We start from the raw sequence: 57,671 nt of genomic DNA, 5'->3' as shown, positions 1-57,671 counted from the left end.
AGTTTTCATCCAGGCGGTCTGTCACAATCTCGCCCATCTTCTCTGCAAAGAGACGACGGTTATCGAGTTTGACATAGCCACGATCCTGAATGGTGGAGATGATGGCAGCATAAGTCGATGGACGACCAATCCCCTTTTTCTCCAGTTCTTTCACCAGTGATGCTTCAGTAAAACGTGCAGGTGGCTTGGTAAAATGCTGTGATGGGTCGAGTTTTTCAAGTTTAAGAATTTCACCGACTTTCACCGCAGGTAACAGTACATCATCATCAGATTTGTTCTGACCACGGACTTTCGTAAAACCTTCAAAAACCAATGTACGACCTTTGGCTTTTAACTCAACGCCATTGGCATCAACCAGAATCGTGGATGATAAATATTCAGCAGGTGTCATCTGACATGCAACAAACTGACGCCAGATCAGGTCATACAGACGCTGTGCATCACGTTCCACACCCACCAGACTGTCACCTTTCAGCGATACTGTGGATGGACGGATCGCTTCGTGCGCTTCCTGTGCTCCTGCCTTATTGCCATAACGGTTCGGTTTGGCTGGCAGATATTTCTCACCAAATTCTGTTTCAATATGGTTGCGTACCATATTCACCGCATCATCACTTAAAAATGTGGAGTCGGTACGCATATAAGTGATAAAACCCGCTTCATACAGACGCTGTGCAAGCATCATGGTTTTTTTCACGGAAAAACCAAGACGTGTACTGGCTGCCTGTTGCAGGGTCGATGTAATGTATGGCGCACTCGGATTGACCTTGGTCGGCTTATCCTCACGGGTCGCAACTTTATAATCTGCACCTTTTAAAACACCCAGCAAAGCATCGGTCTGTGCCTTGTTGCTGAGTTTTAAAGTTTTACCGTTCTGCTTAACGGCTTCAAGACGGATCTCATCTTTGGCAGATTTTGTATCTGCAAAAACCTGCCAGTATTCTTCTGGGACAAACGCGCGGATTTCACGCTCACGTTCCACCACCAGTTTTACCGCAACTGACTGTACACGGCCAGCGGACAGACCACGGGCAATTTTTTCCCACAGTAAAGGGGAAATCATGAAACCTACAACACGGTCGAGAAAACGGCGTGCCTGCTGAGCATTGACTTTATCTATATCCAGACGCGTTGGATGATTAAATGCATCCTGAATGGCATTTTTCGTAATTTCGTTAAAGACCACACGCTGATAACGTGAATCATCACCACCAATGACTTCTTTTAAATGCCAGGCAATCGCTTCCCCTTCACGGTCAAGATCGGTTGCGAGATAGACCTCGTCAACCTGCGAAGCAAGCTTTTTCAGTTCGGCAACAACATGTTCCTTGCCTGGTAAAACTTCATATTTGGCTTTCCAGTCATGTTCTGGATCAACCCCCATACGGTTCACCAAAGCGGACTGGGCTTTTTCAGCCTTCTGAGTTTCAGTCAGTTTTACACGGGGTCCAGCTTTCTTTTCAGCAGATTTGGATGAACCACCTGTAGGCAAATCACGGACATGACCCACCGACGATTTCACAATATATTGCGAACCCAGATATTTGTTGATGGTTTTCGCTTTTGCAGGCGACTCCACAATCACTAAGGCACGTTTTTTCCCCGTATCAGGAGCGGTATCTGTGGTGCTTTTGGATGTGGACCGAGGAGCTTTCGCCATAATAAATCGTTTACCCTGTTATTTATGAAATTAAAATTCAGCCAGATGAATCAACAAAGCCTTCATGTCGTCAAGCTGCTCGGCTTTCAGGTCAGATTCTTCCTGCCAGTACAGCCCCACGCAGTTTGCCTGCATATCAATAGCATAAATCCCTTTTAATGCAATGGGAAAATCATTAAATTTCTCATCTCCCTGAACGGTTTTGAGTTTTTGATCCTCCACCCTTGCACGCATCAGAGGCAACCGGGCTTCAGGCAACAGAACACTGTAATACGCCACCATACTTGCACGTTTTTCAGTTGCCATCGGTACACGGGTCCATTCAGGTGCTGCAACCAGTCTGGGATGCAATCCCATTTTACGGGCTTTGTCGCGCATGATGCCCAGTGCTTTTTCACGGGGACTGACTTTTAGCCCAAGAACTGAACCCAGTACAAATACGATAACAATAACCGCAACCCAAATACCTGTGTTTTCCATAGTAAAACCTTTCTGACCTTTTATTAGAGTTGCACAAGCGCAATATAAAACGCAAGATCAAAATCAATCTATGATGGATAATCCACTGTTTATACACCCTCAGCTCATTTCTGCTGCTCAAAATACAGCATCCATCGGGACAGTGATTCAATTGAAGGCTCCAGTGTTCTCCCCAGTTCTGTAATCTGGTATTCCACTTTTGGAGGAATTTCAGCATATACCGTCCGGCTGATCAGCTGATGTTTTTCCAGCAGCTTCAAATGTCTTGAAAGCTCTTTCTGTGGAACAGGACTGAGTGCTTTATGCAGTTCATTAAAACGGACAGGTTTCTCTGCATGAATCAGGTGATAAATGATCGGCAGCACCCACTTCCCTGAAAAGAGCTGGATAAAACGCATAATTGAACAGTGTTGTTCATACTCAGAAGCAGACATTTTCCACCTTACATAAAATTACAATTACAGTTCCCGCATTTGCCATCATTTCCAACCAGATGCACAGCCAGTTACCGACAGGTAAGTACTTCAATCTCACCATAAATACAGACAGCATAGCGATAAATACAGATCCAGCAGGCATTATATGCGTTTAAAAAACAAAACCATCCTGATCTCAGGAGCGACCAGCGGTATTGGACTTGCATCCGCACAGCGTGCAATTCAGGAAGGTGCCTTTGTCTATTTTACAGCGAGAAATACAGAAGCTCTTGCACAGACTCAGGCACTGCTTGGGCAGCAAAGTCATGGCATTCAATGTGATCATGCATCAGTTCATCAACAGCAGTCTATGGTCAGTTATCTGCAGCATTCAGCTGTCCACCTGGATGCTGTATTTCTAAATGCAGGAAATGTTCATCATGAGGCTTTTGGGCAATGGGATGAACAAAAGTTTGACGAGGTTTTTAACACAAATATCAAAGGACCGTTTTTTCTCCTGCAAAGCCTTTTACCCCTGCTCAATCCAGGTTGTTCTGTTGTTCTTTGTGGTTCGACCAGTATTCATATTGCACTGCCCCAGAGCAGTGTTTACGCTGCTTCTAAAATCGCTTTACGTTCACTTGTAAAAACACTGTCCCGTGAACTGCTGTCACAACAGATCAGGTTTAATCTGCTTTCCCCAGGACCAACGCAGACACCTGCACTGGATAAAATTGCCTCTGATGCAAGCGCAAAAATGAAGCTTAGAGCTGAAATTGAACAGCTTGTTCCACTGAACAGAATGGCAGATTCAAGTGAAATTGCTGATGCATTTATCTATCTGGCTTCGGCTGAATCCAGGTTTGTTATAGGCACCGAATTACTGATTGATGGCGGTGTTGCCAACCTTTGAGTCAGGTTCTGAATAACAGGCAGACTGAAATTTCTACCTGTGCTCAGACCTGTTGTGATGTCTAATTCAGATACATTTCGTGACTGTACAGGATTTCGTGACCATTCCAGTAGATATAGCCCTTTTCTATCAGCTCTTTGAGCAACAGTCTGACGTCAGACTGTGGAAACATTGTCCCGAGCAAGTCGCGTAACTGATAAATATCCCGTGGTTTTTCATTTTTCAGCTGTGAAAGTTTCCGTACCACTTCCAGCTGCACAGGGTCAATCTGCCCAAAATTTTTATACAGCTCAGTCTGCACATCCTGCGAAGCTGCTTCAATAATATCTGTTTTCAGATTCGGTGAACTTTCTGCCGTGATCTGCAACTGTGTGACAGCTGTCGATAAATCTACAGAATTTTCAGGTGGTACAGGGCTTCCATTCAGATTCAGCTGAATCCATTGACGCAGGATTTTTTTACGGTAAGCAATCTGATCTTCATGGCGTTTAATGATTTTCAGATTAATCATTGCACCCACGACCTGCTGTGTTTTTTCAGGAACCATCTGCAAAATATTGGCAATTGAATTTTTCAGCTTTTCAACTGTATTGGGCTTCCCTGTCATCCGTCCCAGTGCATCACAGTATTTCTTGACCTGCTGTAACAGCGGTTTCTGCTTGAACGTTTCTGCATCGGGCAGCACATAAACTGCCCTGCCTGTATCTGAACTGATCTGAATCAGACTGCATGAAATATCTGCACCACTAAGTAAATCTATCAGAACTTCAATACCGGACTGTGCTGAAATCACTTCCACATGGCTGTCCGGCTCAAGTAAAGCCATCAACTGTCCGACCAGAACAGCATATTCAAATTCTTTCTGACTGGCTTCCGGTACATCCAGAATCACCACCTGACCACTGCTGACCCAACCCGAAAACTCTGTCATGTCTTCAAGAGTGTATTCAAAATTCCCTTTGCAGTTAAATAAATACAGCACAGGAAAATGCTCAATAATCTCCCGCAGCAACTTTGCAGTGGGCATATTATTTTCCAGGTCCAGCAGCACGGCTTTGGAATTCATTGTCAGAAGCTTCAAAAGACTGTTAACAGGTTGTGCATTACAACGGCAAGTGCGATAAAGTGCAAATAAAACCGACAGATAAATGTAACTTTCTTTTTAAATTAATACTCATACACGTCTCAGTTTCATAAATACTGTACAGCACACCTGAGTTCCAGTGCTGAAAATCAGTAATGCGGTGGACGATCAGTTACAGGATCAAACTCTGCAATACCTTCTGACAAATCCGATGCTTCAACACGGCGATACAGAATCTGCATTTGTTTTTTTAAATCAGCAATTTCTGTACCCTGTATCGCAAGCTGCTCATTTAATTGTTCGACTAAATCATCCAAAAATGCAATTCGGACTTGCAAATCTTCTATAGGTGCGGACAATGACGCCTGATCATCCAGATTTATATGTTTAGTCATTTTAAGTCCTCATTTGGGGATATTCAGGAAACCGTATGGCCTATATTACTTTAAGGGATATCCAGCTCGCATTTGGCGGACCGGCTCTGCTCGATAACGCAAACTTCAGTCTGGAGCGTGGCGAACGTGTCTGTCTGATTGGGCGTAACGGTGAAGGAAAATCCACCCTGCTCAAACTCATTGAAGGGAGTCTGCTTCCAGACAATGGTGAAGTGTCTCTCCAGAACGGCATTACCATTTCCATGCTGGCGCAGGATGTTCCCATGGATTCAGGCAAAGTGGCAGACATTGTTGCCGAAGGTGCCGGTGAAGCTGCTGCTGTCCTTAAAGCATACCATGAAGCCAGCGATGCATGTGTACTGGGTGATATGGAAGCATGCGACCGCATGGGTAATCTGCAACATCAGCTGGATCTGCTGGATGGCTGGTCACTGGAAACCAAAGTCAACTCCATTTTAAGTAAAATGGGACTTGATCCAGAAGCTGACCTTGCCGATTTATCAGGCGGTCGTAAACGTCGTGTCCTGCTTGCCCGTGCTTTGCTGACACAACCTGACGTACTTCTACTGGACGAACCGACTAACCACCTGGATGTTGAAAGCATCGAATGGCTTGAAAAGTTCCTGCTTGATCAGAACAATTTAACCCTGCTGTTTATTTCGCATGACCGTTCATTTGTGGACAGCATTGCGACCCGTATTGTTGAACTGGATCGTGGTGTCCTGCGCAGCTATGAAGGTAACTATTCACGTTACCTCGACTTAAAAGCTCAGCAGATGGAAGCGGAAGAAAAACAGAATGCTCTGTTTGATAAAAAACTGGCAGAAGAAGAAGTCTGGATCCGCCAGGGTATTAAAGCCCGCCGTACCCGTAACGAAGGTCGTGTACGTGCGCTGAAAGCCCTGCGTGAAGAATCCAGAGCGCGTCGCTCTCAACAGGGCAAAGTCAGCATGGCAACACAGGATGCCAGCCGCTCAGGTAAAGTCGTCTTTGAAATTGACAATCTTCAGGTCACTTTTGGCGATAATGCACCCATCATCAAAGACTTCTCTGCGCTAGTCATGCGTGGCGACCGTATTGGTCTGGTCGGTGACAACGGTGTAGGTAAAACCACACTGATTAAAGCGATTTTAGGTGAACAGGAACATAAAGGATCGGTCAAAACCGGTACACAGCTGGAAGTTGCTTATTTCGACCAGCTGCGCAATGCACTGGATCTGGAAAAATCAGTCAAAGATAACATTTCAGAAGGTTCTGACTTTGTGGATGTAAATGGTGGCCGTCGTCATATCTACAGCTACTTACAGGACTTTCTGTTCTCACCTGAACGTGCCCGTACACCGGTCAAAGCACTGTCTGGTGGTGAGCGTAACCGTATTCTGCTGGCAAAACTGTTACTCAAACCATCCAACTTAATTGTGATGGATGAGCCGACCAACGACCTTGATATGGTGACTTTAGAGCTGCTTGAAGAAATGCTTGGTGGCTATAAAGGTACATTACTGTTGATTTCACATGACCGTGCCTTTATGGACAATGTCGTGACATCCACCTGGGTCTTTGATGGCAAAGGCAATATTGATGAATACATTGGTGGTTACCAGGACTACCTGGAACAGCGTCCTGATCAGACTGCTGTCGATCAGAAAAGTGATGTAAAAAAAGCCCTGGCTAAAGCTGAAGCAACGGCTGCCGCTGCAGCTCAGGCTCCGCAGAAAAAAGTCAAACTGAGCTATAAAGATCAGCGTGCACTGGAACAGTTACCTGCTGAAATTGAAGCGCTTGAAAAAGAACAGGCTGAACTTTCAGAGAGACTGGCAGATGGTTCATGGTTTGTCAGTGATGCAGATGCAGCGACCAAAGCATCACAGCGCCTGTCAGAAATTGATGACCTGTTGCTGGAAAAAATGGAACGCTGGGATGAACTGGAAGAGATGACCAAAGCCTGATCTTTTCAGATTAAGAGCAGCTTTCTACAGATAAAAACACCGCCTCAATGGCGGTGTTTTTATCTCTGCACATTGTTTCTGCTGTTTCCTTGTCGAATTCAGTTCATGCTAAACTGCAACGCTGTCGACCAATATTCATTGTTAAAAGCGTTATATGAGCAAAAAACATCAATACAAACCCGGAAAGTTTTATTGGGCATTCATCTCCCCTCAATACTGGGGGATCTGGATTGCTATTGTTTTTTTAATGCTTTTAGCTATTTTACCCTGGGCTGTTCAGTACCGACTGGCGACTGTGCTGGGTAACTTTGCATTTAAAAGTCTCAAATCAAGACGAAAAACAGCTGTTCGCAATCTGGAAGTCTGCTTCCCTGAATGGACACCTGAACAGGTTCAGGACAATGCCCGTCAGGTCTTTGTCGATCAGATGCTCGGGGTTTTTGAAACTCTGAATGCCTGGTACTCACCTGCATGGTTTAAAAACAGAGTCAGTATCGAAGGACTGGAACATCTGCAGAAAGCACAGGCTGAGTCAAAAGGTGCATTGCTGCTGGGAACACACTCCACACTGCTCGATGCCGGTGGCTATATCTGCGCCCAGTATTTTGAACCTGATGTCGTCTATCGCCCACAGAACAACCCCTTGCTTGATATGCTGATCTATCGCTGTCGGGCAACCATCTATACCCATCAGATTGATCACGATGACATGCGTGGCTTGATTCGACACCTGAAAAACGGCAGAGCTATCTGGTACAGCCCTGATCAGGATTTCGGTCTGAAACAAGGCGTTATGGCGCCATTTTTTGGTGTTCCTGCCGCTACCGTTACAGCACATCGCCGTTTACTGAAAATGACCAAAGCTGCAGCGATTCCTTTATATTTTTATCGTTATGGTGAAGTCAGCAATCCCCGATACCGTGTGTTGATTGAACCTGCCCTGGACAATATGCCAGGAGAAGATGAAGTCGAAGATGCAGTTCGGGTCAATAAAGTAATTGAAAATCAGCTGCGTATCGCACCCACTCAGTACATGTGGTTTCACCGCAGATTTAAAACCCGTCCAGAAGGTTACGAACAGATTTACTGAGTTTTTGAACCAATATAGTGCAAATACTGTACAAAAATTAACTGATGCACCAGTGAAAGACTTTAGACTGAATGAAGCTGAATACCTCTGATATTCAGCTTTTTTTGTTTTATAATTTTAGAGAAAATAAACAATGAAGCAGATAAAATTTCTTTTAATTCCCTTAACGGCTGCAATTTTAATGACCGCTGGCTGTGATAAAAAACCTTCCGCTGAAGCTGCTGCTGAAACATCAGGCAACTGGCAGATTAAAGCAGACAGCCTTTCAAAAGCCAATCCAGATGATATTAAAGCTGATCTCACACTGTAAATGAAGTAACCAACACCACAAATGCCGATGCCCTTGCATTACGTGATGAAGTACTGAAAGCCGGTACAGACCAGGAAAAAATCAAAGACGTTCTAAGCAAGAGCAACGATCTACAGAAAAAAGTCAAAGAAAAAATCATGGCAATGAATCTGAAAAGTGCAGAGGTTCAGAATATCCGTACTCAGATGATTGACAATCTGATGACCTCAGAAAAACTGTATGACATCTCAACTGCATCCAACTTCAACATGCAGGCACCCACTGAAGAGTTTATTCAGCTGTCTCAACGCTCTGTAGCTATTCAGCAAAAACTGGGCAGTGAACTGAATGCACTAAACGCTCAGTACGCACAGTAATTTTCAGGTATCCAGCTGATCCCAGAGCTGGATACTGATTTTACCCACCCTAAGCCTTCCAGACTTTAAACCGGACACTCAGCCAGATGATCAGAGGCCAGAATAAAGTATTCACAATATCGTGCAGACTGGCACCAACCCGCCAGTAGCCATGATTGATCAGATCATCCCGGGCATCGAAAAGCTCACAGCCGACTGCAACCAGCACCACAGCCCATATGGCAAAATGTGATTTCAACTGACGTTTATGCAGCAGTGCCACAATCAGATAAACCGCGAGACCCGCATAAATATGCAATGCATCACGGGCAAGATCGGTAAAATTCACAATATAAATTTTGAAATTCTGAAAAGCAGACAGATACATTCAGGAAAACCTCTTTTTTACGCTTTTGTCATTTTTCTACTGTTCCATAAAAGCATAACCCGAGTTCTGCGTCCTGCAAAACTCGGGCTTATGAGGTTGTGCTTTCAATTTTTTGTTTTTTCTGGCTTTCCATACCACCATCATATCCATGATGATTATCCATCGGCTTCTGCTTCCTTAAACGGGACTCTTCCTTTCCCAACTCCATGTGCCGATGAGTTGAGAATAAGTGATACCACGCTGCTCCGCCATCCGCTATCCGCCTAAATCCATGTAAGCAATTTCTTACACTTTTCCTGCAATGTTAAATCCTGTTCCGCTCTATCTCATTTCATTTTTATAATCCTGAGCAATTTCATCTGTCACTGTTTTTTCTTCACGCTCAGCTTTTTCTATTCCATCCTGAATCGCATCCTGTGCTTCCTGCTCATCAGCGTCAGTCTGTTCCATTTCTTCCTGAATCTGCTCAAAAACACGTCCTGTCTGCAAAACAACATATACAGGAAAATGATCTGAACCAATATGTGGCAGCCGCCGCATCTGCACCAGTGCAAAGTCAGTACTGTGGAAAACATGATCAAGTGACCATCTTAAAAATTTATAGTCCGCATGAAAGGTGTTGACGTATTTACGTCCGACGCGCGGGTCGAGCAAACCACTGATCCGCTGGAACAGCCGTGTGGTTCTGGACCAGGCAACATCGTTCAGATCCCCCATCACAATACAGCTTTCATCCAGGTCTTTGATCTGATCTCCCACGATCAGCAGTTCCGCATCTCTTAATGTTGAATCTTTGGCTTCTGTCGGACTCGGCGGTTTGGGATGTAAACAGTACAGATTGACCGGCTGTCCTGAAGCTAAAATGACCGTACAGTGAATGGAAGGAATTTCATCACTTAAAATAAATTTAACTTCTGTATCCTGAAGTTCAAGTTTACTGTACAGATGCATGCCATACAGGTTATCCAGCGGCACGGGCACCCTGTACGGATAGTCTGATTCAATCACAGACAGTTCATTCTGCCAGGTCTGATCCGTTTCAAGGGTCAGCACCATATCTGGCTGATGTTTCTGAATCTGCTCAAGCAATAAATGATACTGGTCATTGGGTGTCAGCACATTGGATACAATCACAGAAATCTGCTGTGCAGGGTTCAGCTGTTCCTGTCTGACCTGTTTCACCTGCTTTTTCCATAGAAATGTATAAGGCAAGACCATTTTCAGCTGATAAGCCAGGGCTGCGATCAGTAACACCAGGATGACTTCCCTTTGCATATCCCACGGCTCATGCCAGAACAGCAACAGAATAAAAGCAACAACGCCTGCTGCCAGTATCTGTAAACGTGGAAAATCTGCTCCCCTGAACCACCATTCATCCCGTGGAATCAGTGACCAGAAACTCAGCCAGATCACCACGCCTGCCAGTATTTCGATCCAGATCATATTTTGTCACTCTTATATTCTATTTTTTTGAACTATTCATAAATTAATATCAATTTTGCATGTAACATAAACAAGTTATATTGCACAACATAATTGCTGTTTTGATTCTGTAGCGCTTGCAGTTAGGCGCACTTTTGATACACTCAAACCCCTTTTAAATTTTTAACGCACCGAGGCAAAGTGACATGAAAGTAGGTCTGGTCGGTTGGCGCGGGATGGTTGGTTCCGTCCTTATGCAACGTATGGTTGAAGAGAATGATTTTGCTCATTTTGAGCCATTCTACTTTTCTACCAGTAATGCAGGGGGTGAATCTCCTGCTTTTGGTGGTAAAACCGCCCCAGCACTTATGGATGCATCAGACATCAGCAGTCTGAAGCAGATGGATGTCATTATTACCTGTCAGGGTGGCGACTACACCTCTGACGTATTTCCAAAGCTGAAAGCAGAAGGCTGGAACGGCTACTGGATTGATGCTGCATCTACATTGCGTATGAATGATGAAGCGATCATTGTCCTGGATCCGGTGAACCTGAACGTCATTAAAGAAGGTCTGGTCAAAGGGACTAAAACTTTTGTCGGTGGAAACTGTACTGTTTCCCTGATGCTGATGGGCATGGGTTCATTATTCCAGCAGAACCTGGTGGAATGGATGACAGCAATGACTTATCAGGCTGCATCTGGTGCAGGCGCACAGAACATGCGTGAGCTGATCACAGGGATGGGGTATCTATACAACAATACCAAAGACCTGCTGGATGACCCACGTTCTGCAATCCTGGACATCGACTCTAAAATTGCTGATTTACAGCGTGGCGAAGGCTTCCCTTCAGCGAACTTCGGTGTGCCTTTAGCTGGTTCCCTGATTCCTTATATCGACAAACAGCTGGAAAGCGGTCAATCGAAAGAGGAATGGAAAGGTCAGGTTGAAACCAACAAAATCCTGGGCAATCAGCAGATTGTACCGATTGATGGTCACTGTATCCGTATCGGTGCAATGCGTTGCCACTCACAGGCTTTGACTGTGAAGCTGAAAAAAGACGTTCCGCTTGATGAAATCGAAGATATGATCCGTCAGTCGAACCAGTGGGCTAAAGTGGTTCCAAATACCCGTGAAGCGTCCATGACTGACCTGACTCCAGTAGCGGTAACAGGAACTTTAACTGTACCTGTAGGTCGTTTACGTAAGCTCAATATGGGTAAAGAATACCTTGGCGCATTCACAGTGGGTGACCAGTTACTCTGGGGTGCTGCTGAACCTTTACGTCGTATGTTACGTATTCTGATTGATTACAAAAATGCCTGATCTCATCTGAATGATGGGTCAGAATAAAAAGCCGATCATGAAATGATCGGCTTTTTTATGTAACTCATGTGTTAATATTTTACAAATCATCAACATCCAGTTATTGTATAACGATCTCGTTGCGATATATGACCTGAGCCACATATTAAGATGACTGCACATAACAAATTAAAAATCGCTATTCTTGCCATTATTGCATCACAGCAGATTCATGCAATTACTGTAGATCCGATTCAGATTCAATCGGCACCTGGGGAACTGCTTTATGCAGAAATAAATTTTCGTAATGCTGCACCTGATGCAGCAGTACAGGCGGGTCTGGCAACACCTGAAGATCTGATTTCAATGGGGATTGCACATCAGCCTCCAGGACATCTGAACTTTTTTACCCGACGCAATGGTCAGGGTGAAGGTGTGATCACCATTACCTCCTCCCGCCCGATGACGGAATCGGAGCTGAATGTTGTCATCCGGATCAGAGAAGGCAATGCCGTCCATATTCAGCACGTCAGAAAACAGATCAAACGGAATGCTCTGCTCAATCAGAATACCGCAGCAAACGAGCGGACGCTGACACCGGTCATTATTGCCAGTGAAAAAGACATTCCTCTGAATCTTCCGATGAGTACGGCATACAGTGTGCCTGCCATGCAGACGGCTGCAAAGATTAAAACGCCAGAAGTCACCCTGCCTGTGAAACTCAGCACACCACCTGTTATGAATGCATCCGCTGTCGCTCAGACAACAACTGAGGCTGTAACAGCTGCTGTTCCTGCGGCCCCTGCACCATCAGCATCTGCATCGGCAACACCATCAGTTGCTCCTGCTGTACAAAACAGTCAGGTTTCAGCAGACCCCCTGGTCAGAAAATACGCTGAATCACTTCAGGCAAACAATACTGCTGAGCCAGCCAGACCTGCTGTAACCAAGCCGACTCCAGAGACAGCAACAGCAGGTCAAGCTCCTGATTCCACACCAACGCAGCATACCGTGCAAAATAATGAATCTTTATGGCAAATTGCAACGCGTATTGCAAACTCCCAGAACAGACCGGTTCAGGAAGTCATGAAGCAGATTAAAGTCGGAAATGAACATGCTTTCATTCATGGTGATGCCAACCGCCTGCGTAAAGGTGTTGTTCTGAATCTGCATGCCACAGCGCCTGCCAAAGATAAAAAGACACCTGTCACTGTGCAGCCTTCTGCAACAGCAAAACAGTCTGGTAAAGCGAAGTACCGTCTGAATCAGGCAGAGATGAGCCTGGTGGCAGAAAAAGAAAATAATTCTGCACATGGTTCTGCGAAAAAGAGCACACAAACAAATCAAACCTCAGAAGAGTTGTCACTAAAAGTTATGACATCTCGTGAGAAAACCGTTAAATTACAGAGAAACGTGACACAACTGGATTCAGCATTACGTCAGAAGGATCACAGAATTCAATTATTAAATGCTCGTCTTGCCCAGTTGCAGCAACAGTTGAAAAATCAACAGCCAGACAACAAAGCAAAACACCAGAGTGCTACAAACTAAAGATTTTGGGGAGAAGTCAGTTTAAAGGCTTCATCCATAAGGGGTAACAACATGTTGATTTATGTGATTCCATTAATTTTACTGATTGTGGTTTTACTTGTCGTCAAGAAAAAACAGGCAGGGAATGAGTCTGGCGCAACACAGAAAAAAGCAGCTTCTGCAAAAGGGAAGAAAAGCAGCTCGACCAAAAAAGTACCGCAACCCACCCAGGTCGTTGAAGATACTGTTTTAACAGCTCAGAAGAAAACAACGCCTTTGTCTGCAGATGTCCGTGACAAAATTCAGGGACTGATTCAGGAGCGTAATTTTTCAGGTGCAGAAGCGCAGATCAACCAGGCTTTAAACCGCGACAATACTCAACATGAACTCTATCTGTTTCTGTTTGATATTCACCTTTTGCAGAAAGATGAATTTGCAATCAGCCAGTTGCTGAATCATATTGAAAGCCTTGAGCTGAACAGCATCCTTGAACAGGCACAGGCAAAAAAAGACGAATATGACCGTGCCCATGCCTCGACCAAAGATACCATTGATTTTGTACCGTCAAGTGGCTCAGCGGTTCAGACAGCTCCTTCTGCCAAAGCAACAGCTGACTTTGATGCTTTAATGCAGACTCCTGATACAGCAACCAGTCAGACGCCTGCATTTGACCGCCTGCAACAGGAACTCTCTGCATCATCTGACTCTGTACTGCCTGAGTTAAAAGCCCTGCCAAGTGACTTCAGCTCACTTTCAGTCGAATCTTCAATACCCGTAACACCTGCAGAGGTACCTGCACCAGCGCCTGTAGCTGAACCTGTTCCTGAAATAAAACCACTGGATTTCAATCTGACTTTTGATCCAGCTCCTGCTGCACAGCCCGCAGTTGAAGCTGAAAAAACAGAAGAAATCAAACCACTGGATTTTTCTTTTACGTTGGATACTCCTGTTACCGACACACCTGCTGTTGAAGCTGAAAAGCCGGCAGAGGCAGAAGCAGTTCCAGAATTTAAATTTGACTTTTCAGCAACAGAAACCAGTCAGACTGAAACAGCTGCTGAACCTGTCAGTGAACTGAAGCCAGAATTCAGTTTCAGTCTTGACCCAGTTGTCAGCACAGAAACAGCTGAACCAGAGTCTGCAGCAGTAATTTCTGATATTCAGCCTGCACAGAATCTGAATGATCCATTGGCTCAGTCTTTCCCTGAACTGCTTGAAGTCAATGAAATTCAACTGAACCTCGATCTGGCTCAACAGTACATTGAATTGGGTGCTTATGATTCTGCGCGTAAACTGCTGGCTGAACAGCAGGCTTCATACAGTACTGAACAACGTCAGCAAGCCGATCTGTTACTGAACAGAATCGCTTCCTGAACGATTTAGCCTTAAAATAAAGCAGTCTCCATGACTGCTTTTTTATGATGAAAAAAATTGCTCTGATCTATATGGGCGGGACATTCGGTTGTACAGGCGAACCCTTGTCTCCTATGCCAGCTGAACGGTTTATTCCCCAGCTGAAACGTGTCCTACCTTTAAATATGGACATCGAATGCTTTACTGCGCCTGTGATAAAGGACAGCAGTGCCTGTATCGGTGCAGACTGGCTGAAGCTTACTCAGTTTATCCAGCAGTTACAGTTAAAGCAGTTCAATCATTTTGTTGTGATTCATGGTACAGATACGCTCAGCTATGCCGCTGCTGTACTGTCCCGTTTCATTGCTCAGTCTGCTCATGTCGTTCTGACTGGCAGTCAGTATCCATTACTGAATATTCAGGGAACGGACAATCGTGAGTTCAGTGATGCAATGGATAATCTGAATTTTGCCCTTGAGTCTGTTCTGCATGCCAAAGCGGGAGTTTATCTGGCTTTTCACCATCAGTTACTGCATGCAGCCAGTGTCCTGAAAACTCATACCACAGAGTTAAATGCATTCAGCGGGACTTCCGCCACTGCTGAATGGAAAGATACTGAAAAAAGCCACACAGTCAGTGAACAGGATATTGAAAAGTCGAGACGCTTTAACTGTCTGAATCTGATGATGCAACCGATTGCCACAGAACATTTACTGTTCAACCTGTCACTGTTACAGAACAACCCTCCAGACTGTCTGATACTGCAGGGGTTTGGCACAGGAAATATTGCGGTAAACCAGGAAATCATTCAGAAACTTCAGCAGATTCAACGCCAGGGCTGTCCCGTCATACTGACCACACAGGTCAGTTATGGGCAGATTGATCAGCGGTATGCTGTCAGTTCATGGATTAAAGATGCTGAATTACTCATCAGCGATTGTTATGGACATGCAGATCTGTATGCAAAAACCCTAAAAATGTATTTACAATATGATGCTGTTCAGCAATGGCATGAACATTGGTAGCTTTTCATTTTTCAGTCAGTTTTTGAGGTCACTATGCAACGTTTTGCAGTCGGTATTGAGTTCTGTGGTACTCGTTATAAAGGATGGCAGACTCAGCAAGCTGGCGTTCGCAGTGTACAGGAAACCATTGAAACCATACTGAGTAAGATTGCAGATGAGTCGATTATCCTGCATGGCGCAGGTCGTACCGATGCTGGTGTACATGCAACCAATATGGTGGCTCATTTCGATACCAGTGCCATTCGTCCGATCCGTGGCTGGCTGATGGGGGCAAACAGCACGCTGCCTAAAGATATCGCCATTCAGTGGATCAAGGAAATCAGCCCTGATTTTCATGCCCGTTTCAAGGCTCAGTCACGCCGTTACCGCTATGTGGTCTATAACAACCCCAGTCGCCCTGCTCTGCTGTTTAAACAGGTGACACATGCCTACTATCCTCTGGATGTAGATAAAATGATTGAGGCTGCGAAAAAGTTCGAAGGTACTCATAACTTTGAAAGCTTCCGTGCAGCAGCATGCCAGTCCAATCAGCCGGTACGTCATGTCAGTCACTGCCGTTTAGTCCGTCACGGATGCTATTTAGTGCTGGATATTCAGGCAAATGGTTTTCTGCATCATATGGTGCGCAATATTATGGGCTGTCTGCTTGAAATTGGTCAGGGTATGTATGATGCTGACCATATTGACGAAATTTTTGCAGCCGAAGACCGAAAAGCAGCAGGGATTACCGCCCCACCCGATGGTCTTTATTTTATTCATGCAGACTATCCGCCACAGTTTGAACTGCCGAAAATGCCATTAGGCCCACACTGGCTCAATATGCCTGAGTAATTTCTGGATTTTAAAATATCTATGGAAGTTGAAGATACAGTTCCATGATAAATCTCAGATTCAAAAATGAAGCGCTGTTTCTATCACAATGAAAGTCTCCCTCCCTGTGGGAGGGATTAAGGGAAGGTATTTAAAATACTTAACGCTGTTTACGCTTTCTGTATTCCACAGGTGTTTCATTGGTCCAGCGTTTAAATGCCCGATAAAAAGTACTTGGCTCTGAAAAACCGGTCAGATACACAATTCTCTCCACACTTTCGGCTGTATTTGCCAGCAGTTTTTTCGCCAGACGACAGCGGTAATCCGACAGAATCTGCTGAAAACTGGTATTGGCTTCAGATAACTGAGTCCGTAAACGGCGTGGCGTAATATTCAACTGTGCTGCCACGGTTTCGAGGGTTGTTTCACCACTTTCAAGCGTGGAGCCGATTGCACGGCGGACTTCACCAACCAGATCATAACGGGCAAGTTCCTGCAGTTTTTCAATCGCCAGCTGTTCATGTAACTGCAACAGCTCAGGTTCTGCCTGCCATAACGGGAAATCCAGAATTGCAGGATCAAAATACAGACGGGTTTCCTTCTGCCCTAAACTGACCGGACACTCATACACTCTGAAATACTCACCATCAGGTGCGCCCTGTGTGAAATTGAAATCGATATAAATCGGTTCAAAGCGTCCTTCAGTGATAAATTTGAAAAACCGCAATACACCAGACATCGCACATTCAGAAAAATGTCGGTTTACAATATTTTCTGCCCACGGCTGCTCACCATTGGTCAGATAACAGCGGTCATCCTCAATCACCAGTCGGGCATGAAATGCATCACTGATCAAACGCTGATAGGCCAGTGCCCGCTTCAGTCCTTCACCAAAGTTCTCACTGCTGATAAACAGGTGCTCAATCACCTGCCCCCGATATAAAGGCAGATGTTCACCAAGATGCAACCCGATGTCAGGATCCTTACTGACCTCCTCCGCCGCAACCCAGAACGCATATTGAGCATTCAATGGAGTACGGTCATTGGCCTCAACCTGATTCAGGGCGACACCCGCTTTTGTTAAAATTTCCTCAGTCGGTAAACCTGCACGACGAATCGCCTGGTATCCCAACCTTAAAACAACAGATGCATCAGTTAGCTGACCCACTCAAAGACCTTCCTTGTATCTTATTCATTTATACTCAAAAAGATTAATTTCAGATTAACTGCGATTGACCAAACTGACAACATGAAACTACACATTTTTGTAGAATTTTTTTACAGCGTTCTTTGCCTGTTTTACTTACAGATGATCAGCCAACGCTCCATTTCATCTTGTTTTATACAGAATAATTGACTATAATTTGCCCCTTTCCAATTTGATCATCAGGTAGGCCATGGCCAATAAAGAGGAACTCATCGAGTTCGAAGGCGTTGTCACCGAAACGCTTCCTAATACTATGTTCCGTGTACGTTTAGAAAACGGTCACGAAGTGATTGCCCATATTTCAGGTAAAATGCGTAAACATTACATCCGCATTCTGACTGGCGACAGCGTAAAAGTCGAAATGACTCCTTACGATCTGACCAAGGGTCGTATTACTTACCGTGCACGCTAAGTCTTAGCGAAAGCAGAAAAGCCACTGATCAAGTGGCTTTTTTTAAAAGCGTGATTCCTGTTTCTGATCTGTCGGATCGCATATCTGTATGCTGATCTGTATGATTCTGTTTTTCTTAAATTTACCCTCTACTGATATAAAAGCTTGAAATTTACACAACAATTCAATAAAACTGTAAACAGATAAAAATCAGAATACCGAGAATAAAATAATGAAATCCGCCAGCCTGTTACTGTTGCCCTGCATCGTGTTTTTAAGTGCCTGCAACACGTCACCAACCACCGTTCGTGTAAATCTGGACCAGGAACTGCAACAGTATATTGGTCAATCTGCCTCAGAAATCAAACAAAAACTGAATCTGACCGAACTGGGCTATAAAGTCCGCTCTGCGCCTGTTCAGACTGACAGCCAGCTGAGCTATACCGTTCTTCGCACCATGCAGATTCCAGTGGCTCAGCCTGCAATGCGTATATCCAGAAGTGGTGGCACTCATGCCATTCATGCCGCATCAAGTTATGACTCCATTGATCTTAAATGCAATATTATTTTCAATCTGAAAGATGGTATTGCTCAGTCTCTTGAATATTCGGGTCGTGCCTGCTGATCAGACATAAAAAAAACGCAGTAAAAATACTGCGTTTTTTATCCTGTACTGTGTCTTAGCCCAATGCTGCAACCACAGCCTGACCCATTTCCACTGTACCCACTTTGTTCATACCTTCAGACATGATATCGCCTGTACGTAACCCCTGATCCAGCACATTACCTACAGCATCTTCAATCGCTTTAGCCGCTGTTTCTTCACGGAAGGTATAACGAAGCATCATTGCAACAGAAAGAATTGTTGCAAGTGGGTTCGCGATGTTCTGACCTGCGATATCCGGTGCTGAACCATGACATGGCTCATACATTCCTTTACCGTTTTCGTCTAAAGATGCAGATGGCAACATACCGATTGAACCGGTCAGCATTGCCGCTTCATCAGAAAGGATGTCGCCAAACAGGTTACCTGTCACGATCACGTCAAACTGTTTTGGTGCGCGAACCAGCTGCATTGCTGCATTGTCTACATACATGTGTGACAGATTGATATTCGGATACTGTGCTTCTTTCAGATCAGTCACTGTCTGCTTCCACAGCTCTGTTACTTCAAGAACGTTGGCTTTGTCCACTGAACAGACTTTTCCACCGCGCAGATTTGCCATTTCAAAAGCAACTTTGGCAATACGTTTGATTTCAGATTCGGCATAAACGTCGGTGTTATAACCCTGTTTTTCACCGTTTTCGAGCTCACGGATACCACGTGGCTGACCGAAATAGATACCACCTGTCAGTTCGCGGACAATCAGAATATCCAGTCCAGATACGATTTCAGGTTTCAAACTGGAAGCATCTGCAAGTTGCGGATAAAGAATAGCTGGACGTAAGTTTGCAAATAAATTCAGTTCACTGCGGATTTTTAACAGACCACGTTCAGGACGGATAGAACGTTCAATCGTATCCCACTTAGGACCACCCACTGCGCCTAAAAGAATCGCATCGGCTTTTTTTGCCTGTTCTGCTGTGACAGCAGGGTACGGTTCGCCATGAGCATCAATGGCTGCACCACCCAGCAAACCCTGTTCCCAGCTCAGACCTAAACTGAATTTTTCGTTAACACGATGAAGAACCTGCTCTGCAGCTTTAACGATTTCAGGACCAATGCCGTCACCAGCTAAAATCAGAATTTGTCTGGACATGTTTTTTTCCATTGTTTGAGTCAGTCAGTGACCGACTGTAATTAAAGTTTCTTTTCCACAAATTCGCCCAATCCGGTCAAAGCATTATACGGACGACAGAAACGGCGGATTGTTTTATGTTGCTGACGCAGTTCCACACATAATGGATCCGGCGCAGACACATTCAGTAAACTTCCCTGATGTCTGGTCCGCTCACGATACATTCTGAATGTATACAAACGACCTGGTCTGAACTGGTGGATCACATGCAGTTTTTCCGCTTTATCTTTAGAGACAGGATAAAAACGGATCACCACTTCATGCTGCCCAGGCGGAACAGACAGATACACTGCATTTGCATCACTCAGTGAATCTGCCTGCAGACGCACGATCTTTGAACGCATCGCCTGTCTGCTCAGTCTGTGATTTTTTTCTGCGACAACAGGAATCTGATCCAGCCTTTCAAATTCACAGTTTTCTGTACCTGTACAGTAAATCTGTGCATTTAAACGGGTTGCTTCAGTTTCCTTAATATTTTTCAGGCTTACAGTATTCATGGTCTGACAAGCCGTCAATAATGTTGCCATTACTGCAAGTCCTGCCAGACGCCCCAGAAATTCAGTCATTGTTCAAGCCCAACCCTTATACAATGCAGCAGATACAATATTTTCTTCTGCTCAGATATTAACAAGAGTCAGGGCTTGTTACCACAAGTGAACTCAGTTTCTGAATTAACCCTGAATTTCTGCAAAAACCCACGGGCGAGCCGCTTTGGTTTTCTCTTCATAGGCTTTGATATCATCAGCAACCTGTAAAGTTAAACCAATATCATCCAGACCATTTAACAAACAATGTTTACGGAATGGATCGACTTCGAATTTGAATGCTTCGCCATTTGGTGTGCGAACTTCCTGCGCTTCAAGGTCAATGGTTAACTGATAACCTTCATTGGCAAAACATTCTTTAAATAACTGATCTACAATCTCTTCAGACAGGATCACTGGCAACATGCCGTTTTTAAAGCTGTTATTGAAGAAAATATCTGCATAACTTGGCGCAATCACGGTACGGAAACCATATTCTTCCAATGCCCACGGCGCATGCTCACGGCTTGAACCACAACCAAAGTTAGCACGTGAAATCAGGATGGAAGCACCTTGATAACGTGGTTGGTTCAAAGTGAAATCAGGGTTTTTAGGACGTTTTGAATTGTCCTGACCTAAAAAGCCTTCATCTAAATAACGCAATTCATCAAATAAGTTTTCACCAAAACCTGTACGTTTGATGGATTTCAAAAACTGTTTTGGAATAATTAAATCTGTATCGACATTGGCACGGTCTAAAGGTGCAACGATACCTTGTTCAACGGTATATTTTTTCATGTCTTTTGCTCCTATTAGAATGAACGCACATCAACAAAGTGACCCGCGATTGCTGCCGCAGCTGCCATAGCAGGACTCACCAAATGTGTACGACCACCATTGCCCTGACGACCTTCAAAGTTACGGTTAGACGTCGATGCACAATGTTCACCTGGTTGTAATTTATCAGCATTCATTGCTAAGCACATTGAACAACCCGGCTCACGCCATTCAAAACCAGCTTCGATTAAGATTTTGTCCAAGCCTTCTGCTTCTGCCTGAGCTTTGACTAAACCAGAACCTGGAACGACCATCGCTTGTTTAATGCTTGAAGCCACTTTTTTGCCTTTCGCAACTTCTGCCGCCGCACGAATATCTTCAATACGTGAGTTAGTACATGAACCGATAAATACGCGGTCTAATTGAATATCAGCCAATGCCTGACCACCATTCAAACCCATGTACTGATAAGCACGTGTCCAGTCATTACGCTGTACATCATCTTTGGCTTGTTCCAACGTAGGTACAGCTTGAGATACAGGAATCACCATTTCAGGTGAAGTTCCCCACGACACTTGCGGTTCAATCTCTTCACCCTGTAACACCACAACAGTATCGAAATGTGCGCCTTCATCAGAAACCAAAGTATTCCAATAGGCGACCGCAGCATCCCACTGTTCGCCTTTAGGCGCATACGGACGGTCTTTTACGTATTCAATGGTTTTGTCATCGACAGCAACCATACCCACACGTGCGCCACCTTCAATTGCCATATTACACACAGTCATACGACCTTCGATCGACATATCACGGAACACCTGGCCACCGAATTCAATCGCATGACCTGTACCACCCGCAGTTCCGATTTTACCGATAATGGCTAATACGACATCTTTCGGTGTTACGCCTTGACCTAATTTACCGTCAACACGTACCAGCATATTTTTCATTTTCTTTTGAACTAAGCATTGAGTTGCCAATACATGTTCAACTTCTGATGTACCAATACCGTGAGCCAAACAACCGAATGCACCATGTGTAGCAGTATGTGAGTCACCACAGACCACAGTCATACCCGGCAAAGTCAAACCTTGTTCAGGACCCACCACGTGTGCAATCCCTTGACGTACATCATTAATGTCAAACTGAACCACATTAAAAGTTTTACAGTTGTCATCTAAAGTCTGTACCTGGATACGTGAAGTATCATCTTCGATCCCTGCAATCCCTTCTGAACGCTCTTTAGTCGAGGTTGGCACGTTATGGTCAGGTGTTGCCACGTTGGCACTTAAACGCCAAGGTGTACGACCCGCCAATTGCAAACCTTCAAATGCTTGTGGAGAAGTTACCTCATGCAATAAGTGACGGTCGATATAGAGTAATGCAGAGCCGTCATCGCGTTGTTTTACTAAGTGGTCATCCCACAATTTGTCATACAATGTTTTTGCATTTTCGGTTTTTACTTTTTGGTTTTCGCCTGCCATGTCGATGCGCTCCACTGGACTGGGTAATTCTTTCATTAACTTTGATTATAACCACGTTTTCACATAAATCTAATTTATCATTTTTATTAATTTAAAAACTTTTTGGAATTATTTAAAAACACATTCATTCCAAACATCACTGTGTTCTTAAACGTGCTAAATCGATTACGTACGCTTTTCAGCCTATAAAAAATATTGAGTTTTATCAGACACCTGTTGTGCCTGATAAAACCATCAACCAACTTATTCCATGCATGCAATATTCAAATATGAAAATTTCAGGTCGGTTAATCTGCCATTTTCAGGCTTTGCATTCCTGTAATTTTTTTATATTCATCGCCATATCTGGAAAAGTTGGGTTGAATTTTATCGTCAAAAACCTGGGCCATCAGTTTTTCACACTGTGACTTAATATTTTTTTCTTTTTCATGTAAGGCCTGAATCATAATGACCGAGTTTGGGTTGCCACCTGAAAATGAAAAATGTGGATTCGGCTCAGACAAGGCTTCTTTTACTTCCTTACTGTCCACACCAAAAAACTTTGCAGTCGCAAGACGCGCAGGAAGCATATTCAACTGAAAATTAGCTTCCCTTAATTGTTCCCGATGTTCAGCACCATATTGCGCATCATAATCATTCAGATAGCGACGGACTTTACGGTTAAACGGTCTAGTTTGACGCTCATAATATTCATAGGCTCGTCTTAATTCACGTCCATATTCACGAGCTTCCTGTTGTGCTTCAAACCCTAATGACTGCAAATCTCCACAAATCTGCATTTTTAAGGTCATTTCACTTTCAATACGTTGTGATTCAAGTGCTGCCTCCAGTAAATCCTTTTCGGGTAAGTCCTTTAAATAGGAACTCCCACCACATCCAGTCAGTACAACTGTAAACCCCAATACACAGCATCTTAATTTCACATGACCACCAGAACAATAAAAGTATAATTAAGTGATTATATTTAATAGTATTTATTTTTAAACAATATTTTTTAAAATTACCCACTGAATAAAGATCATTTACAAATCCAATGATCACGAATAAAAAAATCTCTTTTACATTTTAAATGATAATGATTATTATTTAATTATCTTCTCATCCTGTGGTGACGCTCATGGCTCGTATTCATAATTTTGTTCAAAGCAATCAACGGATTTTCAAAAAAACGCTCAGCTATTACATCATGCACATCACTGTTGCAATGCTGGTCGCATACGTGATTACCGGTAATCTGTGGATGGCGATTACTTTAAGCCTGATTGAACCTACTGTTCAGGCGATTGCATTCTTTTTCCATGAAAAAGCATGGAATGCGCAGGATCGTAAAAAATCCCTGAATGCCAGTGATGCAGCCTGAAGCCGTCCAGACCATGAGTCGGATTCTGTTATCATCTGACAAGACCGATGTATGGACTCAGGCTGTCCAGCTGAACCCCAGATACAGTTTTCACATTTAAGAAACTGATATTCCACACAGATCAAGCTTTCAACATAATAAAAATTCAGGTTAATCACCACCACCGCCTCCACAGCTGCTGCAACTGCTACAGGATGAAGATGAATCTGAGGACGATGAACTTTCTGAACAGTCACGACTGTCAGAATGACTGGCTGTACCCGAAGTGGAAGAAGAACAACCGGATGAGTTTGAACCACTGTCCCGAATAGAGAACTGATCATATAAAGCATAAATCAGCGTCATTTGAAAAATAAAACCTGCTGACCAGGCAACGTTCTGATCGACCTGAAACAAGCGAGGAATCTGCTCTGGATGCAGACCTTTAACCCCATGCAGACGGCAACTCACCTGCCAGCTGTGCAACAGCTGAAGTCGGTGAACCCGATGTTCCCCTGCTGACACCTCCTCTGCATGTGGATAGTGATACAACTGAAATCCAAGTAACTGCTGACACATTTCTGCATAAAAGCCCGCGTATTTTTCCAGTAAAAGATGCCACAATGCATCCACTGACTTTGAAGGCATCGCATAGGCCTGTTTCTTAATCAGATGCAATGCCAGATAATCCTTAAATCCCTCTTCAATCTGTTTGAGCTGTGCAGCTCCATACCCAGGATACTGCCGTGAAAAATCGGACAGAATATATGATGGGATCTGAAATGCATCCAGTCGTGCCATTTTATGCATACTTTTAAAACGGGAAATCCCCCAGATCAGCATAAAAACAGCAGGAATCAGCAGTAACGTAAAATTTCCGGAAGCATAGCCAATACCTGCAGTCATCATGAAAACCACCGCACTGACAATAAAAAATACAGACCAGCTGATTTCACTGAAATGCCTTCTGTACGGATGCTGATTGGTGGTCTGTTTATGCATACATGGCTCTGTATTTATTTTTATTTAACTTAGCTGAAATTAGCATCTCTAAAGTCAGAAAATTGTAATTCAGCCCCTCGTATATACACTACAGAAGTTTGAAATTAAAAATTTATGAAATTTTACTTTGATTAATTCTTAAAACTTCTAAATAATGAATTAAGCATAAAAATTCTTTATGGATGAGTGAGCAATGAATTTAGCAGCCTTTGAAGCCTTTGTGAAAGTCATGGAAACAGGATCAATTTCTATGGCGGCAGAACTTTTATTTATTACTCAGCCCGCTGTGACCAAAAGGATTCACAGCCTGGAAGAATATTTTGGTGTCAAACTGTTTGAGTCGGCTGGACGAGGCGTGCAGGCGACACATGCCGCTCATTCCCTGCTGCCTAAAGTCAAAAACTGGCTGAATGAACTGGGTGATATTCACCATACGCTCAGCCATGAACAGGGTGAAGTCCGTGGCAAACTGAAAATTGGTACCAGTCACCATATTGGGTTACACCATCTGCCTGACCATCTGAAAAACTATGTTCAGCAGTTTCCTGAAGTCAAACTGGATGTCCATTTTGTGGACTCAGAACAAGCACACGAACAGGTACTGGCAGGAGATCTTGAACTGGCGTTTCTGACTTTACCGCCAACAGGAGATGACCGGCTGAACTATTTCACCATGTGGAATGATCCGCTGGTATTTGTGGTTGCGCCATTTCATCCACTGGCACAGATCAACAACCTGAAACTGGAAGATTTGATTGAATATCCGAGTCTGTTGCCTGCTGCACAGACCTATACCAGTCAGATCACCCTGGCAGAGTTCGAAAAGAAAGGGTTGAAACCTAAAATTACCATGAGCAACAACCCACTGGAGTCGATCCGCATGCTGGTGTCGATTGGTCTGGGATGGTCTGTACTGCCTAAAACTTTGCTGAATCAGGATTTGAAACAGCTTGATCTGAATTTTGAAATGAACCGTAAACTGGGGATGGTCTGGCATCCAGGACGGACTCAGTCACGTGCGGTTCAGGAACTGATTGAGATGATGAAATAATCCAGACATTATTTCTGATCGCAACAAAAGCTGAAAATAAAAAATCCTCCACTTAGGGAGGATTTTTTATTTTCAGCAGCCGTTCAGCGCACTGAATTATTCTACAGAGTCTTCATGCAATGACTCATTCAGCTGATCCACCACTGTAGCCCATTCACCATCCGACTGAATTTTTTCAGACAGGAACTGACGCTGTGCATCCGTCCAGAACGGTGCCTGAGTAATGGACATAGAGGCATCCATCTGATGATTTTCAATAAATGTCTGAATCCCTTCTTCGCTTGAATCAAGTCCGAGCTGTTCAAACAGATTGGTCATTCTTGGACGTGTCTGGCTCATTGTTATTCTTCCTCTGCAAGTAAAATACTGTTCTCAACATAGCATCTTTTAAGTGAAAGAAAAGTATTCTGCATCATACTTTTGGCTAAACATTCAGCAGATTCTGTTTTTTTCAGAATCATCACACCATGAACAGATCCAGCTTAAATCGACCAGTCCTGAATTTCCCAGCGCTGCTCTTCTGCTAATGCTTCCAGACGGTCATCAGGGTTAATCGCAAAAGCATGATCTGCATACTCCAGCAGAAAACGGTCATTGATCGAGTCTGAATATGCCCAGGACTCTGTCACATCACGCCCTTCCAGCCACTGATCCAGACGCGCCAGTTTGCCTTTCTGATAACATGGAATATTGATTACTTTGCCTGTGTATTTTCCATCCACAACTTCTGCATTGGTCGCAATAATTTCGGTAATACCAAATTCACGGAAAATCGGCGCAGTAATAAAATCAGAAGTTGCTGTAATTCCCACCAGCTCATGTCCCGCATCTTTATGTCGCTGAATCGCTTTGAAGCCTTCCGGACGCATTTGTGGACGAATCACTTTTTTCATAAACAACTGATGCAGTTCAGTTAAATATTCATTGTCATGCTTTGTTAAAAATTCAAAGACAAATTCATTGTAGGCAATCGGGTCAAGCTGCCCTGCTTTGTAATCTTCATAAAATTTATCATTCATTGCACGGTGATGGACAGGATCCACCAGCCCCTCATTGACCAGAAACTCACCCCAGGAGTGGTCAGAATCGGTATTTAATAAGGTGTGATCCAGGTCAAATAACGCCAATTTCATGAAAATACCCGTTTAAACTGAAATTTAAGAAAAAAATTGTAAATCTATCACCGCTAGTCGATAGAAATTCGTTAAGATCATAGCAATTTTACAACATTATTACTTTGACTTTATCGAGCTGGATAAAAAAGAGAGTATCCCCATATATAAAGTCAGAGATATTAAACAATTTTAGGTGCCAGATGATCGATTCAGAAGGTTTCCGACCCAACGTCGGGATCATTTTGGCAAACGACTTTGGACAGGTTTTATGGGCAAAACGCATTGGTCACAATGCTTGGCAATTTCCACAAGGAGGTATCCAGCTTGGAGAATCCCCTGAACAGGCACTTTTCCGTGAGCTGAGAGAAGAAGTTGGCTTACTGCCCGAACACGTCGAAATCGTAGCGCAGACAAAAGGCTGGTTGCGCTATCGTTTGCCGCATCGGTATATACGCACGGATTCAGATCCTGTATGTATTGGTCAAAAACAGAAGTGGTTTTTATTGAAACTGACAGCGTCTGCAAAAAACATTCAGCTGAACCTTTCAGACCCTCCTGAGTTTGATCAATGGCAATGGGTCAGTTACTGGTACCCACTGGGTCAGGTCGTGAATTTTAAACGCGATGTATACCGTAAAGCCATGGTGGAACTGTGCAATCAGTTACCCATGAAAAAACCATAAAAAATCGCATTAAAATGCAGATTTTATGGACTACTGTTGTTATAAATATATTCAGGATTAATTTTTAACTGGAGCAGTTTTATGTCGAATATGCAGCTGGACACCTTAAGACGCATTGTGCAGGAAATCAATGCGTCCACCAGTCTGCATGAATCACTCGACATTATGGTCAACCAGGTGGCGCAAGCCATGCATGTTGACGTCTGCTCCATCTATTTACTGGATGAACGCAATCAGCGTTATCTGCTGATGGCATCCAAAGGTCTGAATCCCGAATCTGTCGGTCATGTTTCACTGCACACCAGTGAAGGTCTGGTCGGTCTAGTCGGTCAGCGTGAAGAAATTGTCAACCTGGACAATGCACCTAAACATGAGCGGTTTTTATATCTGCCTGAAACCGGAGAGGAAATCTACAATTCTTTCCTGGGTGTGCCGGTCATGTACCGCCGTAAAGTTATGGGTGTACTGGTTGTTCAGAACAGAGAGTCGCAGGATTTCAGCGAAGCCGCAGAATCTTTTCTGGTGACCCTGTGTGCTCAGCTTTCAGGCGTGATTGCACATGCTCATGCTGTTGGAAATATTGACGTCTTCCGTAAACCCAGCAACACCCCTGCCTACAAAACCTTCCAGGGCGTTTCTGGTTCAGGCGGTATTGCTTTAGGTCGCGCTGTTATTTTATATCCCCCTGCTGATCTGGACGCTGTTCCCGACCGTGAAGCAGATGACATCAGTGAAGAGCTGCTGTTACTGGATAATGCCATCGCATCAGTCAGACAGGAAATTCTGTCTCTGGATGAAAAAATGCAGGATGCATTGATGGCAGAAGAACGGGCTTTATTCAGCGTGTTCCTGCGGATGCTTGATGAAAATGCCCTGCCTGCTGAAATCAAAACTGAAATCCGTGATGGTAACTGGGCACAGGGGGCTGTCCGCAATGTCATTGATAATCATGTAGCACTGTTTGCACAGATGGAAGATGACTATCTGCGGGAACGGGTTTCTGACCTGCGTGATCTTGGACGACGTATCCTGGCTTTCCTGCAGGAAGCCGACTCCAGTCACCGTGAACTGACTGACGAAAGCATTCTAATCGGTGAAGAAATTTCCACAGCTGCACTGGTGGAACTGCCCGTCGATAAAATTGCAGCGATTGTCACAACCGAAGGTGCGATGAACTCGCACATGGTGATCGTGGCTCGCGCACTGGGGATTCCAACCGTTGTCGGAGTGACAGAACTTCCGATCAACACGCTTGATGATGTTGAAATGATTGTGGATGCTCATCAGGGACGGGTCTTCATTAATCCACCGCGTCGTCTGCGTACCCGATATAAAGAAGTCCAGAAAGAAGAAGAACAGATTGCAAAAGACTTAAAACAGTACGAAACCAAAGATGCTGTTACCCCAGATGGTGTAGCAGTCAAGCTGTATGTCAACACAGGATTGATGATTGATGTTGTCCGTGGTGTACAGCGTGGTGCCAAAGGGGTCGGGCTTTACCGTTCCGAAATTCCGTTTATGCTTCGTGACCGTTTCCCTGGTGAAGAAGAGCAGCGTCTGATTTACCGTCAGCAGCTCAGTCACTTTGCCAATAAACCCGTAGTGATGCGTACCCTGGATATTGGTGCAGACAAAGACCTGCCGTATTTTTCCATTGAAGAAGAAAACTCTGCACTGGGATGGCGTGGTATCCGCTTTACCCTGGATCATCCTGAAATTTTTTCTTCACAGATCCGTGCAATGCTCAAAGCAAGTATTGGTCTGAACAATCTGCATATTTTACTGCCAATGGTCACCAGTGTCAGTGAAGTTGAAGAAGCGCTTTATCTGCTTGAACGTGACTGGGTCGCTGTTCAGGAAGAAGAACAGGTCAAAATCACCAAACCTAAAATTGGTATCATGGTTGAAGTACCCAGTGTGCTTTTACAGATTGAAGAATTTGCTGAACTGGTGGACTTCTTCTCTGTAGGTTCCAATGACCTGACTCAGTATCTGCTGGCGGTTGACCGCAACAATCCTCGGGTTGCCAACGTTTATTCGCATTTCCATCCATCAGTACTGCGTGCGCTGAGCCGACTGGTCAAAGAGTGCCATAAATACGACAAACCGATCAGTATCTGCGGTGAAATGGCAGGTGATCCTTTAACAGCAATTCTGCTGATGGCAATGGGCTTCAATACCCTGTCCATGAGTTCAAGTAATATCTTACGGGTACGTAAAGCAATCTGTCATGTCCCAATGAGTGATGCAGAGGAATTGCTGGAGCGTGTTCTGAAAGTGAGTAATCCACTGATGGTGAAAAGCTGGATGGAATATTATTTTAAGACACATGGTCTGGAAGATATGGTGAAATCTGCAACACGTATTATCAGTGCATAACAGAGAAAGAATTTCTTTTATATCACTGCATCATTTTTACTGTTCAGATCACCTGACATAAAACGGAAGAATTCACAGACAATAAAAAAGGGAGATAATCATTTGAGTATCCCCCTTTTTTATGTTTTGCATAACCTCGTTTTGCATTCTTTTTCCGATCTACAAAAGTCTGGCTCTTGTTAAAATCATTCATGTGTTTTGCCACAAAGTTGTGAATCACAACTTCAGGCGCAGCTTTTTTCTTCGCCATTTTATTTACCTTTCAGACTGTATATTCACCGCAACATTGGTGATGTGATGCAAGGCTGATATTACGCTTTCCCGTGTGATTTTCAAGCAAAATTTTGTATTAGCTCAAAACACTTTTCCAAATCAAAAAACTTAAAACAATGACCAGTTAAAACACTTAATATCAATGCTTTAAACTCAAACCCAACCGATAACAATAAACGTGTTTTCACTCTTATCAGAGCCAACCACGATATGAGTGTGATCTGCTTCTGAATTTGTTTGTATTAACACACGATCCAACCATTTTTGGTACTTTTTCTCACGTTGATCTCTTTGTCGATAAAAATCCATATCATCCGTATGATCATAATCATCATTAATTGCAGGAATCATAATAGTCGCTTTCTCAATCTGATGATCTATAAAATAGACCGAGACATTGATTTCACGTCCATCTTCAAAAAAAGTGTAATCCATATAATCTACGGTGACTTCGCCATGCGCTCTCTTTGAAACAAATGACTTAACCGAAAAATTCTTATTAACATCCATAAACTGAGTATTTTGATTAAATTCAATATTTTCTATAAAAAGTTTTGTTGGATATTGCTCTATTCTACAATTCATATTGAACTCACTTATTATTAGGAGGTCTGAAAATTACCGACCTCATAGACGCACTATCATGTATGGCAATAGATATATTCACAACACCTTAAAACCCATATACAACTTCTTTTTCAGCAGAATAGTTAAATGACAGAACAGATATTTTTCACTGCTTAAAATAAAGACAATGATAACAAGATGTTATAGCTTGAAAACACACATTCTCACATTGGATTTCATTAAAACATAAAATAATTAAATATTTTAAATAAGTTAAATTTGCTTTATTTTTAAAACGTATATATATTGTATATACATTTTGATTTTCACCTTTGGGGATAAATACGTGATGGCTGAATTACCCAAAAAGACAAAGGTGAATAAAAAAGATGGTCAGCTCTTAATTCGCATTAACAGTGCTGAACGGGATGAGTTTTTACAATTGTGTGAAAGTCTCGATACCAGTGCGGCACGTGAGTTAAGAAAATTTATCCGTAGTTTTATCAAAAAGCATCAGCCAACGGATAGCAAAACGAAGGAGTAACATGATGTCAAAGCAAGTTAAATCTTTAAAGAAACAAATCAAAGCACGTTTGGACAAAATTTCAAAACACGAAGGTAAATTGAAAAAACTCCAAAAAAAGCTTAAAAAACAAAAGTAATTTTCAATAATTACTGGTTAAAAGTATCAGCTTCAAATCAAATTTGATTTAAGCGTATGAAGGTCATTATCATGATGACCTTCGCTGATTTTGGCATTTAAAAATCTATTTCAACTCGCCAACGCCCTTTGTAACAGTCGCTCCACATCCACTGATTTCGCATCCACCATTCCCACGACTCGTCCATGAAACTCACTATAACGAGTTGCGATAAATGCATCAGCAACAAACTCAGGTGCATACTGTTTCAGTAAAATCGCCTGAGCGAGAATGGTTAAACGACTAACTAGACTACGTGCCATAAATTGCATTTCATCGGCTTGTAGACTGCTGAATAATTTAAATAAAGACTGCAATTCATTCTGTAAAACAGCATCACCTGAAGCCACTTTGGCAAATGATTGGAACAGGACTTCGATGGACTCACGATCACGTTGAATAGCTCGCAACACATCTAAACACATAACATTGCCCGAACCTTCCCAGATGGTATTTACAGGGGCTTCTTTAAAAATACGTGCCATGATGCCAGTGTCTACATAACCATTGCCACCAAAGACTTCCATCATTTCACCTGTCAGTTCCACAGCACGTTTGCATACCCAAAACTTAGATGCAGGGGTCATGATGCGTTTCCATGCCAATGACATTTCATCATCCTGTTCATAGCAATGTGCGAGATGAAAACTGAGTTGCATCGCAGCTTCTATTTCCAAAGCCAAATCCGCAAGTACGGCTTGCATCAAAGGTTGCTCAGCTAAATGCTTTCCAAACACTTTACGTTGACGGGTATAAGCAATGCACTGCACCAAAGCCTGACGCAACATCGCACTTGAACCCACTGAGCAAGTCAAACGGGTGTAATTCGCCATTTCAATAATGGTTGGAATACCACGCCCTGCTTCACCGATCATGATGCTCCAAGCATTTTTAAATTCGACTTCTGAACTTGAGTTACTGCGATTGCCTACTTTATCTTTTAAGCGTTGTACGTGAATATTATTCTTCGTACCATCCTCCAACCAACGAGGTACAAAGAAACACGCCAGACCATCCTGTTCGGTTTTCGCTACCACTAGATGTGCATCACACATCGGGGCTGAGAAAAACCATTTATGCCCTGTCAGTAAATAGGCTTTGCCACGACCTGATTCCGCAATAGGAACAGCAAAAGTTTCATTGGCACGGACATCTGAACCACCCTGCTTTTCCGTCATGCCCATGCCCATCCAGATGGATTTCTTTTGGGAAATCGGAATATCACGTTCATCGTATTCATTGGACAGTAATTTTTCACCGATTTTTGCCCAAAGCTCAGGTTCATTTTGAATCAGTGGAATACTGCCTAAAGTCATAGAATTGGGACATAAGTTTCCACATTCGACTTGTCCACTTAAGAAAAATCGTGCAGCCCAATCCACCCATTTTGAAGAAGACTCTGAATGTTTAAATGGATGTGCATGGGTATTGAACTGACGGTTAATGCCCATCCATTTATGCCACGCAGGGTGAAATTCTAAAAAGTCTTTACGGCGACCACGTGCATCGAAGCTATGTAATTCAGGCGTATGACGATTGGCTAGGTCTGCATATTGGTAATATTCTGCTGAACCTACAATCTCTCCAAACTCTGCTAAAGTCTGCTGATCCTGACTGCCGTAGCGTTGTAAAATTTCCTGTAGGATTTGGTCAGTGCTGAATAAATTATAGTTCTGTAATTCATCAAACTGATTGCTGATTTCGTGCGTTTGCCATGTTGTGATTGTTCCAAGTTGTGCTGTGTTCATCCTGAATCTCATCTTGTTGTTTGCTTCGATTACATTCAGTATAGAAGAAAATCTGTAAATGGATGTTCGGGTTATTTTTATGGTTTTGCCTGCAATCAATGTACGTCGTAAACCTCGCCAATCAAGGGCTCGCATCACCCAGGAAGCCTTGATGGAAAGTTTTGTTCGGCTTTTGCATGACCGTCCCGCCAGTGAAATCACCATTCGCGAAATCACCGATGTTGCAGGTGTAGGACTTGGTACCTTTTATGAGTATTTTTCTAAAAAGGAAGACCTGATTGCTTTGACCATTCATCAGCATGTGAAAAGTAATGCTGAAGCCTTAAAAAGTTATGCACAAAGTCTGATCGAGTTATCCACAAATCTGGATTTTTCAGCATATTTACAGCACATTATTCATTTTCAATTACAGGAAGTTCAGGCACAGCAGTTTTTATGGGCGCAGACCTTTTTATTGGAACGACAAATTTCGAGTATTGAAATTTATCGTAAAAGTTATGAAATGATGGTGCAGATGTGGCAAAGCATTCTCATGCCTTTTGTTCAGAATCATGAACAACTGGATCGAGTCAGTTTAAATGTACAACGGGTTTGCTATGGTGTTATTTCACAGACTTTATTGATTCAGCCTGAGTTTAGGGAGTGGGAAACTTTGGAGAGTGATGTGATTGGTTTTGTAAAAAGTTTGATAGAGGTATAGATTTTTATTTGCAAAAATTTCAAAATTGCTTAAGAACAAAGCGACTTGTTTTTAAATTAATTAAAATATTAATTTTAAAAGTTATATGGTTTAGTGTTATTCCTAAGTAGAAATGTCCTACCTAATAACCAAATAGAAATGTCCTATACAGACACTTCCAAGTCAAGCACAGGATTCAGATTTCGTTCTTTGATTACTGTTTTCTGTGCACGTCTGCTCGGCATCTTTTGAGAACGATTGCGTTTGTTTTGCTGTTCTAATTCTTCGTGCTGTTGTTGAATATGATTGAGAACAGCACCTAAACGTTTATTCTCAACAACCTCTCGCTGGTTGAGCTGACTTAATTTATCGAAGATGCTGTAATTGATTTTTCTTCCTTGATGTTCAATGGCTACCGTGCCATCCGGGTATTCCAGAAACTCAAGATACTTGCCGATCAACCTTTTATTTTCTTCGGTATTTTCCAGTAAATATACGCATTTATCATAAGTAATCGTCAGGCTGTTCGTGACTCTGCGGGGTTCACGCCAGGTAAAAACATCATCTAATTCTTCGGCTGTTTCAGTGACAGTCCGGTGTAGATCCTTGGGATTAAAGGCCATATTGGCAAATTTACGATTAAATTGCTCGATAAAGCAGGGCAGCCAGGCATTCGCTTGCTCAATCGAATAGATGCCTTCCAGGCGCATTTCTTTAATCAGACGGTCCTGAAGCGTTCTATTCGCCCGTTCTACACGGCCTTTGGCTTGTGGTGAATTGGCGAAGATGATATCGATATTGAGGGTACTGAGTACGCGTCCAAACTGGGTAATCTTGGTGTCTTTCTTGCTGCTTTGATTCACCCTGAAGACTGAATGTTTATCACTGTAAAACGCCAACGGCTTACCATGCTGCTCAACATACAAACGTGTTGAAATCATATAGTCAAATGCTGATTCCGACTCACAGAAACGTAAATGCTGTAATTTTCCTGTGGCATCATCGATAAATACCAGCAGACAGCACTTAGCAGCGCGTCCTTCAAACCAGTCATGGTGTGAGCCATCGATTTGAATCAGTTCACCATAACAATCTCGGTTATAACGAGGCTGATACGGGCGTTTCAGGCGCTTGGCGCGAGGAATCCACAGATCGGCTGCAATCATCCAGGAACGCAGTGTTTCCACTGAAATATCGAATCCATGAACAGTGGTGAGCTTTTCATGCGCTAAAGTGGGTCCGAAACCATGCAGTTGATCCGAAACAATATTGAGGCACTTGAGTCTGAGCTCTTCAGGAAGCCTGGAATTGCTGATTTGGCCACGTGCAGCATGTGCTAATGCAGCTGGGCCTTGAGCTTTGTATTTTTGCAATAAACGTCTGATCTGACGTTCTGAAATATGAAGTAGCTGAGCAGCTTGGGACTGGGTTATGCGTTGATCACAGATTTCTTGCAAGACCGACAATCGTTTAAGTTCTTTATCCGACATAGACACCAACATATCAAACCGTCCGCTAAGAAAATTGCAAAAGTGCATATTCTAAAAGCGGACATTTTTACTTTGGAGAAACCGGACATTTCTACTTGGGGCTTACAGTTTAGATTTCGCATAACGCCCATTATGTTAAATAATATGTAAATCCTAATGTTAATAACTAATTTTGTGAGTAATTAATTATGTTTGATGGTCTTAACTTTATTCAGAAAATAGGCCTTTTTTTAGTACCTATTTTTTTAATATTAGGTGGATTCTATGCACCAACGTCGTCATTACGTCGAGTATGTTGGGGAATGCTCGTATTTACTTTAATGACGTATATCTTGAGGCTATTCTAATTTCTTGTAAATTCACTCGATCTTTTAATTTTCCTAAAATTAACATCATACACCTTATTTGAAATTCAATATATTAGTTTATTTATTTCAACCAGTTACAATCAACAAAAAACATAACCTTCACGAGTATGGTTTTTTAGATATAAAATCATCATTCCATAAACCTCACTTCCCCACACCATTTGCTGACTTTAAAAGATATAAAAAATTCCCTTACGGTCATGTTGAACATTCAGGTCACACTATAAATTATGGGGTAATTTCAACAAAACAGACCTGATCATGTTCAATAAAAAAATTTCAGATCGTTTTATCAAATATATCTACCCACTTGTAGATGCTACAAAAAGTCAGGAAAACAAAGCCTTTCCACAGAACTATAAACTCCTCCCCTACATCCATTCGAAAAAAATCGGTTGGACACATTTCGGTGTCATGATTCCTGACCTACCTGCACCACATCACTTTTATTCAGTCATGTCCATCATTGGTACAGCAGGTGCATTGGCATTTGATAATGATCATGCTTTAAAAGATACACCACGAAATAATGCAACTTTGGTTGTTGGGACAGGAACCAAAAAGACCAGTGTATTTGCAGGTTATTCGATTCCGAAAGAATGTCAGTTTGCAGAAGGTGGTTCACATATTCAGTTTGGCAATGACCTCACCATTACAGGTAATTACCCTCATTACCAACTTCATTCGGGCAATGATAACTATCAAATTGATCTAAATCTGAAACTTAGCGACAAAATTACGTGGTTTGTAAAAACACCATTTTATGATCACATCAGTCTGTTAACAGAATATTCAGGGACACTGCAAAGTGATGGTCAATCTCAGGAAATTTCAGGTTTATGCACCTTTGAACATGCAGCCGCTGTCAGCCCACATTTAATCTGGAAAAAAGCACTCAAACAAAACCTGAAATTACCTTTAGATTTCTTTACTTATCAGATTATCAACCTTGCTGATGGAACTCAGCTACTGCTCAATGACACCCGCATTAATGGTACTCAGATTGTCAGTAAAGCCTTCTTCCGTTCATTGACTCAATACAATAAAACCTGCGCAGCTGAGTTTAAAATCCTTGAATATCAGGAAGATTTAGCGACTGCACCGGATGGCAAACAGATGAAATTGCCACAGATTTTTGAATGGCGTATTTATGAGGGAAAACAGGAAATTCTTTATTTACATTGCACAGTGAATACTGAATTTAACTATGGCTTAGGCAGTGGTTATGTCGGAGGCTATGCTTATACAGGTACGCATAAAAATAAAGAAATTCAGGGACAAGGCTATATTGAATATATAGATCGAATGGAAAGTTAATAACCACAAAAAAACCGCCCTCAGGCGGTTTTTCTACATCTTAAATGACTTATTTCACATCAAAACGGTCAGTCCTGGAACCCTGAGCAGACCATCAAAACAAAATCAGAAAACTGTCCCGAATTACGACTTATTTAAGTTTTTATTTTACCTAAGATGACAGGTGCAAATATAAATAATGTCAGGAGGACATATGTATAAGGTAATTAATGTGATGGCAAGTGTGTGTCTCCTTGCTATGGGACTCAGTGCTTGTGGAGACAATGATAATAATCAGACTGTTTCAATTGCTCCACCTGCTTCAGAACCTATGAGTGACTGTTTCTGGCAGGGTCCTTATGTCATTGATAATCCAAAAACCAACTTTGCTTTCCCTGATACAGGAAGTGCGTATTGGAGCGCTAAATATACTTTACCTGAGGGAGCAAGAGAGATGGATCCGTAAATTTGAACAACTCCTATAAGTGATATTCTGCTCCTCAAATGATGTTATAAACATCAATATATGGAGTATTTTATGGCACGTAGACCAAGAAGAAATCATTCAAATGATTTTAAAGCTAAGGTAGCACTTGCTGCGATTAAAGCAGAAAAAACACTTGCTGAATTGAGTGCTGAGTTTGATGTTCATCAAAACCAAATTATTGACTGGAAAAATCAATTGATCTCAGCTTCCTCGCAAGCTTTCGATCAATCAAAAGCTCCAACAGAACCACCCATCGATCTAAAAAAACTACATGCAAAAATCGGTGAGCAGGCATTAGAAATTGATTTTTTAGAAGGTGTGTTGAAGAAACTGGGCCGCTTCAACCACAAAAGTTAATCGACGACTCACTTCAGATTTCAGTATCTAAGCAAGCTAAGCTGCTGAAAGTCTCCCGTGGTTGTTATTACTATCGCCCAAAACCTGTGAGTGCATCAGATCTGAAGCTGATGCGATGTATTGATGAATTACATATGCAATATCCTTTTGCAGGCAGTCGTATGATGCGTGATTTGTTGAATCGTCAAGGACATCATATAGGACGACGTCATACACGTACTTTAATGAAGAAAATGGGTATTCAGGCGTTATATTGCAAACCAAATTTAAGCCAGGCTAATCAAGCTCACCGTAAATATCCATATCTGCTCAAAGGGTTGGCTATTCAGCGCAGTAATCAAGTGTGGTCTACGGATATAACGTATATCCCTATGGCAAAAGGCTTTGTTTATTTATGTGCTGTGATTGATTGGCATAGCCGCAAGGTACTTGCGCATAGGGTATCGATTAGTATGGAGGTGGATTTTTGTATTTCGGCTTTAAATGAAGCGATTGAAAAATATGGTCGACCTGAAATATTTAATACAGACCAAGGCAGCCAGTTTACCAGTGATGCATTTATTGATGTATTGAAATCAAATGGCATTCAAATCAGTATGGATGGTAAAGGTCGATGGGTAGATAATGTGATGGTTGAACGATTATGGCGGAGCGTTAAATATGAAGAGGTGTATCTCAAAGCTTATAGCAGTGTCACAGATGCGAAAAAGCAATTAAGTGCATATTTTGAGTTTTATAATTTGAAACGACCTCATTCGAGTCTAGACAAAATGACACCAAATGAGTTTTACTATGATCAGCTACCCCAACAAAACAAGGTGGCTTAACTAGAGCGGAATATCACTTATAAATACGCTTTTAGTTGTTCAAACAAGTGGGACCACCTCTCAAGTTTAAGATTAAAAGGGGATTTCCCTTACGCAAGATATATGTCAATTAATAGCTATCGCGTAAATACATCTCCTGCTGATGCCATTAGTGACAGCCTGATCATTCCTGATAAGAACAGCATCAATCCATTTATTGATGGCAATGCTCGCGATCACGCAAACCGTAGCTATACTCTTAACTTAGCAGCCGGTGAACCGATTCAAAACGGACGTCCAGCAAATACAATCTATGATGCAGCTAAAAGTGGTGATCCTGTAGTTTTAGTTTATCGGGTTTACGTTCCAAACAAAGGAAAAAATCTAAAAGGTGGTGTCAAACTGCCACAAGTTGAACTAACAACTCGACAGGGTGAGGTATTGACAGGTCAGGCTGCATGTACTGCTTTAAATGCTTATAATCAAACCATCAGTGCCCCACTTGTCTCCGCAGATCTTTATGCAGAATTGCGTAAGAATAATCCTGCCAAAGAAAATCCTGTATGGAGAGCCTCTTACAGTATGGCGCATAGCCTACAGTGTGATTTTCTCAATAATTGTGATACAGATCCTGTCCGAAGCGTGAGCTATTATGCAAATCTGGACAATCAATATATAGCAGCAACGGTTGACCGGAATATTAAACCGATTGTTGTAATTCGAGGAAAAATACCTTCAGTACCTAAAACTTATCATGGAGATAAATATTTTGATAATAAAAACAGTCAATTAAGATATTGGTCAATTTGTCAAAATGAATATTATTCTCAAAAAGTAACATCTTGTCTTTTTGATGAGCAAATAGATACTGACAAAAACGGCGAATTTACTATTGTCACCAGTTTACCTGAAGACCGACCAAAAAATGCAACTGAAGCATGTGGTATAGGTTACTTAAAATGGTCAGACAAGGGCGATGGTTTCTCATTGGCAGAAGGTCGTGAAGATCATAAAACGGATGGGCGATTATTGATACGTAATATGCTACCTGCGAGTGATTTTGATAACGCAATCCAGCACACTAAAAAACCCGGTGATGAAGCTCAGGTTCTCGGTCAATATCTACCAACAATTACGTACTATACTAAACAGGAGTTTGAAAGCTTAGGATGTAATCCTTCATAAGATTCAAACTGATACAGGGTGAAAATTCAGATTTTCGCCCTGTATTCTTTGGGTGTCAGCCCAAACCATGATCGGAATGCCTTATGAAACTGGCTGGTCGCTTTATAGCCCATGAGCAGACTGATTTTATCCAGTGTAAGCTGAGAGGCGTTCAAATAATGGTTAATTCTATTTTTCCTGACTTCCAGTAAAATATCATTAAAATTCATCCCCTCCTCTTTCAGTCTGCGCTGCATCGTCCGGATACTCATACTCAATGTCCTGGCTATATTTTCACGTGTCGGTGAAACAAACCCCAATGTCACCTGTAAGGTGATTCTGACCATTTCATTAAAAAGTATTTGGGGAAACTGCATTTTTATCGCATGAATAATCGGGTTAATTAATAATGGATAATCACTTTCATGTGTGATTACAGAAGTTTGATAAATCAACTTATTCATATCATGCGAAAAAGTAGGCTGACAGTAAAAAGTCTGATGATATAACTCATCATTGATCACTTCCTGCTGATGTGTAAACTGCACACCAACAGGTCTCTTCTCTATAAAATGATGGACCAGTCTGGAAAAAGCAAACATCATGCCTTCTATCTGATGTTTAGACACTAACTCAGGAAGACTGGGTTTAAAATCAACCACGATATTGTGATTGTATTCCTCACAATGCATGGCGACGACCTCAGTCATCATGCCATAGTAATGACTTGCCATTCTTAAAACTAAAATTTCAGGTAATTCAATATTTCTCGATAAAATTGGCTCCAGACTGAATTTCATCACATAATAAAAAGGAGAACGCTGTAAATTATAATTTTGAACAACCTTGAGTCCTAGATTAGGTTCATGAATTAAACCTGCTATCTGATTGTATTCCTGGCTGACAATTTCTAAAGGAACCCGATCATTGTTGTAATTATCTAAATCGACCCATTCCTTTGAAACTTGGTCATAAATATGAGCATAACCATTTTCTATTGCCCATGAATAAAACCCAATTCTGTTATTCTGAACAACATACTTATGGACACTGAAAAATTCCTTTGTCATAGCAAAAATCCATTCTTACTATTTGTAGAGATCATATTTCACTCATAATAATCTGAATATGGTACAAAGTCTGACTTTTCAATAACCCCGTCAGTTCCATAAAAAAAACCGCCCTTAGGCGGTTTTTATCAAGACAAAACTTTGTATTTTTCACTTTCAGATCAGACTTCAATCTGACTGCCACAAAGAACCCAGTTTCAAGTCCCACTCTGCCGGAGTAATCACCATTCTGCCGGCATTTGGAGTCAGTGTAATTTCACTGAAGTAAACATAATCTTTTGATAACAGGAAATCCACCCGGCTATACCCCTTCTGCAAACAAAGTGTCTCAGACAAGGTCACCATCTGGCATATTTTTTCTGGTTTATCGATACAGATCGGTGAGTTTTCTTTCAGATCCACTTTAAATGGCTGTAACTCCCAGGTGGTATCATAAATATTGGAGTAATCCTTACCCTGTCTGTCCTGAACATCCACTTCGATATATGCAGGTTTCCCCTCAAAACAATGTACCCGGCAGGTCGTAATAATCAGATCATTTTTAGTGTCATGATAAAGGTCAATGTACTGCTCAGCGATAATCAGTGGCTCAATATCTTTGTAGTGCCATTCACGTTTTCTGTAGTACATGTTCATGCTTAAATGATTTTTAAATTTAAGCGCAGCACTTCCCACATCAAAACGTTTTTTATCTGAACAGACGGTAGCACTTCCACTGTCATGCGTACATTTCAGTACGAACTTTTCTGGTAAGGTATTAAAATCTATTTCATCAAAGTGTTTGTATACACCCAGTATAGGAACAAGATGAGATGAGCAGATTTTATCTGAAATGATCTCTCTGACAGCCAGTTTATCTGCAAGCTGCGTATGCAGAGGATCTCTTTCAAAAATCATCCGTGCCGTCACTTTTTCATTAAAACTGGATGGTTTATCGAAGTCAGGAACGTAGCCAAGTTTACTGATAAATCTTTTAGTTAAATATTTTCGATCCGAAACAAATCGGGTTCTGATTACTTTTGCTATATAAGTAAGATTTTCTATCATAATGAATAAAATTAAATAATTTAAAATAAAGTTCTTTCACAAAAGCTTCTTTCTGTGACTTTGGTATGCGTTAAAAGATAGAAATCACAGTGGAAATTTATTAACAAAAGTTAACACAAAACACATTATTAATACATGTTATTTTCTATAAAAAAATAGCCATTGTCCATATACAACACTTGAGCATGCTTCCAGTTCAAAAACGCTGAGAGGCACTGATTTAAGCACAAAAAAGCCGATCTTTCGATCGGCTTTTTTGTATAGAAAAGATTTATTTCACATCAAAACGGTCAGCATTCATAACTTTCGTCCAAGCTGCCACGAAGTCGTTGACAAACTTCTCTTTATTGTCGTCCTGAGCATACACTTCCGCATAAGCACGAAGAATCGAGTTGGAACCAAAGACCAGATCCACACGGCTTGCAGTCCATTTCACATCGCCTGTTTTACGCTCAACGATGTTATATGAATTTTTACCTGTTGGTTTCCAGTTAAAGTTCATGTCCGTCAGATTCACAAAGAAATCATTGGTGAGGACACCGACTTTATCCGTAAACACACCTGCTTTATTGTCTGCATAGTTTGCGCCAAGTACACGTAAACCACCAACAAGAACCGTCATTTCAGGTGCAGTCAGACCTAGCAACTGCGCACGGTCAAGTAACAGCTCTTCTGGCTGAACCACATAATCTGCTTTTAAGAAGTTACGGAAACCGTCAGCTTTAGGCTCAAAGTCTTCAAATGAATATGCATCGGTCTGTTCCTGAGTCGCATCACCACGTCCTGCTGTAAATGGAACTTTTACGTTAAAACCAGCGGCTTTCGCTGCTTTTTCAACGGCAGCAGTACCACCCAAAACGATCAGATCAGCAATACTGACTTTTTTGAACAGACCTGCCTGAATTTCTTCCAGTTTTGCTAACACTTTAGCCAAACGTGCAGGTTCGTTGCCTTCCCAGTCTTTCTGTGGTTCAAGGCGGATACGTGCACCATTTGCACCACCACGGTAGTCCGAACCACGGAAAGTACGTGCGCTGTCCCAGGCCGTTGCGATCAACTCTGCTGAAGTTAAACCACTGTCCAGCAGTTTTGCTTTTAAGTTGGCAACATCTACGTCAGACAGCGTGTAATCCACAGCAGGGATTGGATCCTGCCATACGAGATCTTCTTTAGGAACATCAGCCCCTAAATAACGGGTTTTTGGTCCCATATCACGGTGAGTCAGTTTGAACCATGCACGTGCAAATACATCTGCCAGTTTGTCAGGGTTCTGATAGAAATCTTCTGCAATTTTGCGGTATGCAGGGTCAAATTTCAGTGCCATATCAGCATCTGTCATCATCGGATTACGGCGTACATTTGGATTGTGTGCATCTACAGGTTTGTCTTCCTCTTTGATGTTCACAGGTTCCCACTGTTTTGCACCTGCAGGACTGAGGGTTTTTTCCCATTCATAAGTGAACAGTAAATAAAGGAATTCATTGTCCCATTTGTCAGGATGCGTCGTCCAGGCACCTTCTAAGCCACTGACCATTGTATTGCCTGCATTACCTGTGCCTTCGGAGTTGTGCCAACCTAGACCCTGGAATTCCACATCTGCGCTTTCTACATCTGCACCGAGGTTTTCTGCTTTACCATTACCATGTGCTTTACCCACCGTATGACCACCGACGGTAAGAGCTACTGTTTCTTCATCATCCATACCCATACGGTCAAACGTGACACGCATATCCTGCGCTGTACGCAGTGGATCCTGTACGCCATCGACACCTTCAGGATTGACATAGATCAAGCCCATCTGCACCGCAGAAAGTGGGTTTTCCAGTGATGTACGGTCTTCATCACTTGCATAACGTTCTTTGGTTGGTGCAAGCCACTGACGCTCTTCACCCCAGTAAATATCTTTTTCAGGCGCCCAGATGTCTAAACGACCACCACCGAAACCAAAGGTTTTTAGACCAGCAACTTCATAAGACACTGTACCTGCAAGAACAATCAAATCGCCCCAGGAGATTTTATTGCCGTATTTCTGTTTGATTGGCCAAAGCAGGCGACGACCTTTATCGGTATTGACGTTATCAGGCCAACTGTTCAATGGTGCAAAGCGTTGGTTGCCAGTGTTCGCACCACCACGTCCATCCTGTTTACGGTATGAACCCGCCAGGTGCCATGCGGTACGTACGAACATGCCGATATAGCTGCCATAGTCTGATGGCCACCAGTCCTGGCTGGAATTGATCAGTTCACGTAAATCCTGCTTCACCGCTTCCAGATCCAGTGATTTAAATGCTTTGGCATAATCAAAATCAGGATCCATCGGGTTGGTTTTTTTGTCATGTTGAGAAAGAATATCGAGATTCAGCGCATTCGGCCACCAGTCAGTATTGTTGGTGCTGGCTACACTGGTCTGCCCACCGGCTTGATGGAAAGGGCAACCTGAAGCTGGCTTATTGTTATCCATATATAATTTCCTCATTCATCAATATTGATTAAAACTTTAACCGTTTAAAAATTCTGCTACAGCACCAACATAGCTGTTTTTCATGACAAGCTAAAGAGAATTTAACGAATAAAAACAATCGGATTTTTCAATTTAAAGCATTATTTTTTAATGAGTTATGAAATTACAGTGTTTTAGCTGCATTTTAGCGTCAAATTCCATATAAGTTTTATGTGATTCATTATTTTTATCAGACTTTTCGGTTATTTCGATGGTGATTTATTTCACATATTTCGCCTCTTTTTTAAACATATCTGGTCATAACAACCATCACAAAACGCTGGCAGAACATCACTGTTGAGTGCTGTGAAAATACAGCTGAATTTTCGACCTCAGACTCATGCAGCCCAGTTTTGTGGATATATATTTAAGCGGGACAACCATAATCAGATCATAAAAAATGGTGCTGAATTTCATTAAGATCATTCTGACCTGAATAAAATGCAGCACCACATTCTTCAATCTGACACTCAGTGATCAAACCACGAGCCTGCGCCCTTCCTTGACACAGTAAAATGGATTCATCAGTTTGGATGAGTTCTTCATGGCTTTATGCAGATCCAGTTCGGGTTGTTCACGGCTTTCATCTGTTAACTGGAAAGTCCGGTAGTGAATCGCCATTGAACATTTTGAATGCAGATCTTTATGCGCCTGAAAGGCATCTTCAGGATTCATATGCAGATATTTCATCAAAGCCCGTGGTTCATAGGCTCCGATCGGTAACAGTGCAATTCTTGGCGCACCATATCTTTGGTGAATTTCCCTGAAATGCGGACCATAGCCTGTATCACCAGCAAAGTAGCAATGATCTGTTCCATGTAGAATCGAAAAACTTCCCCAGAGCGCCCGGTTCTGATCACGGATACCGCGTCCTGAACTGTGCTGTGCAGGGGTATATACAATTTTCAGTTCCTTAAACAGCGCTGACTGCCACCATTCCATTTCAATCACATTCATGTAAGCAGGTAAATACCAGCCATTGCCCAGACCAGTATAGACCGGCATGGCAAATTTTTCATGCAGCCATTTTAAACTGGCGATATCCATGTGGTCATAATGGTTATGACTGAGTAAAACAGCATGTATTTCTGGTAATTCTTCCAGCGCAATACCTGCCGGACAGACCCGCACAGGACCTTTACCACGTGCAGGACCTGCGTAATCTGCCCATACAGGATCTGTGAGCAGGTTATAAGGACCAATCTGAATCAGTACTGTTGCATGCCCGACAAACCATACCTGCCAGTCATCCAGTGCTGCATTGGGTCTGTTCTGTGGCAGACTCCGCTTTGAAGCATGAAATTCGCTGTGCTCCTGATTTATATCCACATTCCATGTGTAGGACTTTCGGCTGATCAGCCATTTAAACAGGTCGGATCGCTTCCAGCCTTGTGGAGCCCGTTGCTGATTAAAAAAACGTACCCCATTGAAGTGATCTGACTCCATAAAATGAAATACTGGCTGACGCCATGTGTGTGACCAACATGCTTCGGTTGGTAACTGAAAATGAACTTGTTGCTGATTTTGTTTCATGTACTTCAATTTCTAAAATTAATCACACTTCATTCACATGAATGAAGTTCAGCGGAATATATTCAGTTCAGACGCCCTTTCATCCGTTCCAGCCATACTTCCTGAGTCTGAGGCTTCACAAACAATGCCACAATTTCAGGATGAATCTGTCGGATTCTTGCTTCAATTCGGTTAACGCACAGTTCTATGTCATCCGAAGTCAGATTGTCTTTAAACTCCAGACTCAACGATGCAATCACCTGATGCGCCCCAATCTGCTCAGTCAATACACCATTTGCTGACTGAACTGCAACATCATCCTGTGCGATCTGCAACACATTATGCCTTAATTGTGGGTCTGCCGTTTCACCAAGTAATAATCCTTTGGTCTCACGGGCAAGTAAAAATGCTGAAACCGCCAACACCACACCAATCAGAATGGAAGCTACCCCATCCAGTACAGGCATGTCCAGCTGATGTGCAAGAAAAATCCCCAGTAAAGCAATAAAAAGCCCGATCAGTGCTGCTGAATCTTCAAACAGTACTGTAAATGTCGTCGGGTCTTTACTGCGACGGAACGCTTCAAAATAGCCCAGACTGCCCTTGGTTTTCTTAAAGGCTTTTAAAGCCACAAACCAGGATGTCCCTTCGCACAGAATAGCAAATCCCAGCACAATATAGTTTACCAGCGGGTTTTTCATTTCCTCAGGATGAAGAATATGCAGCACACCCTGATATACAGATACGATTGCACCCAGTGCAAACACCATCAGCGCAACAATAAAAGCCCAGAAATACAGTTCCCTGCCATAACCAAAGGGATGTTTTGCATTGGCAGGTTTCTGAGATTTTTTCATGCCGTGCAGCAGCAGGATTTCATTCAGCGTATCCACCACTGAGTGAACTGCTTCACTGAGCATGGCTGAACTGTTGGTGATATATGCCGCAACAAACTTCACCAGAGCAATCGCAAGATTACCCAGCAATGCCGCATAAACAACTACTTTATTTGAGTCTGACACCAGGAGTTATCCTTGATAAAGAATTGAACGGCGGGATATTTTCATCATTGATTTTTATTTGAGCCTTCAAATATATTAACCAGGCTGGACTGAAGATATTGTTTATTTTTATGTCAGATTCTGGCTTATCCCTCTGCTTTGGGCATTTTCCAGCAAGCGTTTTTCTATTCAACCGATCAGTTAAAGTCAAATATTATGAACATTGTGCCATCTACATCTGAACAACATACAGAACTACTGAAACTGTGGGAGGCTTCCGTCCGTGCCACACATCATTTTCTGAATGACAGACAGATTTCAGAAATCAGGCAACAGATTATTGACCATCAGTATTTTCAGCATGTAGCACTGTTTCATGTGGAACAGGAGCATAAGATTCAGGGCTTTATTGGACTGTCTGAAAATAAGATTGAAATGCTTTTTATTGCACCCGATCTGCGAAGACAAGGCATAGGTTTACAGTTGCTGCAACATGCACTGACACTGGGTGCAACACAGGTCGATGTAAATGAACAGAATCCTGAAGCGACCGCATTTTACTTAAAACATGGTTTTGAAGTATATCAACGCTCAGAGACAGATGATGCAGGCAACCCATTTCCCATTCTGCATATGCAACTGACCTCATCACACCAGCATGCATAAGCCGGTCAGCATGAACGGTGCTGTTTCCGCCATTCCACCCAAAAGTACATTACAATCCCCAGCATGACTACAGCAATACCTATAAAAGCATGACTGCTGATCTGTTCATGATTCAGCCCTGCACCGAGTACCAGTGCAACAACGGGGGTGATCACATTGCTTAAGGACACCGTAGATGGCTTAAGCCTCCTGATCAGCCAGAAATAGCAGAGCATTGCCACAATGGATGACATGATCATGGTAAACAGAAAACCGATGATGGTCTGAGTTCCTGGCAGACTGAGAGGCATGTGCTGCCATACAAAAGGCAATAAAAACAGCGAACCCAGTGCCGAAACCAGTAGAGAACCCGTTGCCTGAGACATCGCACTCAGGGGTGCATTGATCTGTTTAACCCAGAAAATGGAACTGATATAGGACAGCATACTGATCAGCATCAGTAAAATACCAATCGGGTTCACTTTACTGTCCGCAGATGCCGCAAAGACAAAAGTCAGCCCTGCCGTTGCAATCAGCATGCCTAACCATTGCAGGGCTATCAGACGCTGTGTTTTTAAAATAACGTGTCCAATTAAACCGGCAAGTAATGGAGAAAAACCGAAAATCAGTGCCATCAGACCTGATGTCAGATAATTCGCTGCCAGATAAATAAACAATTGTGCGCCGATCAGATTCAGACTACCCGCGACATAACTTTTCAGAGAAATACGGTCAAAAGGCAAAGGATTCCGCAGAACCAGTAAAATCAGCACAGCAATTAAAGATGCACCAAAGTAACGGATGATCAGCACCCACATTGGATGTACTTCCTGCACACTCCAGACAATGGCAAGCGGTGTTGTCGCCCAGATCAGAATCAGCAGAACATAAACAGCTGCTGTGACAGGCAATGCAGAGGAAGATTTCATTTCAACAGTATCCCGACCCATAACCGTTTCCAGTTAATGGAAAGTAAAAAAACCGGTTTTCGGGGGTCCTCCAAAAACCGGTTCAGTTTGAATAGCCAGTTCAGCACATCATCGACATAAGATGTGCCGTGAACCAATTACACAACTTTTTTCAGATCAACAGTCAGATCCAGATGTCTGTCCGCATCAAAAACTGTATTTTTTGAAATCATTTTCTTTAAGAAACGCATTTCCTTCGCTGCATTGACTGTAATGCCTGCAACAACCTGTCCCTCACTGACTCCGATCATCACAAAGGAATTGTCGGCTCCTTTGGCTGCATCCATCTCACCACGGATCTGCCATTCATTTGCTGACATATCGCCAGCAAACTGATAGTTGATGTCCAGCTGATCTGTCCAGAACCATGCAGGGTTTGGTGTCGGATGCTCTACACCCATCACGTGACGAGCAAAAATCCCAGCCTGGAGGTTGGCATTTTCCCAGGTTTCCACACGACCATATTGACCATTGCCACGCAACTGAGTCGCCACATCACCTGCGGCATAAATGTCAGGATGTGATGTCTGGCAGTTTTCATTCACCTGAATCGCAAAGTCTACGTTCAAGCCTGCATCCACAGCCAGCTGCGCATTTGGGATAATCCCGATGCCGTAAATGACAGCATCTGCACGAAGTTCTTCACCACCTTCAAGGGTGATGACCACTTCCTCACCCTCCAGCTTACAGTCCGCAATCCTGGTTTCAAGGCGCACATCCACACCGCAAAGGCGTTGTTGCGCTAAAAGGAATTCACTCAAGATGAGTGGAGATGAACGTCCCATCACCATGCTGCCCATTTCAATGACCGTCACCTGACAGTCTTTAAAACGCGCAGAAGATGCAAGCTCCAGGCCGATCACACCACCACCGATTAAAACAATACGGCGACCTGCCTGTAATACAGGGACAAGTGCCTGCGAATCTTCAAGATTACGCAAGGTATAAACGTGTTTACCTAATGCATCAAAATTCGGTAAACGACGTGCCGCACCACCTGTGGCAAGCAGTAACTTATCAAAGGCAATGATTTCGCCATTTTTAAGTTCAACTGTTTTTTCCTCAGCGTTGATTTTCACCACACCATTGTCACAGATATGCTGAACACCTGAATCTGTCAGCTTCTGTTCTGACAGGATTTCGATCCTGGTTTCATCAGGCTTTAAAATCACATCTTTAGACAAAGGTGGACGTTCATACGGCAGATGTGTTTCATCTCCCACCAGAATGATATTGCCTTCATATTTGTTGGCACGAAGTTCTAAAATGGCGCTTGCACCTGCTTGACCTGCACCAACAATAACAATGGTTTTCGTCTCATTCTGGCTCATGGGAGATTTCCTTTATTTATTTCAATTCAGCAGATACGATGCCGAAGCCCGCAATCCACTCACTAATATCTTCGTAGCAATGTGTGGTCATGTCGTATTCACCCACTTCATGCATAGCTGCAAATGCTGCCATCCATGAACGGACTTCCTGACCGCCACGACCTCCATCTTTACGGATTTCAGCTTCAGTCATCGCTTCAATCGTTGCAAAGTCAGCTTTGGCAAAAGTCTCAAGCAAGGCACGATCCCATTCAGGATTCAGCGGTACTGAAACTGATTTATCTCCCGCAGCCAGGCGTTGTCCAACTGAAATGACTTTTGCCTGGCGGTTGTTACGCGCTTCTTCACTTGGATTACGTCCACAGATCAGGAACTCTTCCACTTCAGGTGGTACTGAACCCATCTGAGGTGTTGGTGGATCGTGTGATAAGCCACCTGTTCCTAAAATCAGGACACGTTCATTTTCAAAGTTCAATGATTTAACAAACTGACCCACTGCACGACCTAAAGCCACTGTACGCTTGGTAGTTGGCATCGGTGCAGCAGCACCATTGATGAAAATCGGAATGGTTGGGTAACGATCCAGTTTTCCACCGCACAGAAAATGCAGGGGTTGAGTCACACCATGATCGGCCTGCATACGGTATGAATAGGCAACATCAACACCCTCATCCAGTACACGGCGCACTAAATCAATCGCTGTGTCTTCTGGAACATTGATATGATCATTGTCTTTACCATAGTCCCAGTCCCCTGCTGCTGTGGCACGAATCCCCACGCAGAAGCTCGGCATCAGGTCATAGAAAAAACCATTAAAATGGTCTGGACCAAAGGTGATGATTAGAGTCGGATCGTAATTTTCAACTTCTTTTGCAAGTCTGGCAAAAGTCTCACGGACTTTTTCCTCTTTGTATTTCTCTTGCGGAGAAGCAAATTCCATTAAGGGGCTGTGCGATGCACAAATAAGTTTAACGGCCATGTGTAACTCCTGAACGGAAGGCAGCCAGAATCGGCTGCCGAGTAAGTCCTTTACGTTTCAGACGGATTAAATTTCGTCAAAGAAGCCGGCACGCGGTTGACGTAAACCACGGATACCTAAGCCACATTCTGCATTGATTAAAACACCCGTCAGTGGACGGTTGTTCTGACGGGATGCCAGTAAAACGTAAGAACCAGTCATATCTTCGGGTTCTGGTAAGAAGTTGAGCGGCATACCGCGGGCGATCTTCTCAGGATCACGCGCATCCAGTAAACCAAGATTTTCCTGACCCAGAGATGCCGCGCCTTTAATGTTGACATTCATACCTGAGGGCGCCACAGCGTTCACTCGTACTTTAGGCGCAAGCTCATAAGCCAGTTCCTTCATCACACCCACACCAGCATGCTTGGATGCTGTGTACACAGGGCCTCCGCCTGCTGAATACAGTGCGGAATTAGACAAAGTAAATATGATGGAACCTTCAGAAGCTATCAATGCATCAAGTGCAGCCTTGGCACCCAGGATTAAAGACTTGGTGTTAATGCCCATGATTTCATCAAAGGCTTTTTCAAGCTGTTCACCTGATGTATTGACGATATCTGCGTAGTGATCCCAGATACCTGCATTTCCAACAAAACAGTCAAGCTTGCCATAGTGTTCCACAGTCGCCTTTACAGCACGGGCATTATCTTCATAGCTGGCTACATCTCCTGCAATCGCTAGTACGCGGTCACCAAAATGTGCTTTCAGTGCATCCACTTTTGACTGTGAACGCTGAAGCACGGCAACCTTCGCACCTTCTTCAAGAAAACGCTCAACCAGTGCCCAGCCTAAACCAGAACCACCGCCGGTAATCAGTGCAACTTCGCCCTGTAGCCAACCCATGATCACTCTCCTGCCATTTCTACAAACAACTGCCCATCTTCCACAATCACAGGGAATGTTTTGATTGGATCAGTTGCAGGCAGACACAATGCTTCACCTGTTTTTAAACAGAAACGAGCTGAATGTAATGGACATTCCACAGTGCCGTCATCTTCAAGATAACCTTCAGACATCGAAGCATTGCCATGCGAACAACGGTCATTCATGGCGAAGAACTCACCGCCATTATTAAATACTGCAAGCGCTTCAATACCATTCACGCCACAATCCACTTTCAGCGCGTCGCCTTCATCCAGGTCATCCACCTGGCAAACAAAAATCTTATTCATCAGAAGAACACACTCAGGTTATGTGAGTTATAAGTCACCTGATCAAGGGTGATCTTACGGTTGAAGATCTGGAAGCCTAAGCCACCTTCAACTTTACGCAGTTTGTCGTGACGCTTACCGCAGTAGATGGTGACATCTTTCTCTTTCTGTGTGCGGTACAACAGGTAAGTGACATAGACATCGTATTCACCATCCACTTCAGTCGGTTCAATGATCACATTTGAAACCATGTGCGTGGTACGAGATGGAGGTTCTTCAGCCCATGCCATACCCGTTTCCAGACGTGCAACACGGCGTTCCAGTAAATGTTTGTTGTCGTTGAACACCCACGTCGTTGGTGGTTCAACTGAACGGCGGCGGTCACGGGTCTGTGCATTTGGCGTCGTACGCAAGGTATATGAAATATCCTCTGCAAATACTTCCAGCCAGTCACGGAATTTCCAGTCATCCAGCAACTTTGCTTCACGGTATAAAAACTGGCTGATCTGATGCTGAAGTTCTAAGCTGACTAAACTCATTTCACAAGCTCCTTCTCATACGCTTCAGCAGCTGCTTCCACGTCTTCCCATTTTTCATGAATCAATAAATCTGCCCAGCGACGGTACATACCACGTGCTGCTGTTTCAGAGAAAATGTAGTTGGTAATCCCCGGAATACCATCTTCACGGACTTTTTCATTCCCCAGACCCATTTCCATAATCAACGGGTTTTTACGTGCTTTATAGCCACGCAGAACTTTCTGAATTTCGATCCAGTTTTCCGAGTCATCCTGCTCAAGGAAACCGGCAGGACCAAAAGCACGGGTCGCAGAACGTTCAAAGGCTTCCTTGACTTCCTGAGACGCTTCAGCATCTGCAATACAGAACGCCCACACTTCAGTTTTGTTTGGACCACGTGGATGCCATACACGAAGTGTTGCAGTACCGTTCAACCAGGACATGGTTGGGAACATGGTGTTGTGACCCGCCAGACGTAATGCACGGACTTCGCCTAAACGCTCTTTCACTTCATCAAATGTTTCACGGAAATAGTTGGCAACCTCACCATCCACCCAGACGTTTGCATCCGGTTTTTCAGTAAAGAAGAAGCCTGAACCATGACCACGTGAACCGTACTGGATCGCATCTTTAGCCGTTTCCCACACAGGACGTGCAGTCTGTGCAGCACCTAATTTTTTAGATGATTCATCATCCGGTTTTGCACCCAGTACCTGGATTGCAGATGCATGCGAGAACAGAGCGTGATACTGGTCAGATGCAAACTGCTCTGCTGCAAATTTCCAGTTACACTCGATTTCCCACTTGTGTACACCACCGATGATTTCAGTACCGCCAGGACGACGATCAATCACACCATCCAGATACCAGGCAATATCACCCATATATTCGATCAGATCAGGTGTGGACTCATCCCAGCACCCAAAAATCAGTCCTTTATAAGACTCAACACGGTTAACCTCTACCAGTCCCCAGTGCTCTTTACAGGCACCCTGTGGAAATGCACGGTCTTCCAGTGGAATATCTTTCAGTGAACCATCCACGCCATAAGACCAGCCATGATATGGACAGGTAAAGGCACGGGTATTCCCACAGTCAGCAAAGCTGACACGCATGGAACGGTGACGGCACTGGTTTAAAAATGCTTTGATTGAGCCGTCTTTCTGACGCGCCACGATAATCGGATCTTCACCCATGTAGGTATTGAAGAAATCGCCTGCCTTAGGAATCTGGCTTTCATGGCAAAGGAATAACCATGTACGACCGAACACACGTTCAAGTTCCAATTCGTACAGATCAGGGTCGGTATAGATGGATGGCGAGATACGTCCATTTTGCGCATCGACTAAAGCGTCGATTTCACGCACATCAATTTTTCCACTCATGAAAGCTCTCCTGCGACAAACGTGGGGTCACAAACTTAATTACTCAACTTTCATGGATAATGGATTTTCAGATGATTTTGGTGAAATATTTTTTTTGTTTCAATTAATACGTTTTATCAATTATTAGCACAGTTATTTCTTATATGAAAAAGCTGATTGATTCTCACAAACCATTTATTATCTAAATGGCAGAATAATCTTCACCTCATAGTTGTTTATAGATTATACTCTTTCGAAATTATAGTAAGACATTTTTTGGATTACTCATCGGACTGTTTATATGGAATTACGTCACCTTCGCTACTTCATTACTGTTGCCGAAGAACTCAACTTCAGTAAGGCTGCACTCAAACTTTATACCGCACAACCCTCTTTAAGTCAGCAGATCAAAGACCTCGAAGAAGACGTTGGTGTAAAGCTTCTGCATCGTACCAAGCGTAAAGTCGAACTGACTGAAGAAGGTGCTGTATTTCTTGAACAGGCACGTCTGACCTTGGCGCAGGCAGACAAAGCCATTGCCATGGCCCGTCAGGTGTCCAAGGCTAAACAGCAGATGCTCCGCATTGGTTTCGTTCCTGTCGCTGAAATGAAAATTTTCCCTTATGTTCTGCCCAATTTACGGGTTCAGAATCCAGATCTGAAAATTGAACTGCTCAGCATGAACAACACTGATCAGATGAAAGCACTGAAAAAGGGTGAGCTGGATATCACCTTTACACGCCATAACTTTCACAATGACGAAGTGGAAAGTCAGTTTGTACTGCGTGAACCTCTTATTTTTATTCTGCCCAAAGATCACCCTTTAGCAAAATACGAAAGAATTCCAGTTAAAGCACTGAATGGTATAGATTTTATTATCCCTGCTGCGGAGCAGTCCCTGACCCTCCATAACACGATTCTCGATTTTGCAAAAACCAACAGTATTGAATTCAACATTGTTCAGAAAGCTGACAATATTCTGTTCAATATCAACTCAATTGGTATGGGACTAGGCTGTACGATCCTGCCGGGTTATATTGCCCCTCTGACCATGAGCAATACCGTAATCCGCCCTCTGGATGTAGAGCTGCCTTATCTGGATCTTTATGTCAGCTACCGTAAAAACAGCACCTCAGAATCCGTCAATAAATTTATTGAATTACTGAGCCGTGTTTTTTATCTGAATATTAATCGTGACTGATTAACTTTTAACTTGCAGCTTATACTGTTTTCATGCACCAGTATTTTTAAATTGAATACTGGTGCTTTTTTTTATACAGATACGATAACATTTGATCAGATAAATACATCTGACTGCAAAATAAATCCCCTGAGACTGAACTGACTTATTGGAAATAACGTATAACTTTTATTTCCGAGACTGATAACCACCTAAAAATAAAACAGCTTTACAACTTAAGTCTAATGAAGCCCATGGATATGAATTAAAATAATGTTAAAGAAACAGAATAAATCAGGGATAAATCACTATGCCTATGCGTCATATTCATCGGATGAAAACAGGAATTCAGTCCCGCCCTTACTTTTTTGTTACTTTTCTGCTCACCGCACTGCTTTATATAGTCATCAGACTGATCAGTGAATGGCACTGGTCCAGTGCTGTTTTACTGAGCTGGAATATTTCAGTATTTATCTACCTGAGTATTACCATGAAAATGCTCTGGTCCACAACTCAGCAGCATATTCTGAAACGGGCTCAGCAGCAGGATGGCAGCAAATGGATTATTCTGTTACTTGTTCTACTGACCTTAATCATGTGCTTTATTGCCATTTTTGTTGAACTGTCAGATCTGCCCACTGATCATCTACTGAAAAGCCGACATCTCATTCTCTCTATCAGCACTATTATTTTTGCCTGGTTTTTTATGCATACTGTTTTTGCTGTTCATTATGCACATGACTTTTATCTTGCACTGGACAAAGACCAGGATGGTGGACTGGATTTCCCAAAAACACCTCAGCCCCTGTACCCTGATTTCATTTATTTCAGCTATGTCTGCGGTACGTCCGCACAGACTGCTGATGTGTCCGTGACATCGCGCAACATGCGTGTACTCAACACCTTACATATATTGCTGGCATACGGATTCAACACCACAATCCTGGCAATCTGTATTAATGTTGCAGCGAGTTTGATTATGGGGTGAAACACTGACTGCTGAGAGAAACAGGCAGCCATAAAAAAAGGACAGCTTGCGCCATCCTTTTGATGAATCAATATAGAAAACTTACACGCCACGTGCGGTTAAATAGTCTTTGATCACGGTATTGAATTCTTCAGATTTTTCCACCTGTGACCAGTGACCACACTGACTGAAAATGTGTGCATCAGCATGAGGGACCGTATTTAAAATATCCCATGAACGTGACACTGGAATTACCACATCCTGCACACCATGAATCAACAGTACAGGCACAGTAATGTCTTTCATTTTTTCAAAATCAAGTGGGAACTCAAAACGGTCACGGTCACGTGCACCAACTACATCCATCAGACGGTCAGATGCATAGTCATTTTTAGCTGCTTCATAGCGGACTTTAACCAGTTCATCTGTGATCAGGGATTTATCAACTACAAACATGGACAAGGTTTTTTTAATGCCTTCTTCAGTCAGTACAGGGTTCGCATGTGCTTTCAGTGCAGCAGTCTGTTTAGCACCGCCAGTCCCCATAGACACAATACCGAGCACACGATCCGGATAGTCCAGTGCCAGCTGGAATGCCAACCATCCACCCAGTGAATTACCCACCAGCCATGTTTTTTCAATCCCTAGTGCATCCAGGGTACGGATCGCATGATCCACCCATGCACGGATACCATAAGCGGTATTCGGTGCAACAACCGTCTGACCATAACCAATGGTATCAATTGCGATACAGCGTGCCTGCTCTCCAATCTGTGGCAGGTTCAGCCACCAGTTTGCAGCGGCAGAAACACCTGTACCAGAACCATGTAAAAACAGAATCGGAGTTCCTGTTCCAACTTCATGGTAATGGGTCAGCTCACCTTCCGCAGTTTCAATCCATTTGTCTTCAAGACCAAAAAATGCATCCGTTGTATAATCAGGAATCTGAACTGTGCTCATACTTACTCCTCGTATTGCTGCTGGCTCTTCAATCCAGTCTGCCTTTTTTAAATATGGACAGACCAGAATACTTATCTCTGTTCCCCAATATTACCTGTTCAAAGCAATGAAACTGATACAAATTTACGATCACTCTAAATAAAAAAACTATAATTCAAATATTTGATTTTAAAAGTTTTATTTTATTAAATACCCTTAATTTTTTCAGGATATTCAGCTCCTGAATATTCCGTTTCCATTAAGTAAAAAAGAGCGGCAGATCTGCCGCTCTTTTTATCTGTTCTT

The 57,671-nt window shown here is 42.9% G+C and carries 59 protein-coding genes (2 of these 59 running past the window's edge); 25 read left to right on the top strand and 34 right to left on the bottom strand.

From position 1 onward, the window contains the following. From topA to CDG60_RS03245, 3 genes are all read right to left on the bottom strand, one after another. A protein-coding gene (gene topA / locus CDG60_RS03255; RefSeq protein WP_087513712.1) for a type I DNA topoisomerase crosses the window boundary here: on the bottom strand, window positions 1-1,660 show its 5' portion. Its footprint begins 983 nt before the window's first position; the window shows 1,660 of its 2,643 coding nt (coding positions 1-1,660); it begins with the start codon at window positions 1,658-1,660; its stop codon lies beyond the left edge, outside the window. Between the two features lie 30 nt (window positions 1,661-1,690). After that, the gene (locus tag CDG60_RS03250; RefSeq protein WP_087513711.1) at window positions 1,691-2,140 is read right to left on the bottom strand and encodes a hypothetical protein; all 450 of its coding nucleotides are present in this window, start codon (window positions 2,138-2,140) and stop codon (window positions 1,691-1,693) included. A gap of 104 nt (window positions 2,141-2,244) precedes the next feature. Then, window positions 2,245-2,574: a winged helix-turn-helix transcriptional regulator gene (locus tag CDG60_RS03245; protein ID WP_087513710.1), complete on the bottom strand. Its 330-nt coding sequence runs from the start codon at window positions 2,572-2,574 to the stop codon at window positions 2,245-2,247. 148 nt (window positions 2,575-2,722) lie between these two features. Between CDG60_RS03245 and CDG60_RS03240 the strand changes: the two genes are divergently transcribed. Then, a complete protein-coding gene (locus tag CDG60_RS03240) occupies window positions 2,723-3,469 on the top strand; it encodes an SDR family oxidoreductase (protein WP_087513709.1) in 747 nt (248 codons plus the stop codon). 61 nt (window positions 3,470-3,530) lie between these two features. On the opposite strand, the gene CDG60_RS03235 is transcribed toward CDG60_RS03240, so the two are convergent. Then, on the bottom strand, window positions 3,531-4,535 hold the full coding sequence (locus tag CDG60_RS03235) for a hypothetical protein (RefSeq protein WP_087513708.1): 1,005 nt from the start codon (window positions 4,533-4,535) through the stop codon (window positions 3,531-3,533). Between the two features lie 167 nt (window positions 4,536-4,702). After that, entirely contained in the window at window positions 4,703-4,948 is a 246-nt protein-coding gene (locus CDG60_RS03230; protein ID WP_087513707.1) for a SlyX family protein, read from the bottom strand. 35 nt (window positions 4,949-4,983) lie between these two features. On the opposite strand from CDG60_RS03230, the gene CDG60_RS03225 reads away from it, so the two are divergent. From CDG60_RS03225 to CDG60_RS03215, 4 genes are all read left to right on the top strand, one after another. Continuing rightward, window positions 4,984-6,897: an ATP-binding cassette domain-containing protein gene (locus CDG60_RS03225; RefSeq protein WP_087513706.1), complete on the top strand. Its 1,914-nt coding sequence runs from the start codon at window positions 4,984-4,986 to the stop codon at window positions 6,895-6,897. 154 nt (window positions 6,898-7,051) lie between these two features. After that, window positions 7,052-7,987: an LpxL/LpxP family acyltransferase gene (locus CDG60_RS03220; RefSeq protein WP_087513705.1), complete on the top strand. Its 936-nt coding sequence runs from the start codon at window positions 7,052-7,054 to the stop codon at window positions 7,985-7,987. Window positions 7,988-8,120: 133 nt separating this feature from the next. Next, entirely contained in the window at window positions 8,121-8,297 is a 177-nt protein-coding gene (locus CDG60_RS18120) for a hypothetical protein (RefSeq protein WP_160116961.1), read from the top strand. A gap of 53 nt (window positions 8,298-8,350) precedes the next feature. Beyond that, window positions 8,351-8,653: a PM1805 family lipoprotein gene (locus CDG60_RS03215; RefSeq protein WP_524535727.1), complete on the top strand. Its 303-nt coding sequence runs from the start codon at window positions 8,351-8,353 to the stop codon at window positions 8,651-8,653. A gap of 49 nt (window positions 8,654-8,702) precedes the next feature. On the opposite strand, the gene CDG60_RS03210 is transcribed toward CDG60_RS03215, so the two are convergent. Both CDG60_RS03210 and CDG60_RS03205 read right to left on the bottom strand, forming a co-directional pair. Next, complete coding sequence (locus CDG60_RS03210; RefSeq protein ID WP_087513703.1) at window positions 8,703-9,020, bottom strand: hypothetical protein; 318 nt, start codon at window positions 9,018-9,020, stop codon at window positions 8,703-8,705. Between the two features lie 321 nt (window positions 9,021-9,341). Next, window positions 9,342-10,463 carry an endonuclease/exonuclease/phosphatase family protein gene (locus tag CDG60_RS03205; protein ID WP_087513702.1) on the bottom strand — a complete coding sequence of 374 codons (1,122 nt, stop codon included), beginning with the start codon at window positions 10,461-10,463 and terminating at the stop codon, window positions 9,342-9,344. A 185-nt stretch (window positions 10,464-10,648) separates the two neighbouring features. Here CDG60_RS03205 and asd point away from each other — a divergent pair, with 185 nt between their 5' ends. From asd to truA, 5 genes are all read left to right on the top strand, one after another. Further along, window positions 10,649-11,767 (top strand): aspartate-semialdehyde dehydrogenase, encoded by a 1,119-nt coding sequence (gene asd, locus CDG60_RS03200; RefSeq protein WP_087513701.1) that lies wholly within the window; start codon window positions 10,649-10,651, stop codon window positions 11,765-11,767. A 150-nt stretch (window positions 11,768-11,917) separates the two neighbouring features. Further along, window positions 11,918-13,297, top strand: a complete 1,380-nt coding sequence (locus CDG60_RS03195; RefSeq protein WP_087513700.1) for a FimV/HubP-related protein — start codon at window positions 11,918-11,920, stop codon at window positions 13,295-13,297. Between the two features lie 51 nt (window positions 13,298-13,348). Beyond that, entirely contained in the window at window positions 13,349-14,650 is a 1,302-nt protein-coding gene (gene fimV, locus CDG60_RS03190; protein ID WP_087513699.1) for a T4P machinery localization factor FimV, read from the top strand. A gap of 44 nt (window positions 14,651-14,694) precedes the next feature. Then, the gene (locus CDG60_RS03185; protein ID WP_087513698.1) at window positions 14,695-15,654 is read left to right on the top strand and encodes an asparaginase; all 960 of its coding nucleotides are present in this window, start codon (window positions 14,695-14,697) and stop codon (window positions 15,652-15,654) included. Between the two features lie 33 nt (window positions 15,655-15,687). Further along, on the top strand, window positions 15,688-16,485 hold the full coding sequence (truA, locus tag CDG60_RS03180) for a tRNA pseudouridine(38-40) synthase TruA (RefSeq protein ID WP_087513697.1): 798 nt from the start codon (window positions 15,688-15,690) through the stop codon (window positions 16,483-16,485). Between the two features lie 139 nt (window positions 16,486-16,624). Here truA and CDG60_RS03175 read toward each other — a convergent pair whose 3' ends face one another. Further along, window positions 16,625-17,632 (bottom strand): AraC family transcriptional regulator, encoded by a 1,008-nt coding sequence (locus CDG60_RS03175; protein ID WP_087513696.1) that lies wholly within the window; start codon window positions 17,630-17,632, stop codon window positions 16,625-16,627. A 229-nt stretch (window positions 17,633-17,861) separates the two neighbouring features. Here CDG60_RS03175 and infA point away from each other — a divergent pair, with 229 nt between their 5' ends. Beyond that, entirely contained in the window at window positions 17,862-18,083 is a 222-nt protein-coding gene (gene infA, locus CDG60_RS03170) for a translation initiation factor IF-1 (RefSeq protein ID WP_001284370.1), read from the top strand. A gap of 211 nt (window positions 18,084-18,294) precedes the next feature. Further along, window positions 18,295-18,687, top strand: a complete 393-nt coding sequence (locus CDG60_RS03165) for a hypothetical protein (RefSeq protein WP_087513695.1) — start codon at window positions 18,295-18,297, stop codon at window positions 18,685-18,687. Window positions 18,688-18,742: 55 nt separating this feature from the next. On the opposite strand, the gene leuB is transcribed toward CDG60_RS03165, so the two are convergent. From leuB to CDG60_RS03140, 5 genes are all read right to left on the bottom strand, one after another. After that, entirely contained in the window at window positions 18,743-19,822 is a 1,080-nt protein-coding gene (leuB, locus tag CDG60_RS03160) for a 3-isopropylmalate dehydrogenase (protein ID WP_087513751.1), read from the bottom strand. A 41-nt stretch (window positions 19,823-19,863) separates the two neighbouring features. Further along, window positions 19,864-20,427 carry a hypothetical protein gene (locus tag CDG60_RS03155; RefSeq protein ID WP_087513694.1) on the bottom strand — a complete coding sequence of 188 codons (564 nt, stop codon included), beginning with the start codon at window positions 20,425-20,427 and terminating at the stop codon, window positions 19,864-19,866. A 105-nt stretch (window positions 20,428-20,532) separates the two neighbouring features. Next, a complete protein-coding gene (leuD, locus tag CDG60_RS03150) occupies window positions 20,533-21,183 on the bottom strand; it encodes a 3-isopropylmalate dehydratase small subunit (RefSeq protein WP_087513693.1) in 651 nt (216 codons plus the stop codon). A gap of 14 nt (window positions 21,184-21,197) precedes the next feature. After that, window positions 21,198-22,646: a 3-isopropylmalate dehydratase large subunit gene (gene leuC, locus CDG60_RS03145; protein ID WP_087513750.1), complete on the bottom strand. Its 1,449-nt coding sequence runs from the start codon at window positions 22,644-22,646 to the stop codon at window positions 21,198-21,200. Window positions 22,647-22,933: 287 nt separating this feature from the next. Continuing rightward, a complete protein-coding gene (locus tag CDG60_RS03140; RefSeq protein WP_160116959.1) occupies window positions 22,934-23,569 on the bottom strand; it encodes a hypothetical protein in 636 nt (211 codons plus the stop codon). A gap of 194 nt (window positions 23,570-23,763) precedes the next feature. On the opposite strand from CDG60_RS03140, the gene CDG60_RS03135 reads away from it, so the two are divergent. Then, window positions 23,764-24,006, top strand: coding sequence for a DUF2061 domain-containing protein (locus CDG60_RS03135; protein WP_087513691.1), 243 nt, complete (start codon window positions 23,764-23,766; stop codon window positions 24,004-24,006). 150 nt (window positions 24,007-24,156) lie between these two features. Here the strand turns inward: CDG60_RS03135 and CDG60_RS03130 are convergent, their stop codons facing one another. Then, window positions 24,157-24,987: a UCP032817 domain-containing protein gene (locus tag CDG60_RS03130; protein WP_087513690.1), complete on the bottom strand. Its 831-nt coding sequence runs from the start codon at window positions 24,985-24,987 to the stop codon at window positions 24,157-24,159. A gap of 193 nt (window positions 24,988-25,180) precedes the next feature. Between CDG60_RS03130 and CDG60_RS03125 the strand changes: the two genes are divergently transcribed. Continuing rightward, the gene (locus CDG60_RS03125) at window positions 25,181-26,038 is read left to right on the top strand and encodes a LysR family transcriptional regulator (RefSeq protein WP_087513689.1); all 858 of its coding nucleotides are present in this window, start codon (window positions 25,181-25,183) and stop codon (window positions 26,036-26,038) included. 96 nt (window positions 26,039-26,134) lie between these two features. Here the strand turns inward: CDG60_RS03125 and CDG60_RS03120 are convergent, their stop codons facing one another. After that, window positions 26,135-26,377: a DUF2789 domain-containing protein gene (locus CDG60_RS03120; RefSeq protein WP_087513688.1), complete on the bottom strand. Its 243-nt coding sequence runs from the start codon at window positions 26,375-26,377 to the stop codon at window positions 26,135-26,137. 143 nt (window positions 26,378-26,520) lie between these two features. Further along, the gene (locus CDG60_RS03115) at window positions 26,521-27,171 is read right to left on the bottom strand and encodes an HAD family hydrolase (protein ID WP_087513687.1); all 651 of its coding nucleotides are present in this window, start codon (window positions 27,169-27,171) and stop codon (window positions 26,521-26,523) included. Between the two features lie 182 nt (window positions 27,172-27,353). Here CDG60_RS03115 and CDG60_RS03110 point away from each other — a divergent pair, with 182 nt between their 5' ends. Beyond that, on the top strand, window positions 27,354-27,836 hold the full coding sequence (locus CDG60_RS03110) for an RNA pyrophosphohydrolase (RefSeq protein WP_087513686.1): 483 nt from the start codon (window positions 27,354-27,356) through the stop codon (window positions 27,834-27,836). Between the two features lie 81 nt (window positions 27,837-27,917). Next, window positions 27,918-30,215, top strand: a complete 2,298-nt coding sequence (gene ptsP / locus CDG60_RS03105) for a phosphoenolpyruvate--protein phosphotransferase (protein WP_087513685.1) — start codon at window positions 27,918-27,920, stop codon at window positions 30,213-30,215. Window positions 30,216-30,258: 43 nt separating this feature from the next. On the opposite strand, the gene CDG60_RS03100 is transcribed toward ptsP, so the two are convergent. Next, window positions 30,259-30,465 carry a DUF7230 family protein gene (locus CDG60_RS03100; RefSeq protein WP_087513684.1) on the bottom strand — a complete coding sequence of 69 codons (207 nt, stop codon included), beginning with the start codon at window positions 30,463-30,465 and terminating at the stop codon, window positions 30,259-30,261. A 176-nt stretch (window positions 30,466-30,641) separates the two neighbouring features. Next, window positions 30,642-31,073, bottom strand: coding sequence for a hypothetical protein (locus CDG60_RS03095; RefSeq protein WP_087513683.1), 432 nt, complete (start codon window positions 31,071-31,073; stop codon window positions 30,642-30,644). A 331-nt stretch (window positions 31,074-31,404) separates the two neighbouring features. Between CDG60_RS03095 and CDG60_RS03090 the strand changes: the two genes are divergently transcribed. After that, entirely contained in the window at window positions 31,405-31,599 is a 195-nt protein-coding gene (locus tag CDG60_RS03090; protein WP_068973724.1) for a hypothetical protein, read from the top strand. A gap of 228 nt (window positions 31,600-31,827) precedes the next feature. Here the strand turns inward: CDG60_RS03090 and CDG60_RS03085 are convergent, their stop codons facing one another. Then, a complete protein-coding gene (locus tag CDG60_RS03085; RefSeq protein WP_087513682.1) occupies window positions 31,828-33,504 on the bottom strand; it encodes an acyl-CoA dehydrogenase family protein in 1,677 nt (558 codons plus the stop codon). Window positions 33,505-33,583: 79 nt separating this feature from the next. Between CDG60_RS03085 and CDG60_RS03080 the strand changes: the two genes are divergently transcribed. Beyond that, window positions 33,584-34,204, top strand: a complete 621-nt coding sequence (locus tag CDG60_RS03080; protein ID WP_087513681.1) for a TetR/AcrR family transcriptional regulator — start codon at window positions 33,584-33,586, stop codon at window positions 34,202-34,204. Between the two features lie 143 nt (window positions 34,205-34,347). Here CDG60_RS03080 and CDG60_RS03075 read toward each other — a convergent pair whose 3' ends face one another. After that, a complete protein-coding gene (locus tag CDG60_RS03075; RefSeq protein ID WP_079393426.1) occupies window positions 34,348-35,673 on the bottom strand; it encodes an ISNCY family transposase in 1,326 nt (441 codons plus the stop codon). A gap of 629 nt (window positions 35,674-36,302) precedes the next feature. Between CDG60_RS03075 and CDG60_RS03065 the strand changes: the two genes are divergently transcribed. From CDG60_RS03065 to CDG60_RS03055, 4 genes are all read left to right on the top strand, one after another. Then, entirely contained in the window at window positions 36,303-37,358 is a 1,056-nt protein-coding gene (locus CDG60_RS03065; RefSeq protein WP_087514474.1) for a DUF6670 family protein, read from the top strand. A gap of 193 nt (window positions 37,359-37,551) precedes the next feature. Beyond that, window positions 37,552-37,803 (top strand): hypothetical protein, encoded by a 252-nt coding sequence (locus tag CDG60_RS18115; protein WP_087514473.1) that lies wholly within the window; start codon window positions 37,552-37,554, stop codon window positions 37,801-37,803. A gap of 72 nt (window positions 37,804-37,875) precedes the next feature. Further along, a protein-coding gene (locus CDG60_RS03060) for an IS3-like element ISAba14 family transposase (protein WP_223155595.1) occupies window positions 37,876-39,008 on the top strand; the annotation gives its coding sequence in 2 pieces (ribosomal slippage) (window positions 37,876-38,128 and window positions 38,128-39,008; 1,134 coding nt in all). Window positions 39,009-39,110: 102 nt separating this feature from the next. Further along, window positions 39,111-40,172: a hypothetical protein gene (locus tag CDG60_RS03055; RefSeq protein ID WP_193853167.1), complete on the top strand. Its 1,062-nt coding sequence runs from the start codon at window positions 39,111-39,113 to the stop codon at window positions 40,170-40,172. A gap of 26 nt (window positions 40,173-40,198) precedes the next feature. On the opposite strand, the gene CDG60_RS03050 is transcribed toward CDG60_RS03055, so the two are convergent. The 5 genes from CDG60_RS03050 to CDG60_RS03030 all read right to left on the bottom strand — a co-directional run bounded on the left by CDG60_RS03050 (window position 40,199) and on the right by CDG60_RS03030 (window position 47,302). Further along, complete coding sequence (locus CDG60_RS03050) at window positions 40,199-41,221, bottom strand: helix-turn-helix transcriptional regulator (RefSeq protein ID WP_087512718.1); 1,023 nt, start codon at window positions 41,219-41,221, stop codon at window positions 40,199-40,201. Between the two features lie 168 nt (window positions 41,222-41,389). Beyond that, window positions 41,390-42,268 carry an ATP-grasp fold amidoligase family protein gene (locus CDG60_RS03045; RefSeq protein WP_087512717.1) on the bottom strand — a complete coding sequence of 293 codons (879 nt, stop codon included), beginning with the start codon at window positions 42,266-42,268 and terminating at the stop codon, window positions 41,390-41,392. A 271-nt stretch (window positions 42,269-42,539) separates the two neighbouring features. Then, window positions 42,540-44,729 carry a catalase/peroxidase HPI gene (gene katG, locus CDG60_RS03040; RefSeq protein WP_087512716.1) on the bottom strand — a complete coding sequence of 730 codons (2,190 nt, stop codon included), beginning with the start codon at window positions 44,727-44,729 and terminating at the stop codon, window positions 42,540-42,542. A gap of 516 nt (window positions 44,730-45,245) precedes the next feature. Further along, window positions 45,246-46,301, bottom strand: coding sequence for an MBL fold metallo-hydrolase (locus CDG60_RS03035; RefSeq protein WP_087512715.1), 1,056 nt, complete (start codon window positions 46,299-46,301; stop codon window positions 45,246-45,248). A gap of 62 nt (window positions 46,302-46,363) precedes the next feature. Beyond that, the gene (locus CDG60_RS03030; RefSeq protein WP_087512714.1) at window positions 46,364-47,302 is read right to left on the bottom strand and encodes a cation diffusion facilitator family transporter; all 939 of its coding nucleotides are present in this window, start codon (window positions 47,300-47,302) and stop codon (window positions 46,364-46,366) included. A gap of 195 nt (window positions 47,303-47,497) precedes the next feature. Between CDG60_RS03030 and CDG60_RS03025 the strand changes: the two genes are divergently transcribed. Beyond that, window positions 47,498-47,947 carry a GNAT family N-acetyltransferase gene (locus CDG60_RS03025; protein ID WP_087512731.1) on the top strand — a complete coding sequence of 150 codons (450 nt, stop codon included), beginning with the start codon at window positions 47,498-47,500 and terminating at the stop codon, window positions 47,945-47,947. Window positions 47,948-47,952: 5 nt separating this feature from the next. On the opposite strand, the gene CDG60_RS03020 is transcribed toward CDG60_RS03025, so the two are convergent. The 7 genes from CDG60_RS03020 to hcaE all read right to left on the bottom strand — a co-directional run bounded on the left by CDG60_RS03020 (window position 47,953) and on the right by hcaE (window position 54,300). Further along, the gene (locus tag CDG60_RS03020; protein ID WP_087512730.1) at window positions 47,953-48,855 is read right to left on the bottom strand and encodes a DMT family transporter; all 903 of its coding nucleotides are present in this window, start codon (window positions 48,853-48,855) and stop codon (window positions 47,953-47,955) included. Between the two features lie 137 nt (window positions 48,856-48,992). After that, window positions 48,993-50,225, bottom strand: a complete 1,233-nt coding sequence (gene hcaD / locus CDG60_RS03015; protein WP_087512713.1) for a 3-phenylpropionate/cinnamic acid dioxygenase ferredoxin--NAD(+) reductase subunit — start codon at window positions 50,223-50,225, stop codon at window positions 48,993-48,995. Window positions 50,226-50,241: 16 nt separating this feature from the next. Then, entirely contained in the window at window positions 50,242-51,204 is a 963-nt protein-coding gene (locus CDG60_RS03010) for a 3-carboxyethylcatechol 2,3-dioxygenase (RefSeq protein ID WP_087512712.1), read from the bottom strand. A gap of 66 nt (window positions 51,205-51,270) precedes the next feature. Then, on the bottom strand, window positions 51,271-52,089 hold the full coding sequence (gene hcaB, locus CDG60_RS03005; RefSeq protein WP_087512711.1) for a 3-phenylpropionate-dihydrodiol/cinnamic acid-dihydrodiol dehydrogenase: 819 nt from the start codon (window positions 52,087-52,089) through the stop codon (window positions 51,271-51,273). Between the two features lie 2 nt (window positions 52,090-52,091). Continuing rightward, window positions 52,092-52,418: a 3-phenylpropionate/cinnamic acid dioxygenase ferredoxin subunit gene (hcaC, locus tag CDG60_RS03000; protein WP_087512710.1), complete on the bottom strand. Its 327-nt coding sequence runs from the start codon at window positions 52,416-52,418 to the stop codon at window positions 52,092-52,094. After that, entirely contained in the window at window positions 52,418-52,936 is a 519-nt protein-coding gene (hcaF, locus tag CDG60_RS02995) for a 3-phenylpropionate/cinnamic acid dioxygenase subunit beta (RefSeq protein WP_087512709.1), read from the bottom strand. Before hcaF ends, hcaC begins: the two co-directional genes overlap by 1 nt. Next, complete coding sequence (gene hcaE, locus CDG60_RS02990; RefSeq protein WP_087512708.1) at window positions 52,933-54,300, bottom strand: 3-phenylpropionate/cinnamic acid dioxygenase subunit alpha; 1,368 nt, start codon at window positions 54,298-54,300, stop codon at window positions 52,933-52,935. Before hcaE ends, hcaF begins: the two co-directional genes overlap by 4 nt. A 280-nt stretch (window positions 54,301-54,580) precedes the next feature. Between hcaE and hcaR the strand changes: the two genes are divergently transcribed. Together hcaR and CDG60_RS02980 are read left to right on the top strand one after the other, a co-directional pair. Next, window positions 54,581-55,480 carry a DNA-binding transcriptional regulator HcaR gene (gene hcaR / locus CDG60_RS02985; protein WP_087512707.1) on the top strand — a complete coding sequence of 300 codons (900 nt, stop codon included), beginning with the start codon at window positions 54,581-54,583 and terminating at the stop codon, window positions 55,478-55,480. Window positions 55,481-55,769: 289 nt separating this feature from the next. Next, window positions 55,770-56,447: a DUF1345 domain-containing protein gene (locus CDG60_RS02980; RefSeq protein WP_087512706.1), complete on the top strand. Its 678-nt coding sequence runs from the start codon at window positions 55,770-55,772 to the stop codon at window positions 56,445-56,447. 81 nt (window positions 56,448-56,528) lie between these two features. Here CDG60_RS02980 and CDG60_RS02975 read toward each other — a convergent pair whose 3' ends face one another. Further along, window positions 56,529-57,386 carry an alpha/beta fold hydrolase gene (locus CDG60_RS02975; RefSeq protein ID WP_087512705.1) on the bottom strand — a complete coding sequence of 286 codons (858 nt, stop codon included), beginning with the start codon at window positions 57,384-57,386 and terminating at the stop codon, window positions 56,529-56,531. Between the two features lie 283 nt (window positions 57,387-57,669). Then, on the bottom strand, window positions 57,670-57,671 hold a 2-nt sliver of the coding sequence (locus CDG60_RS02970; protein ID WP_087512704.1) for an OprD family outer membrane porin. It continues 1,240 nt past the right edge of the window; a 2-nt sliver of its 1,242-nt coding sequence is all that appears in the window; its start codon lies off the right edge, out of view — the gene reads right to left on this strand; only part of the stop codon is in view: it crosses the right edge, with 2 bases visible at window positions 57,670-57,671.

Source organism: Acinetobacter chinensis (assembly GCF_002165375.2).
Taxonomy (GTDB): domain Bacteria; phylum Pseudomonadota; class Gammaproteobacteria; order Pseudomonadales; family Moraxellaceae; genus Acinetobacter; species Acinetobacter chinensis.
Note: the sequence above shows the minus strand (reverse complement) of the source record. Positions and strands in the feature narration are given on the sequence as shown.

Excerpts from the sequence above, each read along its gene's own strand:
- CDG60_RS03250 (WP_087513711.1), bottom strand. The coding sequence starts at position 2,140 with ATGGAAAACACAGGTATTTGGGTTGCGGTTATTGTTATCGTATTTGTA.
- CDG60_RS03245 (WP_087513710.1), bottom strand. The coding sequence starts at position 2,574 with ATGTCTGCTTCTGAGTATGAACAACACTGTTCAATTATGCGTTTTATC.
- CDG60_RS03240 (WP_087513709.1), top strand. The coding sequence starts at position 2,723 with ATGCGTTTAAAAAACAAAACCATCCTGATCTCAGGAGCGACCAGCGGT.
- CDG60_RS03235 (WP_087513708.1), bottom strand. The coding sequence starts at position 4,535 with ATGAATTCCAAAGCCGTGCTGCTGGACCTGGAAAATAATATGCCCACT.
- CDG60_RS03230 (WP_087513707.1), bottom strand. The coding sequence starts at position 4,948 with ATGACTAAACATATAAATCTGGATGATCAGGCGTCATTGTCCGCACCT.
- CDG60_RS03225 (WP_087513706.1), top strand. The coding sequence starts at position 4,984 with ATGGCCTATATTACTTTAAGGGATATCCAGCTCGCATTTGGCGGACCG.
- CDG60_RS03220 (WP_087513705.1), top strand. The coding sequence starts at position 7,052 with ATGAGCAAAAAACATCAATACAAACCCGGAAAGTTTTATTGGGCATTC.
- CDG60_RS18120 (WP_160116961.1), top strand. The coding sequence starts at position 8,121 with ATGAAGCAGATAAAATTTCTTTTAATTCCCTTAACGGCTGCAATTTTA.
- CDG60_RS03210 (WP_087513703.1), bottom strand. The coding sequence starts at position 9,020 with ATGTATCTGTCTGCTTTTCAGAATTTCAAAATTTATATTGTGAATTTT.
- CDG60_RS03205 (WP_087513702.1), bottom strand. The coding sequence starts at position 10,463 with ATGATCTGGATCGAAATACTGGCAGGCGTGGTGATCTGGCTGAGTTTC.
- asd (WP_087513701.1), top strand. The coding sequence starts at position 10,649 with ATGAAAGTAGGTCTGGTCGGTTGGCGCGGGATGGTTGGTTCCGTCCTT.
- CDG60_RS03195 (WP_087513700.1), top strand. The coding sequence starts at position 11,918 with ATGACTGCACATAACAAATTAAAAATCGCTATTCTTGCCATTATTGCA.
- fimV (WP_087513699.1), top strand. The coding sequence starts at position 13,349 with ATGTTGATTTATGTGATTCCATTAATTTTACTGATTGTGGTTTTACTT.
- CDG60_RS03185 (WP_087513698.1), top strand. The coding sequence starts at position 14,695 with ATGATGAAAAAAATTGCTCTGATCTATATGGGCGGGACATTCGGTTGT.
- truA (WP_087513697.1), top strand. The coding sequence starts at position 15,688 with ATGCAACGTTTTGCAGTCGGTATTGAGTTCTGTGGTACTCGTTATAAA.
- infA (WP_001284370.1), top strand. The coding sequence starts at position 17,862 with ATGGCCAATAAAGAGGAACTCATCGAGTTCGAAGGCGTTGTCACCGAA.
- CDG60_RS03165 (WP_087513695.1), top strand. The coding sequence starts at position 18,295 with ATGAAATCCGCCAGCCTGTTACTGTTGCCCTGCATCGTGTTTTTAAGT.
- leuB (WP_087513751.1), bottom strand. The coding sequence starts at position 19,822 with ATGTCCAGACAAATTCTGATTTTAGCTGGTGACGGCATTGGTCCTGAA.
- CDG60_RS03155 (WP_087513694.1), bottom strand. The coding sequence starts at position 20,427 with ATGACTGAATTTCTGGGGCGTCTGGCAGGACTTGCAGTAATGGCAACA.
- leuD (WP_087513693.1), bottom strand. The coding sequence starts at position 21,183 with ATGAAAAAATATACCGTTGAACAAGGTATCGTTGCACCTTTAGACCGT.
- leuC (WP_087513750.1), bottom strand. The coding sequence starts at position 22,646 with ATGGCAGGCGAAAACCAAAAAGTAAAAACCGAAAATGCAAAAACATTG.
- CDG60_RS03135 (WP_087513691.1), top strand. The coding sequence starts at position 23,764 with ATGGCTCGTATTCATAATTTTGTTCAAAGCAATCAACGGATTTTCAAA.
- CDG60_RS03130 (WP_087513690.1), bottom strand. The coding sequence starts at position 24,987 with ATGCATAAACAGACCACCAATCAGCATCCGTACAGAAGGCATTTCAGT.
- CDG60_RS03125 (WP_087513689.1), top strand. The coding sequence starts at position 25,181 with ATGAATTTAGCAGCCTTTGAAGCCTTTGTGAAAGTCATGGAAACAGGA.
- CDG60_RS03120 (WP_087513688.1), bottom strand. The coding sequence starts at position 26,377 with ATGAGCCAGACACGTCCAAGAATGACCAATCTGTTTGAACAGCTCGGA.
- CDG60_RS03115 (WP_087513687.1), bottom strand. The coding sequence starts at position 27,171 with ATGAAATTGGCGTTATTTGACCTGGATCACACCTTATTAAATACCGAT.
- CDG60_RS03110 (WP_087513686.1), top strand. The coding sequence starts at position 27,354 with ATGATCGATTCAGAAGGTTTCCGACCCAACGTCGGGATCATTTTGGCA.
- ptsP (WP_087513685.1), top strand. The coding sequence starts at position 27,918 with ATGTCGAATATGCAGCTGGACACCTTAAGACGCATTGTGCAGGAAATC.
- CDG60_RS03100 (WP_087513684.1), bottom strand. The coding sequence starts at position 30,465 with ATGGCGAAGAAAAAAGCTGCGCCTGAAGTTGTGATTCACAACTTTGTG.
- CDG60_RS03095 (WP_087513683.1), bottom strand. The coding sequence starts at position 31,073 with ATGAATTGTAGAATAGAGCAATATCCAACAAAACTTTTTATAGAAAAT.
- CDG60_RS03090 (WP_068973724.1), top strand. The coding sequence starts at position 31,405 with ATGGCTGAATTACCCAAAAAGACAAAGGTGAATAAAAAAGATGGTCAG.
- CDG60_RS03085 (WP_087513682.1), bottom strand. The coding sequence starts at position 33,504 with ATGAACACAGCACAACTTGGAACAATCACAACATGGCAAACGCACGAA.
- CDG60_RS03080 (WP_087513681.1), top strand. The coding sequence starts at position 33,584 with ATGGTTTTGCCTGCAATCAATGTACGTCGTAAACCTCGCCAATCAAGG.
- CDG60_RS03075 (WP_079393426.1), bottom strand. The coding sequence starts at position 35,673 with ATGTCGGATAAAGAACTTAAACGATTGTCGGTCTTGCAAGAAATCTGT.
- CDG60_RS03065 (WP_087514474.1), top strand. The coding sequence starts at position 36,303 with ATGTTCAATAAAAAAATTTCAGATCGTTTTATCAAATATATCTACCCA.
- CDG60_RS18115 (WP_087514473.1), top strand. The coding sequence starts at position 37,552 with ATGTATAAGGTAATTAATGTGATGGCAAGTGTGTGTCTCCTTGCTATG.
- CDG60_RS03055 (WP_193853167.1), top strand. The coding sequence starts at position 39,111 with ATGTCAATTAATAGCTATCGCGTAAATACATCTCCTGCTGATGCCATT.
- CDG60_RS03050 (WP_087512718.1), bottom strand. The coding sequence starts at position 41,221 with ATGACAAAGGAATTTTTCAGTGTCCATAAGTATGTTGTTCAGAATAAC.
- CDG60_RS03045 (WP_087512717.1), bottom strand. The coding sequence starts at position 42,268 with ATGATAGAAAATCTTACTTATATAGCAAAAGTAATCAGAACCCGATTT.
- katG (WP_087512716.1), bottom strand. The coding sequence starts at position 44,729 with ATGGATAACAATAAGCCAGCTTCAGGTTGCCCTTTCCATCAAGCCGGT.
- CDG60_RS03035 (WP_087512715.1), bottom strand. The coding sequence starts at position 46,301 with ATGAAACAAAATCAGCAACAAGTTCATTTTCAGTTACCAACCGAAGCA.
- CDG60_RS03025 (WP_087512731.1), top strand. The coding sequence starts at position 47,498 with ATGAACATTGTGCCATCTACATCTGAACAACATACAGAACTACTGAAA.
- CDG60_RS03020 (WP_087512730.1), bottom strand. The coding sequence starts at position 48,855 with ATGAAATCTTCCTCTGCATTGCCTGTCACAGCAGCTGTTTATGTTCTG.
- hcaD (WP_087512713.1), bottom strand. The coding sequence starts at position 50,225 with ATGAGCCAGAATGAGACGAAAACCATTGTTATTGTTGGTGCAGGTCAA.
- CDG60_RS03010 (WP_087512712.1), bottom strand. The coding sequence starts at position 51,204 with ATGGCCGTTAAACTTATTTGTGCATCGCACAGCCCCTTAATGGAATTT.
- hcaB (WP_087512711.1), bottom strand. The coding sequence starts at position 52,089 with ATGGGTTGGCTACAGGGCGAAGTTGCACTGATTACCGGCGGTGGTTCT.
- hcaC (WP_087512710.1), bottom strand. The coding sequence starts at position 52,418 with ATGAATAAGATTTTTGTTTGCCAGGTGGATGACCTGGATGAAGGCGAC.
- hcaF (WP_087512709.1), bottom strand. The coding sequence starts at position 52,936 with ATGAGTTTAGTCAGCTTAGAACTTCAGCATCAGATCAGCCAGTTTTTA.
- hcaE (WP_087512708.1), bottom strand. The coding sequence starts at position 54,300 with ATGAGTGGAAAAATTGATGTGCGTGAAATCGACGCTTTAGTCGATGCG.
- hcaR (WP_087512707.1), top strand. The coding sequence starts at position 54,581 with ATGGAATTACGTCACCTTCGCTACTTCATTACTGTTGCCGAAGAACTC.
- CDG60_RS02980 (WP_087512706.1), top strand. The coding sequence starts at position 55,770 with ATGCCTATGCGTCATATTCATCGGATGAAAACAGGAATTCAGTCCCGC.
- CDG60_RS02975 (WP_087512705.1), bottom strand. The coding sequence starts at position 57,386 with ATGAGCACAGTTCAGATTCCTGATTATACAACGGATGCATTTTTTGGT.